We start from the raw sequence: 54,540 nt of genomic DNA, 5'->3' as shown, positions 1-54,540 counted from the left end.
CTTCGCGAAGAGGGTAGGCGTCATAGGCCGGATGCCGACGAATGTGCCAGGCCAGTGCCAGCGCCATGCAGTTGGCGACAATTGCCGTGACCAGGCCGATGCCTGTCAGCCCGAGTTTCGGCAGGCCGAACAGGCCGGTGATCAGCGCGTAGTTGAGCAGGAAGTTGGCCACCGTGCCGGCGAGGCTGATGACCATCACCGGCGTTGCCCGGCCGATGGCGCTGGTGAAACCGCGCAGGGCCATGAAGCTCAGGTAGCCGGGCAGGGCGAACGGCAGGGCGATCAGGAATTGCCCGGCGGCATTGACGTTGGTCTCGGTCTGGCCGAACAGCAACAGCACCGGTTTCAGATTCCACAGCAGCAGCCCGGCACCGAGCGCCATCAGCCACGCCAGCCACAGCCCGGCCTGGGTCAGGCGGGCGGCGCCGATGATGTCGCCGGCGCCCTGACGAATCGCCACCAGGGTGCCGACCGCCGCAATCACGCCGATGCAGAAGATCGACACGAACGAATAGCTCGCCGCGCCCAGACCGCCACCGGCCAGCGCTTCGGGACTGAGGCGCGCCATCATCAGGGTGTCGGTCAGCACCATCAGCATGTGCGCCAACTGCGAGGCGATCAACGGCCCCGCCAGCCGCAGGATGGCCCAGAGTTCGGTACGCACAGGACGCTGCATGGCGTTCACATCCTTATAAAAGAGGGAGCAAGAGACCGTCGATTCTCAGGGTTTGGCGCAGGTTGCACAAAGGGATAAAAAGGATGGGTGGCATGATTAAAACTCATCTTGCCGCGATTCTGCTAAGTTGGCGCAATCCCGCCATAGGAGCGCTGTGCATGTCCCGTCGTCTTCCGCCCTTGTATGCCCTGCGCGCATTCGAAGCGGCGGCTCGCCACAGCTCGTTCACCCGGGCTGCCGAAGAGCTGTCGATCACTCAGAGTGCAGTGAGCCGGCACATCCGCACGCTCGAAGAGCATTTCGCCTGCCGCTTGTTCCACCGCAGCGGGCGCAACCTGCAACTGACCGAGTCGGCACGCCTACTGCTGCCGGGCATCCGTGATGGCTTTGCTGCGTTGGAACGGGCCTGCAATACCTTGCGCGCCGAAGATGACATCCTGCGCATGAAAGCCCCGTCGACCCTGACCATGCGCTGGTTGCTGGCGCGGCTCAGTCGCTTTCGGCACTTGCAGCCGGGCAACGAGGTGCAGTTGACCAGCGCGTGGATGGACGTGGACTCGGTGGACTTCAACAACGAGCCCTTCGATTGCGCGGTGTTGCTCAGTGACGGGCATTTCCCGCCGGACTGGGAAGCCAGCCTGCTGTTTCCAGAGGAGCTGATTCCGGTTGGCGCGCCGAACCTGCTCAACGATCAGCCGTGGGACGTGGCGCGGCTGGCCAGCGCCGAGCTGCTGCACCCGACGCCGGATCGCCGGGACTGGCGCAGTTGGCTGGAACACATGGGACTGTCGGAACAGGTGTCGCTCAAGGGCGGGCAGGTGTTCGACACCCTGGAGCTGGGCATGATCGCGGCAGCCAGGGGCTATGGGGTGTCCATGGGCGATCTGCTGATGGTGGCCGAGGATGTCGCGCAAGGGCGCTTGAGTCTGCCCTGGCCGACGGCGGTCGCCAGCGGACTGAATTATTACCTGGTGTGGCCAAAGACCCGTCCGGGAGGTGAACGTTTGCGCCGCCTCAGCGACTTCCTGCAAGGCGAAGTCCGCGCCATGGCGCTGCCGGCGGTCACGCGCTTGAGCTGAATCGTTCGAGCCTGCACAATGCCGGCCTTTCGCCATAACCCTGCTGTTCGCTCAAGTATTCGGTTTTACCGCCGAATACGTGCATGTGGAACCGTCGTGCCGGTCTCCACGATTCACCCCCATTAGAAAATTATCCGAGCTGCGATCAAGGAGGATCGGAAGTTCGGCCAGGAGCTGTCCATGTCTCAACCTCGCGCTCGGATCGCCTCGCAGCTGGGCCTCGCGCTCGCCGTGATACTGGCGATAGTCATCAGCGGCAGTACAGTCTTTGCTTTGCGTTCGCTGGATACCGCCAACCTCGCCACTCGTGAGGAGCACCTCGCCAGTGAAGCGCGTCTGCTCGCCGACCAATTGAGCACCTTCCACGGCACGCTGCGCGAAAGCACCCAGCGCCTGAGCGGGTTGTTCGAGAAGCGCTTCAGCGCCGGCCTGAGCATTCATCCGAGCGAGCCGGTGACCGTGGCCGGCACCCAGACGCCGGGCCTGCACCTGGGCAACGAAGTGTTGAACAACAACTTCAAGGAAGTCGACGAGTTCAAGCAGATGACGGCGGGTGTCGCCACGCTGTTCGTGCGCAGCGGCGAAGACTTCGTGCGGGTCAGCACCTCGCTGACCAAGCAGGACGGCAGCCGCGCCATCGGCACCTTGCTTGATCACGCTCACCCGGCCTATGCAAAGTTGATGGCGGGGCAGGGCTACGTCGGTCGCGCGCTGCTGTTTGATCGTTCCTATATGACCCAATACACCCCGGTGCGTGACAGCAGCGGCAAGGTGATCGCGGTGTTGTTCGTCGGCTTCGATTACACCGACGCGCAGAACGCCCAGTTCGACAACCTCAAGCGCTTCCGCATCGGCCAGACCGGTTCGCTGGCATTGCTGGACGAGAAAAACCAATGGCTGGTGGCCCCGGCGGGCGTGCAGGCGCTGGATCAAGCGATTCCGGTAATCAACGATCTGGCGAAAGCGCCGGGTAAAGGACAGTTCTGGAGCGACAAGTCCGAAGATTTCTACAGCATCGCCGTGCCGTTCGAGGGTGGGCCGTGGTCGGTAGTGGCGAGCATGCCGAAGGCGGAGATTCGCGCGGTGACCTGGAGCGTCGGCACTCAGCTGGCCATCGGCAGTCTGCTGGCGATGCTGCTGGCGGTCGGCTCTGTGGTCTGGTTGCTGCGCAGCAAGCTGGCGCCACTGGGCGATCTGGTCCGTCAGGCCGAAGCCTTGGGCGCGGGTGATCTGAGCGTGCGCCTGAGTGTGTCGAGCAACGACGAGATTGGTCAGTTGGCCCGCGCCTTCAACCAGATGAGCCAGGCCCTGTCGACCATGGTCGAGCATATCCGCCGCGCCTCCGAAGAGGTCAACCGTCGGGCTCAGGCGCTGTCCGGTCTGTCCGGCGGCGCTTATGAAGGCATGGAGCAACAGTCCGGCGAGATCACCAGCATGGCCGGCGCGGTAGAGGAGTTTTCCGCCACGTCGCTGAACATTGCCGACAACATGGGCAACACTCAACGTCTGGCTCAGGAAAACGCGCAGCAGACCCAGATCGGTCGCACGTCGATGGAAGAAGCGTCTTCCTCGCTGGAGCAGATTGCCGGCGCACTGAACACCACCGCGACCGTGATCAACACGCTGGGTCAGCGCTCCCAGGAAATCGGCGGCATCGTCAGCGTGATCACCTCGATTGCCGAACAGACCAACCTGCTGGCACTCAACGCTGCGATCGAAGCCGCCCGTGCCGGTGAACAAGGTCGCGGCTTTGCCGTGGTGGCCGACGAGGTACGCAGCCTGGCCTCGCGTACCCGTCAGGCGACGGATGAAATTTCCAGCATGATTCACAGCATCCAGCAGGAAACCGGCAACGCCATCAGCACCATGGAGCAGGGCAACCTGCTGATGCAGGAAGGCCTGTCGCGAAATGCCAACGTGGCGTCGGCGCTGGCGCGCATTGACGAGCAAAGTCGCTCGGCGGGTGAGCAGTTTGCCGCGATCACCACCGCGACTCAGGAGCAGAGCAGCACCGCGACTTTGCTCAGCAGCAACTTGCAGAGCATCGCGATGGCCAACAGCGAGCAGCGCGAAGTGGTGTCGAACCTGGCCATCACCGCCAAGGAACTGGAAGGCCTGGCAGCCGACCTGCGCCAAGAGGTCGACCGCTTCCGTTGAGGCGCCGTGCCCGCTTACTGGTAAGCGGAGAGGTCTTCGCTGGAGTCGACCTCTCCCCATTCTCCGCTGTAGGCCACGGCCGAGACCGGAACCCGACCCGCATCGATGACACGTTGCAGGGTGTTGGTCATGTGCATCTTGTCGCGTTGTTCCGGGGTCAGTTCGGCTCGTAGCCGAACGACTTCTGCCCAACCCTCAGGGGTGAAGCGCAGCAGCCCCATGTACTGACCCTGAACTTCGTCCACCGATTGCGGCTTGTTGCCGATTTCGGCCAGCGTACCGGCGTCGGTCAGGCGGAACGTTTCGGCATCCAGCAACGGATCGCCGAAACGCTGCGTCCACAATTTCAGCCAATGGGGGTCGTAGGTGACGGCCAGCGATGCTTCGTTGGTCATCAACGACTGAACGGCGTCCGGGCTGTAGAAAATATCGGAATAACTCACGATGCACGGCTGGCCCTGCAGCCAGGATTCGGCGTACGCCAGCGACGACACCATGTTGGTGTCCGCCCAGCGTGGGTTATGGAATTCGATCAGGCCACGCTCGGCCAGCCACTCTCTTTTATAGCCGGTCACTATGGCGATTTCGCTGATGCCCGCCGCGCGCAAGGATTCCAGCTGCCATTCGAGCAGGGCTTTGCCTCGCAGTTCGACCAGGCACTTGGGGCGCTCATCCGTGAGGCTTTTCATGCGACTGCCACGTCCGGCAGCCAGAATAATGGCTTTCACAACACGTCTATCCCGTGGGTTATTGAATGGAGTCAGGTTCGCCGAACAGCTGCCGGATACGTTCAAGGTCGTGGGTGGCAAAATCCGCTTCGCGCTCCGGGTGCCACATCCAGCCTTCCCAAGGCAGTTGAAGGTGGCGGATGGCTTCGATTTCACCGTCTTCGCTGCGCGCCATGACGTCGAAACCCTGCGGGCAACCGGCAAGAGCGAGGCCGTGATAGCTGTTCACCTCGGCGACGATCCGGCCGGACAGCTGATGCCGGGTTCGCACATGACCGGTCACCGGTTTCAACTCGCCGCCAGCCTCGTGCGCCAGCATCTGCATGCCGCGACAAATGCCCAGTACTGGCAACTGACGTTCGCGAGCGTGATCCAGCAACTCGCTCTCGGTACGGTCGCGGGTCGGGCACTGACCGATGTCATTGCCACCCGACAGCACAATGGCGTGTGGCGCGACGGCCGCCAGCCAGTGATCGAGCGGCAAGCCGTTGGGCACGGGTACCGGAATGAAACCGGCTGCCAGAAGGAACCCGATCAGTCGCTGATCCAGCGCATCCCGGGTTTCTCCTCGCTCTGGATAGCTGTCCACCCGTTGACTGACTGCGACCACCTTCATGTCATCATCTCCACCCGCCGGCCCGGGCAATCCAGGTGCAGGAAGTCCGCGGTCGACCAGCGACGGTAAAGCACTTCACCCGCGCCAATGACAGCCGGCAGGCCAAGCTCGCCGGCACGGATTGCCATGTGCGAATTGGCGCCGCCCCACGCCGTGATCAATCCGGCGATCGGGTAGGCGAACAGCCAGTCAAACCCCGGATCCGCGTTGGGAATGCAGACGATCGCCCCGGCGAGTTTGTCCCGGTCGTCGCACAGCACAACCGGTGCGGTCACGCGTTTCTGGGTGATGAAGTTGGGCGCCGTTTCCGGCCACTCGAAGCCCCAGACATCCTCCGGCCGGGTAATCACCGGCGGCAGGGATACCTTGAGCGTCTCGGCGTAACGCGCCTTGCCCTGTTCAATGCTGCGCAGCAGCACTTCCTTGGGCTCCGCTGCCGCCACGTGCAGTTCGGTGAAGGCACGGATGTCGCAATAAGCAAGATCTTCGCGCCCGATACCGTGCTCGGCACCGACTTGGGCAATCAACGCCAGTGCGTCGGACAGGTTGCGGGTGAAGTGAAACTTGGCGAGTTCGCGAAGTTCGATACCGTTCTGCAGGAAGTCCAGCAAACCCACCGGATCCGGCTGCAAGCCATGGGCTTCGAGCAGTTTCACGATCTCGCGCATCTGTGGCAGCGTCAGCGAAAACGGTTGAAGCGGTTCCGGAGCGGCGGGGCGCTGGGTCCAGTCGAAATAGAGTTCCGGGGCTTCATCGTAACGGGGAGACAGGATGTCGTAGGTGCCAGGTCGCAAATGGCCGTAACGCGCGAGGAAGGTCGTCTTGTCGAGCGTTGCCCGGTCGCGCGCCAGCTGCCCGCTGACGGTTGAAACACCGGCCATGAACGCATCGTAGTCGGCTTGCGAGAACACGCCCACGGACACCAGCGACCTGAGCATCTGCACGGCGACGAAACCGGCGCGCGCCAAACCGGCGAACGGCAGGGTGCCATAGCGTTTCGCGTCTTCCAGCAGCCAGTAAATGCGCTCCAGCGGGTCGGCGTCGGAGGCCATCAGCTCTTCACGACGGGCATTGAGCACATCCAGCTTGTTGGCATCGCTGCGCCACAGACCGTCCTTGGGATGGACGATGCGATTGGTCAGCTTGCGCAGGCTGGTGCTGATTGCCTCCAGCTCGTGGGGCTGAAAGCCTGCATCGGCGAGGCGCTCCAGTTGTTGCGAGAGATCGAGGGTGTAGCACGAGAACACGATTTCGAACTCCACCTTGTCGTGGAGTGTCGGTTCGGCCAGCAATCTGTCGATGTAATAGTCGACCAGTCTTCCCGCCAGATCCTCATCGAGGTCCGCCGGAATGAACGAGTTGAACGACAGGCGCACATCGATATAGGGCAGGCCGAAAAAGTGCGGCATCAGCGGAAAGCTGCGCAGGTTGCGGTAGCCGTAGTTGTGCCGCTGGTAAGCCCAGATGGAATCGGTCACCAGATCGCGGTACAGCGAGAGCGCCAAAGGTTTGGGCCGGATTCCGATGATCTCCGCCGGGTTCCAGTCAGGCATCACGCCATAGACCGTGCGCTGGCCGATCAGGAACGGATGCGGTCGCATGCCGCGTGCGACTTTGCGCTGAATGCTGTCCAGGCGGGCCGATTGCTCGGCATCGGTCTCCGGACGGGAAGGCAGGATCAGTGGCCGGGCCTGTAACAGCCAGAGCACTTCGCCTTCGGTTTCACGGGTGACTGCAAACTCGCAGTCGACGGGCTCGCCACCGAACAGTGCCAGCAGCTCTTCGAGCAGGCCAACCACGGGCGCGAGGGCGGCGGGCGCTGCAATCTTGCTCTGGGCAGCCTGTTGCCAGAGCCGCCCGCCCATGCCACCGGTCACCGAGGCCGTGTCGCTGCCTTCCGACCAGTTCACCACGCGATAGGGCGCGCAGGTGTTGGGGTCGTGGGAAAAGGCCACGCCGGAGCGCAGTACGTTCCCCAGCATGGGCTGAATCAGTATTTCGTCCGCCGGAAACGCCTCGCCATAACTGGCGATGACCTGTTCCACCGCCGGGCTCAGCCCTGCATCGTCGACATTCGGGATCGACAGGAAGGCGCCCGCGAAGGACGCCTGGGCACTGTCTTCACGCCCGCAACTGGAACGCACGATCCATGGGGCGGCCGGCAGCCGCTCACCGACCGCCTGGACACAGGCTTGCCGGTTCCGCCGCCAGTCCGCCACGGTGAATGCCAGCAGCGGAGCAATACGGGCCGAGGTCAGCCGTTCTTGCAGGCTGGACAGCGTCCCGGCCTTGGTAGAGAAATGCAGGGCCATCAGGCGTTATCTCAGCTGGGCAACCCAAATGTTCGTCGAGTACGGAATCTGGATCGAAGGCGTCTTCAGGCCTTTGAGGTAGTCGTCGATGGCGCTGATCACTTCATGGAAATTCGCACCGGCCTGACGCTCCAGCGTCGCGTGGGAGCGCCAGGCTTCCAGGCATTCTTCGATGCTTTGCTCGTGAATGACGCGGGCATCCAGGTGCACGACCGGGCCGAACAGTTCGCTGGCGTCGATCACGGCCGTCTGGTCTTCGCGGCGGGTGCCGTAGCCATAACCGGGTACGCGATCCTTGATGATGGCTTCGATCCGGGCCTGGATCGGGTCTTCGAGGTTGCGGTGGTTCCACATGCAGGCGAACCAGCCCCGAGGCTTGAGAATGCGCGCGGTTTCCTTGAGGGCCTGCTGGCGGTCGCAGACGTTGAACGAGCTGCCGAAGGTGACCATGTCGAACGCCTGGGTCGTTTGCCCAGTCGCTTCGCCAGTGCCTTCGTGCCATTTGACATTGGACAGCTCGGCAGTGCGCTTGATGCCGTTGGCGCGCATCGCGTCGTTCGGCTCCACGGCGGTGACGTCCAGACCGCGAGCGGCGAGCATCAGCGTCAGGTGTGCAACACCGGCGCCGACGTCACAGAATTTGTCGCCCTGTTCGGCCCCTGCGATCGAGAGCATGGCATCGATGGCAGCATCGGCGTAGTCAGGGCGCTTCAGGTAAGCGTCGGCCAGGGTGGTGTAATCCCATTCGGTTTTCATGCCGGATTCCTTGTGTGAATTTTATTGAGTAGATCGTCTGCCAGGTCTTGCCTGGAGCGCAGCGGGTCGAATTCGACCAGCCAGTCCGCTGCCTGCGGTTCATCCACAGGCAAGTCGAGACCGGCAACGTTGTGCAGTTCACCGGCATGAAACCGGCGGTAGATGCCCTTGGGATCCCGGCGACCGAGTTCCTCTACTGGTACTTTGAGGTAAACCTCGAAATAGCCAGGCAGGTGGGCACGGTTCCACGCATGAACTTCACGAAACAGCGAAATCGTTGCGATCACCACGGTGTGGCCTTGTGCGGCGATCATTCTGCAGAGGTGGGCGTATTGCATGGCCAACGCGAGTCGCCCTTCGCGGCCATGGTTCTGCGAGCTGGCTGCGGTGGCGCCGAACACCTCGCGCAGCTCGTCGCCGTCGAGCATCACGACCGATTCCCCGCGGTTGCGCAGACGGGTAACGAGATCACCGGCCAGCGTTGACTTTCCGGCGCCTGAAAGGCCCGTAATCCAGATTACCTGTGCGTGAGGGTTACATTTCATAGCGTTCTGACCAGTGTCCGGTTTGGATACCTGGCGTGATGAAGCCGTGGCCGGTTCAACACGCAATGCAAGTTCAATCACGCTCTTTAATGTTGCCAAAAGAGTCGATGGTTAGTTGGCAGAACATCGAGTCGTGCCTGTTTTCAATCAAGTCGTGAAACACATCCTGCGGTAATGGCAAGTTGCTGTATTGACGCTCATAGAACTTTTTGTAAATGAAGTAGCAGTCTTCAGGGGACATCAGGCTGAAACCGAGTGCCAGCTCTTTGAGTTCTTCGCCGTTTTTGGCGATGGGCAGCAAGTTGTTCATTTGCTGCAGCCAGACGTCGACGGTCGGGTTGGACTCGTCGGTCGTCGGAACGTAATAGATCGGCAGCTTGCACGTGTTGAGCATGAACGAGACACCGCCGGTCGAGGCATCGGTGATGATGGTGTCGCACTGTTGATAGAAAACCGTGCTGCTGGTGCCTGTCGTGTCGATGGTGATCCATTCATACGCCGAGAGCTGGTTGCACAGGTCCTTCAGGGTTGGATGCTGAAGGTCGGCCATGTACGGACGCAGGATGAACCGGGCGTGAGGGATCTGTGATTTGACCGCGTTGATCACGGTTTGCAGGTTCTCGTACAGGGAGGCGCCGCTTGGGCAGATTCCCAGTTGGGTCGGCAGCAGTCCGACAACGAAATCATCCGACGCCTTGTTTGACCCGGGAGCGGATTCAAAGAATTTCGGAACCTTGATGGGCAGAGTCGCGACCGGACTGGTCTTGCGCAGGTCGGAGCGCAAGGCTATGCCATCGGCAATCAGCGATTTCAGGGCCTTTCTGTCGGGTCTGTAGCGTTGCAGGCCCGATCTGATCAGATCAAAACCCGATCGGGACGAAGAAATGACCACATCCCAATAGGACGTCAGTTCGGCGTAGTAATACTTGTCTTTGGTCGGCATTCCCACATTGCCGTGGGTCAGGAAAATACCGAAGTTCGAATCGTCGAGCAGTCGGCCAATCCAGGCATCGTTTGAAATGACGACTTGCGAGGCCAGGTTCGCGATGACTTCGACTTCAACCTGCTCAACCGGATAGTCAAGGATCTCTTCTGCCTCCTGCCTGCTCAGGCCGGTCTTGTCGGTCTGCAGCACGATGCAGTTGTAGGCGTGGCGCAGGGCATTGAGCGCCGGGATCAGGTATTCGAGGTAGGTTTTTCCGCCACGGGTGACATTGCTGATCAAATAGACGTTTTTCATTAATGACTTGTACTTTTAAAATTTGCCGTGGCAAAAAAGTTGGATCAGCTGGATTGCGCGTAGACAACTGATTGATATTGTCTTGACGCGTTCGCCATTGAAAATCTGTCATCGACAGTTGTTTTAAGTCTGCCGTCTCATGATGATTTTATTGATTAAGTGTATTGCGCCCGCTGGGCTGAAGAGTTCTTTTCCATGATGTGTCGCCTCCATTTTATATTGCTTTAAAGTTTGAAGTTTTTAACTAAAAGCTCTGGCGCCTGATGAACAGCGCCGTCGTTATATCACATCTTGGCTAATGGCTATCAGCGCGTGCGGACTTTATTTTCAGCTGGCACAGGTCGCCTCTAAGCTGCCTGTCCATCCCGTCATTGCGTCGCTGGGCGATACTGCAGCGCTTCGGCCAGATGCTCACGTGATATGGCATCAACCTTCTCTATATCGGCCAGTGTCCGTGCAACCTTGAGCAGCCGATGTGCTGAACGCAGCGACAGGGTCAGTCGCTCACAGGCTGACTCCAGCCAGGTTTCATCGGCTGTGGATAACTTGCAGTGCTTCTTCAGCCCCGGCAAATCGAGAAACGCATTGGCACAGCCCTGGCGTTTTTGCTGACGCTCGCGGGCCTCGGCGACCAATGTGGCCGCGCTGGCGCTGTCCTCTCCCGGTTTCACGGCAGGGTTCAACGCTGTCGCCTCCCGCGCTACTGTCAGGTGCAAATCGATCCGGTCCAGCAACGGCCCCGACAGTTTGTTGCGATAGCGCTGCACCATGTCCGGTGTGCATGAGCATTTGCCGCTCGGTTCGCCGAGATATCCACAGGGGCAGGGATTCATCGCCGCGACCAGCTGGAATCTCGCGGGAAACCGCACCCGTTCCTTGGCCCTTGCGATCACGATGCAGCCGGATTCCAGCGGTTCGCGCAGCACCTCCAGCACCTTGCGATCAAACTCGGGCAGCTCATCGAGAAACAGCACGCCATGGTGGGCGAGGGTGATTTCGCCGGGCTGAGGTTTTGAACTGCCACCGACCAATGCCGGCCCGGAAGCCGAGTGATGCGGTTGGCGGAACGGGCGTTGCGGCCAATGAGTCAGCGGCGCGCCACTGGCGACGGATTGAATCGCCGCCACTTCCAGCGCTTCACTCTCGGTCAGCGGTGGCAGCAGCCCTGGCAAACGACTGGCCAGCAATGTCTTGCCCGTCCCCGGTGGCCCGCTGAACAGCAGGTTGTGGGCGCCGGCAGCGGCAATCAGCAGCGCCCGTTTGGCCGCCAGTTGGCCCTGTACTTCATTCAGGTCGGGATAAGGTTTGGCAGCATGGATCAGCCCGTCCGAGACATAAGGCTCGACTGGCGTATGCCCGTTGAAATGCGCCACAGCCTCCAGCAGATGATCCACCGCAATCACCCTCAGTCCCGACGCCAGACAAGCCTCCTCGGCATTCGCCCGTGGCACCACCAGCGTCCGCCCGGCCTTGCGTGCCGCCAGCGCCGCCGGCAAAACCCCGCGCACCGCCCGGACTGCGCCGGATAACGCCAGTTCACCCAGACATTCCACGTCATCGAGCGTCAACGTCGGCACCTGCACACTCGCCGACAGAATCCCCAGCGCAATCGCCAGATCGAACCGCCCGCCATCCTTGGGCAGATCCGCCGGCGCCAGATTCAACGTGATCCGCCGCGCCGGAAACTGCAGCCCGGAATTGATGATCGCGCTACGCACCCGATCCTTGCTTTCCTTCACCGCCGCTTCGGGCAGGCCGACCATGGTCAGCGAGGGCAGGCCGTTGGCCAGGTGGACTTCGACGGTGACGGCGGGGGCATCCACGCCAATCTGGGCGCGGCTGTGGACGATGGCGAGGGACATGGTCGTTCCTTGAGTTGAATCGGGGGCCGCTTCCTGCGGGTTTTTGAAGGGTAGTTGAGCGGGGTTCTAGCGTTTGAGTAGAGGTTTACAAGACGTATCAGAAAGCGGTTGTGCGGGCCTATGCATTCATCTTCTGCCTGCTAACAGACCACTTGGCTCAAGCTCAGGTCCGTACGTAACGGCAACTGGGAGCCGTTGGGCATGACTGTCATGGACTTGGCCATGCCCACAAACTGGCCTGAAACCGAGATCGAGAAGCTTGTGAAATGCCAGCTCAGGATCTGCGCCGATCTGGCAATCAGGCTGGCCATTCACCTCAACACCACGCCTGAGTTCTGGATGAATCTTCAGTCGACTTACGATTTGCGAAAAGCTGAAGTTTAGAGAGGAGCTTCCGTCCGTGATCAAGTGGAGTGGCTGGCGCATTGCGCTTGATCTGAATCCAAGGTCGTACGGCGGGGAGCTGAACAGTTGCTGTGACTACTCCTCAGAAAACCGATTATTGCAGCTATCTCGAGGCGAAAAAAAACCGCCTTGAGGAGACGGTTTTCAGTTGCAGGCTTCGGTGAGGCCAAGGCCTGCGCGTCCTTAGTGAACACACTCACGTTTGCTGAGGTTATGCAGGTTTGATCGCTGGCACAAGCATCAACGAAATTCCGCCAACCAATTGCAGGCTGGGATGAGGACTCAATCAGCCGGCGGCGTCAGCTTCGCTTCCAGCTCCGCCACCTTCGCCTCAAGGCTCTCGAGCCGGGCGCGAGTGCGCGCCAGCACCACCATCTGACTGTCAAACTCTTCACGGCTCACCAGGTCGAGTTTGCTGAAGGCACTTTGCAGCAGCATCTTGAACTGGCTTTCGATTTCGGCTTTTGGCAAGGGCGTGTCGCCGCTGAACAGGCGGGAGGCGGTGCCGCTCAGGGCGTCGAGGAAGTCTTTGGGCGCGAGCATGGGATATGTCCTGGAAACAATGGCCGGCAGTGTATCACGCAGTGTCTATAGTCATTGGCGCAGGCACGGATGCACGCTTTTCGCGCAACGGGATGCACGGCCACGCACCGTTGTTGTGCGTATCCGGAGTGCCATTTGGGTGATGGCATCTGTGGCAGCGGCCAAGGGATTGAAATCAGTGGTTTTTGGCGAGATGGCAAGCTTTCTGCTTAGTCACCTTCGACCCATGCACTGATGCAGTCGCTGTGACGAATGCAGTGCGGCAGACGGAGCGGGGAGTTTCGTCTGGAGCGGTTAGCTGGCGTCGACAACGAAGCGTTACAAAGCCAGGCACTGCGCTTAGACTTGAGTCGGGTTTGTTTTCCTGGGGCAAGTCCACCAATTCGGGAGAGAGTTTCATGAAGCTAGTCACTGCCATCATCAAGCCGTTCAAGTTGGACGACGTGCGCGAGTCGCTGTCCGAAATCGGCGTGCAGGGCATTACCGTTACTGAAGTCAAAGGCTTCGGTCGGCAGAAGGGTCACACCGAGCTGTATCGCGGCGCGGAGTATGTGGTCGATTTTCTGCCCAAGGTGAAAATCGACGTTGCCATCGACGACAAGGATCTGGATCGGGTTATCGAGGCGATAACCAAGGCTGCCAACACCGGCAAGATCGGTGACGGCAAGATCTTCGTGGTCAATCTGGAACAGGCGATCCGCATCCGTACCGGCGAAACCGATACCGACGCGATCTAAACGCCGCCACAAACCCAACGCCCCAGGAGAAAACAATATGACTCTGCGTAAATTCGCAGGGCTAGGAGCCCTGTTGTCTATCGTAATGCCCGGCCTGGCCATGGCGGCAGACGAAGTGGCAGCCCCAGTCCTGAATTCCGGCGACACTGCCTGGATGCTTACTTCCACAGCCCTCGTGCTGTTCATGACCATTCCCGGCCTCGCGCTGTTCTACGGCGGCATGGTTCGATCGAAAAACATTCTTTCCGTGATGATGCAGTGCTTCGCCATTACCGGTCTGATCAGCGTCCTGTGGGTCATTTATGGCTACAGCATCGCGTTCGACACCACCGGCATGGAGCAGGGCGTCGTCAACTTCAACTCGTTCGTGGGCGGTTTCGGCAAGGCGTTCCTTGCCGGTGTTACGCCAGCGAGCCTGACCGGCCCGGCGGCGCTGTTCCCCGAGGCGGTGTTCATCACCTTCCAGATGACCTTCGCGATCATCACTCCGGCGCTGATCGTCGGTGCGTTCGCCGAGCGGATGAAGTTCTCCGCGATGCTGATCTTCATGGGCATCTGGTTCACCCTGGTTTATGCACCGATCGCGCACATGGTCTGGTCCGGCAACGGCGGCCTGATGTGGGACTGGGGCGTGCTCGACTTCGCCGGCGGCACCGTGGTGCACATCAACGCCGGTGTGGCCGGTCTGATCGCCTGCCTGGTACTGGGTAAACGCAAAGGTTTCCCGACCACTCCGATGGCGCCACACAATCTGGGTTACACCCTGATGGGCGCGGCGATGCTGTGGGTCGGCTGGTTCGGCTTCAACGCCGGTTCCGCTGCGGCCGCCAACGGCACCGCCGGCATGGCGATGCTGGTCACTCAGATCGCTACCGCTGCTGCTGCATTGGGCTGGATGTTCGCCGAGTGGATCACCCACGGCAAACCAAGCGCACTGGGTATCGCATCCGGCGTCGTTGCAGGTCTGGTCGCGATCACTCCGGCCGCTGGCACCGTGGGCCCGATGGGCGCACTGGTGATCGGTCTGGCAGCAGGCGTGGTGTGCTTCTTCTGCGCCACCACCCTGAAACGCAAACTCGGTTATGACGACTCCCTGGACGCCTTCGGCGTGCACGGTATCGGCGGTATCCTCGGCGCGATCCTGACCGGTGTGTTCGCCGCACCGTCGCTGGGTGGCTTCGGCACCGTCACCGACATCGCCGCACAAGTCTGGATTCAGTGCAAAGGCGTCGGCTTCACCGTGATCTACACCGCCATCGTCACTTTCATCATCCTCAAGGTGCTGGATGCCGTGATGGGTCTGCGTGTGACCGAGGAAGAAGAATCGGTCGGCCTGGATCTGGCACAACACAACGAGCGCGGCTACAACCTGTAAGCACGCGCCGCAAAAAACTTGCCCGGCTTGCCGGGCATTTTTTTATCTGGAATTTGTCTTCCCTGATACAGCTGAAAGGATTTTTCGTACTGCTTTGGTCGTGTTTACGACGAGTGTTTTTCTGCGGCCAAAGGCTTACATCATTGAAGGAATATTAGGGCCTTTGTTTTTTTCCAGAGCGCGCTAGAATGCGCCCCGAACGTGCGGAGAACTGTATGTGGCAACAGACTCTGATAACCCTGCGGGCACGGCCCCGGGGCTTTCATCTGGTGACGGACGAGTTGCTCGCCGGTCTGCCTGAACTCAAGGCATGCCGGGTCGGTCTGTTGCATTTGTGGCTGCAGCATACCTCGGCGTCGTTGACCATCAACGAGAACGCCGATCCGGCGGTACGTCGCGACTTCGAACGATTTTTCAATCGTCTGATCCCACAAGGAACAGACGGCTATGAGCATAACGACGAAGGCCTGGACGACCTCCCGGCGCACTTCAAGGCCAGCGTGCTGGGCTGTCAGATCAGTTTGCCGGTAACGGCGGGCCGACTGGCACTGGGCACCTGGCAAGGCGTTTACCTGGGCGAGCACCGTGATCATGGCGGTGCCCGTAAAGTCCTCGCCACCTTGCACGGTGAAGGGGCATAAACCGTTGGTCACCAATGGTTACTGATTTTTTTCCGGCGACTTTCGACAGTCGCCAAAGCTGGTCTATAACTAATCTGCTTTTCGCAAGTCATGAGGTAGAACATGAGCGACGATGATCTGGAAAACGACGACCTCGAAGTAGGCGACGAAGACGAGGCCGAGGAAGGTCTGGAAGCAGCAGCGGAAGACGTTGCTGACGACGATGGCGGTGACGATACGCCGGCCCCGGCTGCAAAAGGCAAGGCCAAGGCGGCGGTATCGGTCGACGAGTTGCCGAGCATCGAAGCCAAGAACAAGGAGCGCGATGCCCTGGCCAAGGCCATGGAAGAGTTCCTTGCGCGCGGTGGCAAGGTTCAGGAAGTGGAGGCCAACGTGGTCGCCGATCCGCCCAAGAAGCCGGACAACAAGTACGGCAGCCGCCCTATCTGAGGCGTGGCGCTTGCTTGCTGAAAAAGCCCGCCGTCGCTGCGGGCTTTTTCATGGGCGAAAGAAAATCAGCCGCGGCTGTTCCAGCGGGCGAGCACCGCGGGCAGATCGCTAAGACTGCGAATCTCGGCATCCGGCAGGCGCTCCGCTTCCCAGACCTTGCCGGCGGGGTTGAACCAGATCGCTCGCAGACCGGCCTGCTGCGCCCCGGCGATGTCGTCCCCCGGGTGATCGCCGATATGCACCGCCGCTTCGGCGCTCACGCCACCGCGCTGCAACGCTTCATGGAACAGTCGCGCATCCGGCTTGGCGATGCCGATGTCTTCGGCACACAACGCAAATTTGAAATAGTCCGCCAGCCCGAGACGACGGACATCGGCGTTGCCATTGGTGACCACCCCGAGAGCGTAGTGTTTGGCGAGGGTTTCCAGGATCGGCTCGACCTCCGGGAACACATCGATCTGATGCCGCGCATGCAGAAACACTTCAAAACTCTTGTCTGCCAGATCCGACGCTTCGCTGTGGGCGTATCCGGCTTCCTCCAGCGCATGGAACAGCACCCGCCGGCGCAGCGCGCTGATGCGGTGCTTGAGTCCCGGCTCGTTGGCCAGCACCCGTTCGCGGATCGACCACAGATGCTCCACCGGCACCGCGCCCAGATTCGGCGCATGTTCGCTCAGCCATTCGCGCAAAACCGCTTCGGCGCTGACGATCACCGGAGCGGTGTCCCACAGGGTGTCGTCGAGGTCGAAGGTGATCAACTGGATGCTCATGAATCGTCGCCTTTCATGCGTTTGGCCCGTGGGTGGGCGCTGTCGTAGACCGCCGCCAGGTGCTGGAAGTCCAGGTGGGTATAGATCTGGGTGGTCTTGATGTCCGAGTGGCCGAGCAATTCCTGCACCGCGCGCAGATCCTGAGAGGACTCGAGCAAATGGCTGGCGAAGGAGTGCCGCAGCATGTGCGGGTGCAGGTTCTGCCCCAGTTCGCGCTCGCCGGCCAGTTTGACCCGCACCTGAATCGCTCGCGGGCCAAGGCGTCGGCCTTGCTGGCTGACGAATACGGCGTCGTCTGCCGGATTGGTCAGAGCCCGCAGTGGCAGCCATTGTTCCAGCGCTTCCCGGGCCTTCTTGCCGACCGGCAACAGGCGCGTCTTGCTGCCCTTGCCGAGTACCTGAACCATGCCGTCGGCCAGATCGAGCTGATCGAGATTGAGCCCGGTCAGCTCCGACAGGCGCAGGCCGGAGGAATAGAACAGCTCCAGAATCGCCTGATCACGTCGAGCCAGGAAATCGTCCTCGACCGCACCTTCGAGCAGTTGCAGGGCGCGGTCGGTGTCGAGGGTTTTCGGCAGCCGGCGCTCGCCTTTGGGCGGTGCCAGGCCGGTGGCCGGATCGTGGTCGCAGAGGCCTTCGCGATTCAGATAGTGATAGAGCCCGCGCACGGCCGAGAGCAGGCGCGCCAGACTGCGCGACGACTGGCCCTGGGCATGCAGGCGGGCGATCAGGCTGCGCAGGCGCTGGATGTCCAGGGCCTGCCAGCTGCCGATGTTTTGTTTGTTGCACCAGCCGAGGACTTTGTCGAGGTCGCGGCGGTAGGCCGACAGCGTGTGTGGCGACACCTGCCGCTCACTGCGCAGGTGTTCGCAGTAAGCGTCCAGTTGTCGTTCCATGCTCAGCGTACCGAGCGCAGGGAGCTGTTGACCCGTGGCAGCACGCGACCCATGACTTCGGCGATGTAGCTGAGGAACAGCGTGCCGACCGAGCTCTTGTAGTGCTGCGGATCACGGCTGGCGATGGCCAGGATTCCGTGGATGCCCTGGTGGCTGACGGCGACCACGGCGGTGGAGCCGATCTGCTTGCGTTGCTCTTCGCCGAACAGGAAGTCGAGTTCGTGTTCACGCAGGCTGCCGCTGACGCTCTTGCCTTCGGTGAGCAGGCCGCCGATGGCGGTCTGCGCGTCGGCGTGGGTCACCCAGCGGCCGACCGGGGCCGGGTTGTCTCCGAGCAGGATCAGGCTGACGAAGGGCACCTGGAAATCCTGACGCAGGCTGTCTTCGACGCTGATCACCACATCTTCCAGGGTGGCAGCGTCCATCAGGGCGAGGATCAGGCGACGGGTCTTGTCGAACAGGCGATCGTTGTCCCGGGCGACGTCCATCAAGTGCGAGAGGCGGTGACGCATCTCGATGTTGCGGTCGCGGAGGATGGCCATCTGACGCTCGACCAGCGAGACGGTATCGCCGCGCTGATGGGGGATGCGCAGGGACGGCAGCAGTTCTTCATGCTCGACGAAAAAGTCCGGATGGGCCTCCAGGTACGCGGCAACCGCTGCCGCCTCCAGGCTCTCGGACGCTGATTCACCGGACTGTCGGGCGGGTACCTGAGGCTTATCGGTCATGGCTTCTGCTCACTCAAAGACGCACTTGTCCTTCGTATACGCGCACTGCCGGGCCGGTCATCAACACCGGTTGGCCGGGGCCTGCCCACTCAATGGACAGGCGCCCGCCCGGCAGGTCGATCAACAGTGGCGAATCCATCCACCCCTGACTGATCGCAGCTACAGCAGCAGCGCAGGCACCGGTGCCGCAGGCCTGGGTTTCCCCGGCGCCGCGTTCCCAGACGCGCAGTTGTGCGCGGTGGCGGTCGATGACCTGGAGAAAACCGACGTTGACTCGCGCCGGAAAGCGCGGATGGTGTTCGATTTTCGGCCCCAGTTCATGCACCGGTGCAGTGTTGATATCGCTGACTCGCAGCACCGCATGGGGGTTGCCCATGGACACCGCCGCCAGATCGACCGGCGTACCGTCGACATCGACCTGATAACTCAGGGCCTGCTCCGGCGCCTGGAACGGAATGTCCGCTGGCACCAGGCGCGGGGCGCCCATGTTCACGCCGATCTGGCCGTCGTTACGCACGTCCAGTTCGATGATGCCGCCCTTGGTCTCGACGCGGATCTGCCGTTTGGCGGTCAGACGTTTGTCGAGCACGAAGCGGGCGAAGCAGCGCGCACCATTGCCGCACTGCTCCACTTCGGAACCGTCGGAGTTGAAGATCCGGTAACGGAAGTCCACATCCGGATTGCTCGGCGCTTCGACGATCAGCAACTGGTCGAAACCGATGCCGGTGTGCCGGTCGCCCCACATTTTTGCGTGCTTGGGCTGAATATGCGCGTGCTGGCTGACCAGGTCGAGGACCATGAAGTCGTTGCCCAGGCCGTGCATCTTGGTAAAACGCAGCAGCATGGGGTTACTCCGGCAGCAGGCTTTCGCCGGCAAACAGCTCGGCCACGGTTTCGCGGCGACGCACTTCAAAGGCCTGATCGCCATCCACCAGCACCTCGGCGGCACGGCCGCGGGTGTTGTAGTTGGAGCTCATCACGAAACCGTAGGCACCGGCCGAATGCACGGCCAGCAGATCGCCTTCTTCCAGCGCCAGCTCGCGTTCCTTGGCGAGGAAGTCGCCGGTTTCGCAGATTGGGCCGACCACGTCGTACTTGCGTGCAGCGGTGTCGCGCGGTTTGACCGCGGTCACGTCCATCCAGGCCTGGTACAGCGCGGGGCGGATCAGGTCGTTCATGGCCGCGTCGACGATGGCGAAGTCTTTGTGCTCGGTGTGCTTGAGGTACTCGACCTGAGTCAGCAGCACGCCGGCGTTGGCGACGATGAAGCGGCCCGGTTCGAACACCAGCGCCAGATCACGGCCAACCAGACGCTCGCGCACAGCCTTGATGTAATCGGCAGCCAATGGCGGCTCTTCGTCGCGATAACGCACACCCAGGCCGCCACCGAGATCGATGTGGCGCAGGTGGATGCCGCAATCGCCAAGGCGATCGACCAGATCCAGCAGGCGATCAAGGGCATCGAGGAACGGCGGCAGAGTGGTCAGTTGCGAACCGATGTGGCAGTCGACGCCGACCACTTCCAGGTTCGGCAGGTGCGCGGCACGCACGTACACGTCTTCGGCGTCGGCGATGGCGATGCCGAACTTGTTCTCTTTGAGACCGGTGGAAATGTACGGGTGGGTGCCGGCATCGACGTCCGGGTTCACGCGCAGCGAGATCGGCGCGCGAACGCCCAGCTCGGCGGCGACCACTTGCAGGCGCTCGAGCTCGTCGGTGGATTCGACGTTGAAGCAATGCACGCCGACTTCCAGCGCACGGCGCATGTCGTCACGGGTCTTGCCGACGCCGGAGAACACGATCTTGTCCGGGCTGCCGCCGGCGGCCAGAACACGTTCCAGCTCGCCACGGGAGACAATGTCGAAACCGGCGCCGATGCGGGCCAGGACATTCAGGACGCCGAGGTTGGAGTTGGCCTTGACCGCGAAGCACACCAAGTGCGGCATGCCGGCCAGCGCATCGGCGTAGGCCAGGTACTGGGCCTCGATGTGGGCGCGGGAGTAGACGTAGGTCGGTGTGCCGAAGCGATCGGCGATGGCGGACAGCGCCACACCTTCCGCGAACAGTTCCCCGCCACGGTAGTTAAAAGCGTCCATGGCGATCCCTTAGTAAACGTCGTGCTTGTGTGCCTTGGAGACAGGCTGCTTTTGCGAAGACTGGGCTTGCTCGGCCGGGTCCTGATCTTCATCGGGCAGGTACAGCGGGCCTTTTTGACCACAAGCCGAAACAAGGCAGGCAACCGCGACGAGCGCAGCAAGGGAAGAGATCAGGCGCTTCATGGCGAAATCCTTGAAAATGCGTTAATTGCGCCGGAGTATACCGGCCACCCGGCAGCTTGCCTATGCGACGGAACTCCCGTCCGGCGGGGCTCGGGCTGCGGCGCGGAAACTTTTCCCGCGTGACGGGTGGATATTTCGTCGCCGGGCAGGGCGCTTGGTCGTTATCCTTTGCAATCGGCCGGCGGCGTCCGTATCTTGCGGCGCTTGAGCCTGATCAGACATTTTTTGAGGTTGCCGCAATGAGTTTGTCCGAAGCCCGTTTCCACGATCTGGTCGATGAAACCCAGGAAAAACTGGAAGACATCTTCGACGACAGCGACCTGGACATCGACATGGAGAACTCGGCCGGTGTGCTGACCGTCAAGTTCGAGAACGGCACGCAGCTGATCTTCAGTCGTCAGGAACCGTTGCGGCAGCTGTGGCTGGCCGCCGTGTCTGGCGGTTTCCACTTCGACTACGACGAAGAAAGCGAACGCTGGATGTGCGACAAGAGCGAAGAACAGCTGGGCGAAATGCTCGAGCGCATCGTCAAGCAGCAGGCTGGCACCGAATTCGATTTCGAAGGCCTGTGATTTCGTGACTGATACTGCGCCCGTCCGTCCGCCGAAGCCGCTCTACAGCAACGTCAGCCCGGCCGTGCCTTCGCCGTGCACCGGCGTGTGCCGGCTGGATGAGCAGAAGGTCTGCCTCGGTTGCATGCGCCATGTCGAAGATATTCGCGAGTGGCGTTCGGCCGATGACGAGCGCCGTCGGGTGATTTGTGCGCAAGCGGCTCAGCGCCGGCAGCTCACCGGAGCGTAGCTTGTATATTTTTTGAGCTGTGGTAGTGTCCGGAAACGCCTCAACCCATCGAGGCCTGGTGAAAACCCCGTCTTTTTTGGCGGGGTTTTGCTTTTTTTGTGTGCAGAAGAAAGGAGTCTGCCCGGATCATGACCGCACCTTCCATCACCCTTACCCGTCTGGACGTGCAACGTCTGGAGCGCCTGATCGACAGCCTGGATGACACGCTGCCGGGCGTGATCGCGCTGCAAACCGAACTGGACCGCGCCGATACACTGGTCGGTCACGATGAAGTGCCTGCCGATGTCGTGACGATGAATTCCCGTGTGCACTGCCGCGAAGAAAGCAGCGGCAAGGACTACCACCTGACCCTGGTCTATCCGAAGCACGCCAACGCCGACGAAGGCAAAATCTCGATCCTGGCCCCGGTCGGCAGTGCGCTGCTGGGGCTGAAGGTTGGTCAGCACATCGACTGGCCGGCTCCGGGTGGCAAGACCCTGAAACTGACTTTGCTCGAAGTCGAATCGCAGCCGGCCAACGGCGGTGATTTCCCGGAGTAACCCGCGTCAGACCTGCTCGAGCGCCTCGTTCAGAGAGCGTTCAAGGTCGGCCTTGTAACGCAGATACAGATTGCTCGAACTCTGCCCGTCACCGATCACGCCCGACAGGTCCAGGTCGGTGATGTAGCAGCGGTAGCGCTCGGTTTCCCGGCGCTGTCCGACGATCTCCCGGGCGACCACGCTGAACAGCTGATCGCCATGTTCCAGCTCGCTGAATTCCCGTTGATTGCAATACAGCGTGACCTGCACTTCGCCGGGCGCGGCTTTGCCGACGATCGCCTGCACGTCGTAGAACGGTTTGTTGACCGGCGTCTGCGGCGCCGGGCGCATTTCGACCCGTCGCGCGCGTCCCGGTCCTGATGGCAATAACTGGTAATACAAGATTTCAAGACTGGCGGCATGGTTCGAATTCATTGGCAGCAGCGCTTCGCGACGGAACTGGATCGACTGCAGGAACCGCTGCAATGGCACCAACAGGCTTTGCTCGTCGTGAAAGGGCAAGTGCTGTTGCCACAGCGCGTTGAACTCATCGAGCACGTACAGCTCGGCGGTTTGTTCGGTGATCCGGTAGAACACCTGAATGCATTCAGGCTGGCCCATCGGCAGGATCAGCGCCAGGTCGTGGTCTTCCAGCGCCATCGGGTCCAGGTGCAGCGGGCTGTAGCGCGGTTGCTCCTCGCCCAGGTAATCGAGCAGCGCCGGCAGGGTGGCGAGGGCGACATGGCTGACCTGGCCCGGCACCAGTTCCAGCACGTGGTAATGCTGCTGCACCTGGATCAGGTAGCGGTGATTCAGGTCGCTGAGCAACAGGGTCTGCGCGGTGTCGATTATTTCTTCCACCCGGCGCGCGATGAATTGCGCGCGGTTGTGACAGAAGCAGCGCACTCGCAGCGAGGGTTGTTGCGCTCCGCGCGGCAGATTGTTGAGGTAATCGCGCAGGCAGTCCATCAGGGCATGCGGGCCATCGAAGCGGTTGACCAGCACTTCGTTCCAGCTGTTGAGCGTGACCTGATCCAAGGTCAACACCAGGTTCTCGCGCACACCGGCGTAGCTCAGCGAATCGGTACGCTCGGTGGTCATCAGGATGTTCAGGTCGCGGTGATGCTTGAGCGGATCGACCCCGACATTCACCAGCATCAAGACTTCGTTCGGTACGGCGGCGCGCAGCAGCGGTTCTTCGGCAACGGTCGGCAAGGGTAGGGGGATACTCTGTTGCAGGCTGCCGAGCAGGTTGAACAGCTCGAACTCGCTCATGTCGCTGGTGCCGGGGTGCAGGGCCAGTCGGGTGCTGCTGTCGATCACGCCGTTGCGGTGGCACCAGGTCAACAATTCCAGCAACTCGCGGCTGCGCTTGATCGGTGCGAAGTGTTCCCACTCCAGCGCTGTCAGGCTGCCGTTGTAAAGGCCCCACTGGGTCTGGCCCGGTTCCTTTTTGTTCGGCGATTGCACCAGGGTCAGCGTGTCTTCGGCCAGGTCCGGGGCGATGCCGGGATTGATGAACTCTACCTTGTCCGCCTTGCGCTCGAACGCCGCATACAGGCGCCGTCCGAGAACGTTGAGGTCGCGCTTGTTGATCAGGCTGACGGTCTGCTCTGCGCGGGCGAACTGGGTCAGGAAGCGATAGCTGTAATTGAGTTCGTTGACCAGCGCCCGGCGTTCGGCGCTGACCTGGCGGACTTTCCACTGGCTGCGGCTGTCGAGCAGCGTCAGTTGCCGCTGATCCCAATGCCATTCGCTGGCCAGTCTTTCCAGCAGTGAGCGCTGCCAACTCTGGGTTCGGCTGTTGCCGGTGAGCTTGCGGTTGACCTTGAGGTACAGCGCCCGTCGAACCAGCTCAAGGCGTTCCGGCTCATTGCGCGCAGTAAGGTATTCCTCGATCCGGCGGTAGACCACCATGTACGGATCCAGCTCGTCGAGATCCAGCCGGTTGGCGAACACCGCCTGCTTGAAGCGCAGGCTCAGGCACTGCACATGTGGATGCTCGCTGGCGTAGACCTCGGTCAGCAGCAGCTTGAGCACCGATTTGTAAGGTGACTCGATGCCCTTGAACAGTTGCCACAGCCCGGCGCCGACGAACTCGCCCGGCGGAATGTGCGCCATCGGCCCCAGGTCGAGGGTTTCATCGTTGCGGATGAAACGTTTGGAAATCAGGGTGTGGGTGTACGCGTCGTAGGCATGTTCTTCATAGACCGGCACCAGCCACCAGATCGGCGTGCGGCCGGCGAGCCAGATCGCGGTGCGGTAGAACTCGTCCAGCAGCAGATAGTGCTGGGTGGTGCCGCAATCTTCGGAGCTGAGTTGAGTGTCGCGTTCGCCTTTGACGAAACGCGCCGGGTCGATCAGGAAGAAGTGCGCTTCGGCCCCCTGGCTGGCAGCCCAGGTTTCGAGCAACTGGCATTTCTTGCGCAGCTCGGCGAGTTCACCGTCGTTCAGGTCGGGGGCGTGGCAGACCCACACGTCCATGTCGCTCTGGTCGGCCTGGGCCAGGGTGCCGAGGCTGCCCATCAGGAACAGGCCGTGAATCGGCCGTGGCGGGTTGCTGCCGTGACGCGGTTTGTAGGAGAACGAGCGGGTCAGGCGCTGGGCTTCGGCGAGCGCCTCGGCGTCAGGCTCGTAATTCGACAGCCCGGTTGGCGTGCTGCCCGAGACATAACCTGGCAGCAGCGGATGATTAACGTGAAAAAACAGCGGCAGCAGCGTCAGCACACTTTGCTGGCGCGTCGACAGTCCTTCCCGCGCCCGGTTCAGGCGGCCTTCATTGAGTTTCAGAAAGCGTGCACGTAGCTGGCTGAGTACCTTGCGGTCGATGCCTTCGTCGAGGTCGGGGCGGATTTCATGGGTGCGGGTCATGTCGGCTCAAACCGGCGCGCAGGGCTCGGAGGCAAAGGGTCTCGGGTGTCCGGGAGTTTAGCGCCTGAGCGGCAGGAGTTTTAAGCTGAATTTGTTTTTTGACGTCAGATTTCTATCGCGCGGTGATGGACGACGTTCATGGCTGGCCCGCGGAAATCCCGTGACAGGGGTTTCCGTGGGCAAAGTCGGGAGGATCAGGCGGTTTGCTGCTCTTTGAGAATCGTCAGTACGGTTTGCACGTTTTGTGCGGCATCGCGACCGAGGCTGGTCAGGTAACCGCCATCAGGCTGGTCTGTCAGTTCTTTTTCGAACAGGCGTTGTGCGGCGGCAATGTGCTTCGGGGCAGCGGTCTGATGAATTTTCAGACCTTCCTGGGAACTGTCCAGGTTGAAGAGTGCGAGGACTTCCAGTTCGGCAACCAACTCAGGGGTAAGCGACATAAGGACTCCAGACTTTCTAGGAATTGGACGACAGCGCCCCTAAGGTGAACCTGCCGGCGCGGCCTGTCCAGTGCGCGTGTCAGGGTTTTTGTCGCGGGGTGGTTTCCAGTGTAGTCAGGGAGCGGCAGAAGACCGCGCAGATGGGTGACAAATTGTGTGGGAGCAGGCGGGCTCCCACAGGGCGGGGCCGTTTACTGCTTTTCCGGTGGCAGCTCGGGCAGTGCGCGCAGCGCGGTTTCGTACCACTCGGTATCGAACGCGCGGTCTTCGTCGAGCATCGCGTCGATTTCGTAGGCCAGCACGTGGGCCATCAGATTCAGGATGTCATCACGCTCGTAACCGACCAGCGTCAGCTTGTTGAAGGTTGCCTTGGCCGCTGGCGGGTTGTCGCTTTCGATCTGGTTCTCGATCGCTTCGATCAGCGTCGATTCGGTGAACTCTTCTTCATCATTGTCGATGTCAGTCGGCTCGCTCATGGCAGGCTCCTCAAGGAAAGGCGCCAGTTTACCCGCATTCAGCGGCGTGATGCTGCTGGCGCGAATCCCTGGTGCGATCTATAAACAGGCACTGCCCACCCCGCACGGCCTGGAGGCTATGTGATGTTCAAGCTCTATGGATTCTCCGTCAGCAACTACTACAACATGGTCAAGCTGGCGCTGCTGGAAAAAGACCTGCCGTTCGAAGAGGTCACGTTCTACCCGACGCCAACGCCGGAGTCCCTGGCCATCAGCCCGCGCGGCAAGGTGCCGGTGCTGGGGGCCGAAGGTGGCTACATCAATGAAACGATGGTGATGCTCGAATACCTCGAAAGCACCCAGAAGGGTGCTCCACTGCTGCCGGCCGAGCCGTTTGCCCGTGCTCAGGTGCTGGCAGTGGCCAAGGAGATCGAGCTGTATATCGAACTGCCGGCCCGTGCCTGCTATGGCGAGGCGTTTTTTGGCATGGCACTCCCGGAGGCGATCAAGGAGAAAACCAAGGCTGAATTGCTGCTGGGTTTTGCGGCGCTGGCACGTCACGGCAAGTTCGCTCCGTATGTGGCGGGCGACAGCCTGACTATTGCGGATTTGTACTTCCTCTACAGCGTGCCGTTGGCAGTTGCGGTGGGGCACAAGCTGTTCGGTCTGGATTTGCTGGCGCAGATGCCGAAGGCCAAGGCACTGCTGGAGCGGCTTGAGCAGAATCCGCACGTGCAGAAGATTGCGGCGGACAAGGATGCGGCGATGCCGGCGTTTTTGGCGATGATCGCAGCGAAGAAGTAATTTTTTGGAGTTTTCGAGATGGCTTTCGCGAGCAAGCCCGCTCCCACACTTGATCTCGATTGGACACCTGTTCGGTGTTCGCAGCAGATCGAATGTGGGAGCGGGCTTGCTCGCGAAGCTTTGACTTTTAGCGGCTGGCGATCAGCGCCTGACCGCGAACCACGGCAGCCTTGACCTGCGCCGGCGCAGTGCCGCCGATGTGGTCACGGGCATTTACCGAACCTTCCAGGGTCAGCACGGCAAACACGTCCTGCTCGATCTGGTCGCTGAACTGGCGCAGTTCTTCCAGGCTCATTTCCGCCAGATCCTTGCCGGTGTCGACGCCGTACTTCACGGCATGGCCGACGATCTCGTGGCAATCACGGAACGGCAGGCCACGGCGAACCAGGTAGTCGGCCAGGTCGGTGGCGGTGGAGAAACCGCGCAGCGCCGCTTCGCGCATGATCGCGTGTTTCGGTTTGATCGCCGGGATCATGTCGGCAAAGGCACGCAGCGAGTCGCGCAAGGTGTCGGCGGCGTCGAACAGCGGTTCCTTGTCTTCCTGGTTGTCCTTGTTGTAGGCCAGCGGCTGGCCTTTCATCAGGGTCAACAGGCCCATCAGGGCGCCGAATACCCGACCGGTCTTGCCGCGTACCAGCTCCGGCACATCCGGGTTTTTCTTTTGCGGCATGATCGAGCTGCCGGTGCAGAAACGGTCCGGCAGATCGATGAACTGGAACTGCGCGCTGGTCCACAGCACCAGCTCTTCGGAGAAGCGCGACAGGTGCATCATCGCGATGCTCGCGGCCGAGCAGAATTCGATGGCGAAGTCGCGGTCGGACACGTTGTCCAGCGAGTTGCCGCCGACGGCGTCGAAGCCCAGCAGTTGCGCGGTGTATTCGCGGTCGATCGGGTAAGTGGTGCCGGCCAGTGCGGCGCTGCCCAGCGGCATGCGGTTGGTGCGCTTGCGGCAGTCGACCAGGCGCTCGTAGTCGCGGCTGAGCATTTCGAACCAGGCCAGCATGTGGTGCCCGAAGGTCACCGGCTGAGCGGTCTGCAGGTGAGTAAAGCCCGGCATGATGCTGGCGGCTTCACGCTCGGCCTGCTCCAGCAGGCCTTTTTGCAGGCGGGTGATTTCGCTCAGGATCAGGTCGATTTCGTCACGCAGCCACAGGCGGATGTCGGTGGCGACCTGGTCGTTGCGGCTGCGGCCGGTGTGCAGCTTCTTGCCGGTGACGCCGATGCGGTCGGTCAGGCGTGCCTCGATGTTCATGTGCACGTCTTCGAGGTCGACGCGCCAGTCGAACTGGCCGGCCTCGATTTCGCCCTGGATGGTCTTCAGGCCATCGATGATGCTGTCGCGCTCGGCATCCGTCAGCACGCCGACCTTGGCCAGCATGGTGGCGTGGGCGATCGAGCCCATGATGTCGTGGCGATACAGGCGCTGGTCGAAAGTGACGGAGGCGGTGAAGCGGGCGACGAAGGCGTCGACGGGTTCACTGAAGCGGCCGCCCCAGGACTGATTGGTCTTGTCAGTGCTCATGAATTCGCTCGTATCGGCTTGAAGAAAGAAGGCGTGAAACGCTGGCGCGGATAATAACAGGGTTGCCAATCCTGTCGCTGACACTGGTCGATACGTTTTTTTCTCATTCGCTCCGCCATAGTTGTCGGCGTCCCCGGGGGATTTGCGCAAGGATATTTTTCGATTGAGCAATATCCGCCCGACGAGCGTCTACAGTAGGACATAGGGGTCGGGTGACCACGGATCGGGCAAAGATCCGGCCACCGACTATAAGAAGAGAGAGGGGTGGGTGTATTGGCCATTGGCATACCCTGCGTAAAACGCAGTCGGCGACGGGCGTCGGGCGGTACGTTGCAGGTGTCGGCAAATATTGCCGGCCGACGTACGGCACTTTTTGGCGCTCGCGCTAGTCTTAGCGTGGATCGCGGTGACGGACGTCACTCCACTTGTCTACGCTATCCTTGTGCGAGACTCACGCAGGAATCCAGCGCAATATGAATGTCCTGATCGTTGATGACGAACCACTGGCCCGCGAGCGACTCAGCCGAATGGTGAGCGAGCTCGAGGGCTACACAATCCTGGAGCCCAGCGCCACCAATGGCGAAGAGGCGTTGGCACTGATCGACAGCCACAAGCCGGATATCGTACTGCTCGATATCCGCATGCCGGGCCTCGATGGCCTGCAGGTGGCTGCCCGTCTGTGCGAACGCGAAACCCCGCCAGCCGTGGTGTTTTGCGCAGGTCCCGATGAATTTGCCGTGGAAGCCCTGCAGGCCAGCGCCGTGGGCTATGTGGTGAAACCCGTGCGAACCGAACATCTGCATGACGCCCTGAAACGGGCTGAACGTCCCAACCGGGCCCAACTCTCGGCCCTGACCCGTCCTGCCGCCGAAAGCGGTAACGGCCCGCGCAGCCACATCAGCGCCCGGACCCGCAAAGGCATCGAACTGATCCCGCTGGATCAGGTGGTGTACTTCATTGCCGACCACAAATACGTGACCTTGCGCCACGAAGCTGGCGAAGTCCTTCTGGATGAGCCGCTCAAGGCGCTGGAAGACGAATTCGGCGAGCGCTTCGTGCGGATCCACCGCAATGCGCTGGTCGCCCGCGACCGCATCGAGCGACTGCAACGCACACCGCTGGGCCACTTCCAGTTGTTCCTCAAGGGCCTCAACGGTGACGCGCTGATTGTCAGCCGTCGACATGTGGCGGGTGTGCGCAAAATGATGCAGGGGCTTTAGTCCGCAGGCTCCGGGCGGTTCTTTGTTCATTTCACCAGGCATTGCAGGCCAGGGAGGCCACGCCGTATCTGATTCAGGTCAAAGTGGATTTGGCTGAGCTGTTATTATCCGCCGTATCTATTCAGTACGGATTGATCCATGTCCTCTCGCGAAATCCGCATCGCCACCCGCAAAAGTGCTCTGGCCCTCTGGCAGGCCGAATACGTCAAAGCCCGTCTTGAAGCATCCCACCCGGGCCTGCTGGTGACGCTGGTGCCCATGGTCAGTCGCGGCGACAAGCTGCTCGATTCGCCCCTGTCGAAAATCGGTGGCAAGGGCCTGTTCGTCAAGGAACTGGAAACCGCGCTGCTGGAAAACGAAGCCGACATCGCCGTGCATTCGATGAAAGACGTGCCGATGGATTTCCCCGAAGGCCTCGGTCTGTTCTGCATCTGCGAGCGCGAAGATCCCCGTGACGCGTTTGTCTCCAACACTTATTCCAGCCTCGATGCATTGCCCGCCGGCAGCATCGTCGGCACTTCCAGCCTGCGGCGTCAGGCGCAGTTGCTGACGCGCCGTCCGGATCTCGAGATCCGTTTCCTGCGTGGCAACGTCAACACCCGTCTGGCCAAGCTCGACGCCGGCGAGTACGACGCGATCATCCTCGCGGCAGCGGGCCTGATCCGCCTCGGTTTCGAAGATCGCATCACCTCGGCCATCAGCGTCGATGACAGCCTGCCGGCCGGTGGCCAGGGCGCCGTCGGTATCGAATGCCGCAGCGCCGACACCGAAATCCATGCCTTGCTCGCGCCCCTGCATCACGCCGACACCGCTGACCGTGTCACCGCCGAGCGTGCCCTCAACAAACATCTGAATGGCGGCTGCCAGGTGCCGATCGCCTGCTACGCCGTGCTCGAGGGCGATCAGTTGTGGCTGCGCGGTCTGGTGGGCGAGCCGAGTGGCGGCAAGCTGCTCAGCGCGCAAGCCCGTGCGCCGCGTGCGTCAGCCGAGACCCTGGGTGTGCAGGTGGCCGAAGACCTGCTGAGCCAGGGCGCCGACGATATTCTCAAGGCAGTCTACGGCGAGGCAGGACACGAGTGACCGCCTGGCGCCTGCTGCTGACACGCCCGGCGGAGGACTGCTCGGCGCTCGCCGCCGTGCTGGCCGAACAAGGGTTTTTCAGCAGCTGTCTGCCGCTTTTGGAAATCGCCCCACTGCCGGTCTCTGACACAATGCGTCGCACGATCACGCAACTGCCGCGTTACAGCGCAGTGATCGTGGTCAGCAAGCCAGCGGCGCGGATCGCGGTGGATCTGCTCGACTCTTTGGGCCTGGCGACTCCTACGATGCCGTGGTTCAGTGTGGGTGCAGCGACCGCCGCTATCCTTCGGGATCGGGGGCTGGATGTGAGCTTCCCGGACGCGGGTGACGACAGCGAGGCCTTGCTGCAATTGCCGCGTCTGCTTGAGGCGGTGGCCGTGCCCGGTTCGCAGGTATTGATCCTGCGTGGGGAGGGCGGACGCGAGCTGCTGGCCGAGCGCCTGCGCGCGCTTGGTGCTAGTGTCGAATACTTGGAGGTGTACCGTCGCGACCTGCCGGACTATCCGCCGCAGGAGCTGCCCCGCAGGATTGCAGCGGAACGCCTGAACGGGCTGGTGGTCAGCAGTGGACAGGGTTTCGAGCACCTGCGCCAACTGGCCGGCGACAGCTGGCCTGCACTTGCGCGGCTGCCGTTGTTTGTTCCAAGCCCAAGGGTTGCCGAGCAGGCCAGTGCCGCCGGGGCCCGAACAGTTGTGGATTGTCGCGGCGCCAGTGCCGCGGCCTTGCTGACGGCGTTACGGGAGCATCCCGTGCCCGTTCTCTAATGCAAAGGATGGATACGTGAGCGAAACAGCCTTGCCTAAAGATGACGTTCAACCTGTGATCGATGCACCGGTTGATGCACCGCCACCGGCCGCGGAACCGCGCCGAGGCAACGGATTGGCCATTCTCGCGCTGCTGCTCGGCGCTGCCGGTGTTGCGGTGGGTGGCTGGGGTGTGTGGCAGGTGCGACACCTGCAGACCAGCACTCAGAATCAGTTGAATCAGGTTCAGGCGTTGAACGATCAGGCACAGACCCTGAAGCTCAACGAGCAACGACTGACCGAGCGCCTCGGGCAATTGCCCGGTGCCGATGAACTTGCCGAACGCCAGCGTCTGGTGTCGCAACTACAGGGCGATCAGCAACGCCTCAACCAGCGTCTGGAAACGGTCCTCGGCGCCAGCCGCAAGGACTGGCGGCTGGCCGAGGCCGAGCACTTGCTGCGTCTGGCCAGCCTGCGTCTTTCCGCCCTGCAAGACATCAGCAGCGCTCAGGCGCTGGTCCAGGGTGCCGATGAAATCCTGCGCGAGCAGAATGATCCCGGTTCGTTCGCCGCCCGCGAGCAAGTGGCGAAAACCCTGGTGGCGCTGCGCAGTACCGAGCAGCCGGATCGCACCGGGCTGTTCCTGCGCCTGGGCGCCTTGCGCGATCAGGTCGTCGGCCTCACCGAGCTGGCGCCGGAATACAAGGATCGCGGCGATTCGCTGCTGGGCCTGACCTCCGATGGCGACGGCGCCAGTCGCTGGGCGCAGTGGTGGGATCAGATATCGCGCTACATCCGCATCGATTTCAACGCCGACAAAAACGTCCGGCCGCTGCTTGCCGGCCAGAGCCTGAGCCAGGTGCGTCTGGCCCTGAGCCTTACGCTCGAACAGGCGCAATGGGCTGCGCTCAACGGTCAGGCGCCGGTGTACACCCAGGCGCTGGCCGAAGCGCGTGACGTCCTCACGGGCAACTTCAATCCGGACAACCCGCAGAGCAAAATCATGCTCGAGCAGGTCGCGGAATTGAGCAAGCAACCGGTTACCGTCAACACGCCGGATCTCGCTGGAACCTTAAGTGCGGTGCAGGCCTATCTGGAGCGCCGCAACGTCAACGCCGAAGACTCGGTGAAACCCTTCGCCAAACCGGCTGCCAGCACCGCGCAGGAGGCGACACCATGAAGCGCCTGTATGTGATCGTGTTTCTGGTGATCGCGGCGACGGCGGCGCTGGGCCTGGCGATTGCCGAGCATTCCGGTTACGTGCTGGTCGCCTACAAAAGCTTTCGTTATGAATCGAGCCTGTGGGCGACCCTGGCGGTGGTGGCGGTGCTGTGGCTGCTGGTCTGGGGCATCAAGGCGCTGGTCGAGCTGGTACTGACTTCCGGCGGAGTGGTCAATCCGTGGTCGCGTCGTAACCGCAGCCGCCGTGTGCAGGTGGCGATCGAGCATGGTCAGCTCGACCTGGCCGAAGGCCGCTGGGCCAGCGCCCAGCGTCATCTTTACCGGGCCGCCGAAGCCGAGCGTCAACCGTTGCTGTATTACCTGGGCGCCGCCCGCGCCGCCAACGAACAAGGTCATTACGAGGAAAGCGATCGCCTGCTGGAGCGTGCCCTTGAGCGTCAGCCGCAGGCCGAGCTGGCGATCGCCCTCAGCCATGCGCAGTTGCAGACCGATCGTGGCGATACCGATGGGGCGCTGGTCACCTTGCAGGCGATGCATGAACGCCATCCGCACAATGTCCAGACCCTGCGCCAGTTGCAGCGCCTGCATCAGCAGCGCGGTGACTGGTCGTCCGTGATTAGGCTGTTGCCGGAGCTGCGCAAGGACAAAGTCCTGCCACCGTCCGAACTGACCGAACTCGAACGTCGCGCCTGGGGGGAAAACCTGTCCCTCGCGGCCCAGCGTGAAGAGGACGGCGCCGTCGGTTTACAGTCGCTCAACCGCGCCTGGCAGCAACTGACTTCTGCCCAGCGCCAGGAGCCGGCGCTGGTGCTGGCCTACGCCGAGCAGCTGCGTCAGCTGGGCGCTCAGGTCGAAGCGGAAGAAGTGCTGCGCACGGCGCTCAAGCGCAAGTACGACAGTCATCTGGCCCGCCTTTACGGTCTGGTGCGCGGCAGTGATCCAGCGCGTCAGTTGCAGACGGCCGAGGGCTGGCTCAAGGATCATCCGGGCGATGCCAGCCTGCTGCTGACGCTGGGGCGCTTGTGCCTGCAAGCCAGTCTGTGGGGCAAGGCGCGGGACTACCTGGAAAGCAGTCTGCGAGTGCAGCGCAATCCGGAAGCGTGCGCCGAGTTGGCGCGGCTGCTGGCCCGGCTCGGTGACACCGAACGCAGCAATCTGCTGTTCCAGGAAGGGCTCGGTATGCTGGATGAGCGCCTGCTGGCTGCACCATTGCCGGTAGCCGCTCGAGCATGATCAGAAAGGGGGAGCGTTGCTCCTCCATTTCTTTCCCGGTGACTGAATTGTTACCGGTAAATCCCCTCCCGAGCAAAATCCTACAGTGGGCTACATCGAATCCTTCGGTGCCTGTCGGGATTTCCCTACACTTCTGATGAAGTGTCGCCAGTGACCTGCCTTGAAAGCCCGAGGCGCTTTCCTCTACCGTAACTGCCTGTCTTTATTGTTACGGATAAGCCATGTCGTTGGCCTGCTCACGCTCCCTGTTCTTTATGGCTTTCACTGCGGGGATTCTGGCCCTGGGAGCTTCTTATTACCTCGAATACGCGGTCGGTCTGGTGCCCTGCAGCCTGTGTCTGGTCCAGCGTCTGTTCATGTGTGTGCTCACCATTTTTTGTGGTGTGGCGGCGGTCCATGGGCCGCAGCGTGTCGGTCTGTCGCTGTACTGGATGATGGCGTTGCTGACCAGTCTTGGCGGGATGACGGCGGCCTGGCGACAGGTGCTGTTGCAAAGTGATTCCCTGCAAAGGCTGGCGCATTGCGGGCCAGGGCCGGAGGAAATGTTCAGCAGCCTGCCGTGGTTATGCGCACTGATGCGTATGTTCAACGACACTGCCGATTGCACGGAGTTGTCCTGGACACTGTTCGATTTGAGCATTCCGGAGTGGAGCCTGCTGTTCTTCGTGGGGATGTCGATCCTTGCCGCTTACCAGTTGCTGCGACAGGTCTGGATGGCTTTACAGCGACCACTTAGCGGCCAACCGTCGCACCCGGCGCTGGTCAGGGATTAAACACTTGTATGAACTTTCTCTCCTGCGTACCTTGAAGCCATAGGCGTGCGGGCATAATCTGGCCCGCACGTGTCATTGGAATTGTGTTGCTCGATGACGCTCTGCCTGGCCGCCTCTCAAAGCAATAGCCACAAGAAGGGGCGCGGGTGTAGGGCAGCATGACCCACAAGGGAAGAGAGATCACCATGCTCGAAAGTTGTCAGAATGCTCAGGAACGTTGGGGTGGAGTTCATCTGCTGATCGACCGCTGGCTGCAGGAGCGTGAGGAATTGATCGCTGCCTATGACAAGCTGGGCGCCAAACCTCAGGCGCTGTCCGAGGATCGAAAGCCTTTGCAGGAATTCTGCGGTGTGCTGGTCGATTACGTCTCGGCCGGGCACTTCGAGATCTACGAACAGCTGACGGGCGAGGCCAAGGCCTTCAACGACAAGCGCGGCCTGGAACTGGCCGAGACGATCTATCCGCGGATCGATGTCATCACTGAAAAGCTGCTCGCGTTCAACGACCTTTGCGATGAAGGCAAATGCGTTGCGGAGAAATTCAAGGAGCTGGGCGGCCTGCTTCACGAGCGCTTCGAACTGGAAGACTGCCTGATCGAAGTGCTGCATACCGCACACAAGGAAGAGGATTCGGTTCAGGCCTGAACCGAACCTCGCAAGACACAAAAACGGTGCGCCCCAGGCGCACCGTTTTTTATTGGGCGATCAACTGGTCGCGCCGCGTAATTCCACTTCGAACACCAGCGGTGTGAACGGCGCGATCAAGTCGCCGGCACCGTCGGCGCCATAAGCCTGATCCGATGGAATCACCAGACGCCACTTCGCGCCGACCGGCATGTTCTGCAGCGCGGTGCGCCAGCCGGCGATCACGCTGTCGAGATTGAACCACTGCGGCTGGCTGTTCTGATCGAACACGGTGCCATCCGGCAGTCGGCCGATGTACAGCACCTGCACTTTTCCATCCGGGCCGGCCTTCGTGCCATTCCCCGGGGCAAGTTCGGTCAGCAGGATGCCGTCGGCCAGCTCCTTCACACCCGGTTTGGCTTTTTCGGCGGTGAGAAAGCGTCGCTCGTTTTCCATCGCGGCTTCAGTCGAAGGCATCGCCGCCTGCTCGGCCGTCTGCGATTCGTGATCGGCGAGGATCTGCTCGATGCGAGCCTCGCTCAGTGCCAGCGGCTTGCCTTGATAGGCTTGTTGCAGGCCTTCGATCAACGCCTGGATCTGCAGCTGCGGCACTTCCTGACGCAGTCGTTCGCCGAGGCTGGCGCCGAGGCTGTAAGCCAGATCGTGGGCGTCATTCGCCGTCGTTTTTTCGTCGGCCTGAGCCACGGAAAAAATCATGCAGAGGGATAAAAAAAAGTAGCGCGACATGGGCACTCTCCATCCTGAATTGCGGTGGATTATGCCAGCGCGAACGTCTGCAACGGTGAACTGCTTTTGCCAATGCGCAGAAGTTTTTTGCAAGCCTGCAACCGAGTGCTTTCGATACTGTCAACATGCCCTAGCGGCGGTAGCAGCAGAGGTCTAGTATGAGCCGCACTCACGTCAGCCAGGAGGTAAACCATGTCGGCCACCAAGAAGCCTGTAAACACTCCGTTGCATTTACTCCAACAACTCTCGGGCAGCCTGCTCGAGCATCTGGAAAACGCTTGCTCCCAAGCCTTGGCTGATGCTGAAAAACTGCTCGCCAAACTGGAAAAGCAACGCGGCAAGGCGCAAGAAAAGCTGCACAAATCCCGCACCAAACTGCAGGACGCAGCAGCAGCCGGTAAAGCCAAGGCGCAGACCAAGGCCAAGGCTGCCGTGAAGGAACTCGAAGACCTGCTCGATGCGCTGAAGGAACGTCAGTCCGACACCCGCAGCTACATTCTGCAACTCAAGCGCGATGCCCAGGAAAGCCTGAAACTGGCCCAGGGTGTCGGTCGTGTTCAAGAAGCCGTCGGCAAGGCGCTGTCCCTGCGTTCGGCTAAACCTGCAGCGGCACCTGCGAAAAAAGCAGCCGCCAAACCTGCTGCAAAAGCACCGGCCAAGGCTCCTGCAAAAGCCCCTGCAAAAGCGCCAGTGAAAGCCACTGCAAAACCAGCCGCGAAGAAACCCGCAGCCGCCAGCGCTGCCAAACCTGCGGCCAAAACCACAGCAGCCAAACCAGCTGCCGCGAAGTCAGCTGCTGCAAAACCAGCCGCCAAACCTGCGGCGAGAACTGCTGCTGCGAAAGCGGCTCCAGCGAGAACTGCCGCTGCGAAACCTGCTGCCAAGCCAGCTGCCAAAGCAGCCGTTAAAGCCGCCGCTAAACCAGCTGCCAAAACAGCTGCTGCCAAGCCTGCGGCGAAAACCGCTGCCAAACCGGTTGCTGCCAAACCTGCGGCCAAAGCGGCAGCGAAACCAGCGGCCAAGCCTGCGGTAAAAGCTGCGGCCAAACCCGCTGCAAAACCCGCTGCAAAACCAGCGGCCAAACCGGCTGTCGCCGCCAAGCCTGCAACGACCGCCGCCAAGCCAGCGACCGCTGCTAAACCGGCCGCCAAGCCAGCCGCGAAACCCGCTGCAAAACCAGCAGTGAAAAAACCTGCCGCTGCCAAGCCGGCTGCCGCGAAACCCGCTGCAGCAAAACCGACCGCTGCTCCTGCTGCCAAACCTGCCGCACCGGCAACTCCGGCTGCGACCGCTGCACCTGCACCCGCCGCCACTACCTCGACCACCGCAACCACGCCATCGTCGGCGCCGGTGTCGAGCGTCGCCAGCAACCCGTCCAGCGCTTCCTAAGCGCCGGTCGCCGCGACGCGCAGCACTTGCAGCGCGTCGCGGTTCAGGTTGGCCGCAGGGCCGGCCAGCACTTGCAGCCAGTCACTCGATTCCTTTGAATGACGCTTCCAGCCTTGCGCGGCGCCTTCCAGTCGCGACAGCAGCGCACGTTCCGCTTCCAGTTCCAGTCCCTTGATCTGCTCGCGCATCCCCTTGAGCACCGGATCGGTGTCGGCCAGGGTTTTCCACTGCATGCGCAATGCGCGTAACGGCTGGACCACTTCCCGATCCCAGGGCTCTGTCATTTCCAGAAGCTGCCGGGCGCGTGCCTCGTCACAGGTCGCATCGCGTTGTTCCAGCCATAAACCGCACAGCATCAGGCACACGTTGGCCCCCGCCGATTGCAGGCGCAGGCAGGCATCCTCCACGCCGGGACGGGCGTAGACGGCAAGGGCAAAGCTCCACAGGTCAGAGGACATCGTGCTACTCGCGCCAGTTGCGGGGGAAGCTGGTAGACTCCGCCGCCATTATGATCCGACTTCAGAACCTGACTTTACAGCGTGGCCCGCAACGTCTGCTAGAAGACGCCGAGCTGACCCTGCACGCCGGCCACAAAGCCGGCCTCATCGGTGCCAACGGCGCCGGCAAATCCAGCCTGTTCGCCTTGCTCCGCGGTGAGCTGCACCCGGACTCGGGCGACTGCCTGCTGCCGGCCGACTGGCGTATCGCCCACATGCGCCAGGAGGTCGACACGCTCGAGCGCCTGGCGGTCGACTATGTACTCGACGGTGACCTGCGCCTGCGCGAAGTGCAGCGCGAGCTCGCGGCAGCCGAAGAGGCCCACGACGGCACCGCGCTGGCCCGCCTGCACGCCGAACTCGACAGCGCCGACGGCTACACCGCCGATGCGCGGGCGCGCAAGCTGCTCGCCGGCCTCGGTTTCACCAACGAGCAGATGGATCGTCAGGTAGGAGATTTCTCCGGTGGCTGGCGGATGCGTCTGAACCTTGCGCAGGCTTTGATGTGCCCATCGGACCTGTTGCTGCTCGACGAGCCGACCAACCACTTGGACCTCGACGCCATCATCTGGCTCGAAGAGTGGCTGAAAAGTTACCCCGGCACCTTGCTGCTGATTTCCCACGACCGCGATTTCCTCGATGAAGTCGTCGATCACGTGGCTCACGTCGATCAGCGCAAGCTGACGCTCTACCGTGGCGGCTACACCGCGTTCGAACGCGCCCGTGCCGAGCGTCTGGCCCAGCAGCAACAGGCCTACGAGAAGCAGCAGGCGCAGCGTGCGCACATGGAAAGCTACATCGCCCGGTTCAAGGCCCAAGCCACCAAGGCCCGTCAGGCCCAGAGCCGGATCAAGGCGCTGGAGCGCATGGAAGAGCTGTCGGCGGCCCACGTCGATTCGCCGTTCGACTTCGTGTTCCGCGAGTCGACCAAGATCTCCAGCCCGCTGATCGACCTGTCCGATGCGCGCCTGGGTTACGGCGAGAAAACCGTGCTGGAGAAGGTCAAGCTGCAACTGACCCCCGGCGCGCGGATCGGCTTGCTCGGCCCCAACGGCGCGGGCAAGTCGACCCTGATCAAGAACCTTGCCGGCGAACTCGAACCACTGGCCGGGCGCCTGACTCGCGGCGAGAACACCGTGGTCGGTTACTTCGCTCAGCATCAACTCGACTCGCTGGATTCCAAGGCCAGCCCGTTGCTGCACTTGCAGCGTCTGGCGCCGACCGAGCGCGAGCAGACCCTGCGCGATTTCCTTGGTGGTTTCGACTTCCGCGGCGCACGGATCGACGAACCGGTGCTGAATTTCTCCGGTGGCGAAAAGGCTCGTCTGGCTTTGGCGCTGATCGCATGGGAACGGCCGAACCTGCTGCTGCTCGACGAACCGACCAACCACCTCGACCTGGAAATGCGCCTGGCGCTGACCATGGCGTTGCAGGAATTCAGCGGCGCGGTGTTGGTGGTTTCCCACGATCGGCATCTGCTCAAGAGCACCACCGATAACTTCTTCCTGGTCGCGGACGGCAAGGTCGAAGAGTTCGATGGCGACCTTGAGGACTACGCCCGTTGGCTGGTCGAGTACCGTCAGCGCAACGCCCCGGTCAGCAACACACCGGTCAACCCGGACAAGACCGACAAGAAGGCCCAGCGCCAGGCCGCCGCTGCGTTGCGTCAGCAACTGGCGCCGCACAAGCGCGAAGCCGACAAGCTCGAAGCCGAGCTCGGCAAGCTGCACGAGAAACTGGCGAAGGTCGATGCCAGCCTTGGCGACAGCGACCTCTACGAGCCGGCGCGCAAGAACGAACTGCGTGACCTGCTGGCCGAACAGGCCAAGTTGAAAGTCCGCGAAGGCGAGCTTGAAGAAGCATGGATGCAAGCGCTGGAAACGCTGGAAAGCATGCAGGCGGAGCTGGAGGCGCTGTCTTGATGGAAGCTTTCAAACTTCCATTGCCGGCGATGTGGGCCGAGCCGATCTGGCTCGGTGTGCAGATTCTGCTGATCCTGCTGGCCGGTTACTTCGCCCAGCGCGTCGTCGCCCGATTCCTGACTCGCCTGGGGGAGAAGTATCCGTTCCCGCCGCAGTTGCTGATGCCGCTGCGCGGCGGTCTGCGCTGGCTGATCATGGGCAGTGCGCTGATCTTTGTGCTGGAGCGTCTCGGGGTGTCGGCCACGGTGCTCTGGACCGCGCTGTCGGGCTTCGTCGCGGTGGCGGCGGTGGCGTTCTTCGCCATGTGGAGCGTGCTGTCGAACCTGCTCTGCGCGATTCTGATCTTCACCGTCGGCCCGTTCCGTCTCGGCGATGTGGTCGAGTTGGTCGATACCACCGACAAACCCGGTGTCAAAGGCCGGGTGGTGGCGATCAATCTGCTCTACACCACGCTGATCGAAGCCGAAGAACTCGGCACCGGCAGCGCCATGGTGCAGGTGCCCAACAGCCTGTTCTTCCAGCGTTCGGTGCGCCGCTGGCGCGGCACCGATGTGTTCCCTTCCAGCGGTTTCGAAAAGTGATTGGGCGCCGGCCACATTGGTCGGCGGCCGCAACATCCTGCAAAAAATCGGTAGTCATCCAGCCAATTCCGCATTAGCTTTGAGGATTGTCACGAGTCCGAGTCGAGGTGTGCGATGGAGCTTCAAACATGGCTGGCGTTTTTTGCCGCCTGCTGGGTGATCAGTCTTTCTCCGGGTGCCGGCGCCATCGCGTCGATGTCCAGCGGTCTGCAATACGGTTTCTGGCGCGGTTACTGGAACGCCCTGGGCCTGCAGATCGGCCTGGCTGTGCAGATTGCCATCGTCGGCGCCGGTGTCGGCGCGATCCTCACCGCTTCCGCCACGGCGTTCCATGCGATCAAATGGTTCGGTGTCGCCTACCTGGTCTATCTCGCGATCAAACAATGGCGCGCACTGCCGATGGACATGAGTGATGACGCGGCGGTTCGGCCGATCGGCAAGCCGCTGGCGCTGGTGTTTCGTGGTTTTCTGGTGAACATCAGCAACCCCAAGGCGCTGGTGTTCATGCTCGCGGTGCTGCCGCAGTTCATCAATCCGCATGCGCCGCTGCTGATCCAGTACGTGGTGATCGGCGTGACCATGATCGCGGTCGACCTGATCGTCATGGCCGGCTACACCGGTCTGGCGTCGAAGGTGTTGCGCCTGTTGCGCACACCGACCCAGCAGCGACGCATGAACCGCACGTTTGCCGGGCTGTTCATTGGCGCTGCGGCGTTCATGGCGACATTGCGCAAAGCGGCCGCATAAAGCGTGCAGCCACAAAAAAAGGCGACCTGAGAAGGTCGCCTTTTTCGTTTCCGGCAGTCGGTCAGTGAAGAATCACTGGCGCCGTATCACGCGGCAGATTGTTGCGCTGCTGCGGTTCGCGCGGCTGCTCGTAGCCGCCACCGCCGAGCTGCGTGCTCAGCTGTCCGGCCACGTCTTCGCCCAGCGCCTTCGAAACATCACGCACCACCCGCGGGCGGTTGAGCGAGATCTTGATGTCGCGGTGGTTCACCAGTTTGGTGTCCTGCGCTTCGCCCATCGCCGTGAAGGCCGAGGTGATTTCGAAGGTCTTGGTGTTGATCAGGCTGAAATCGGCCACCAGCGTCAGGCCCAGCACGGCGGAATAGCTGTCGGTGTTCGCCAGCTCGTTTACGTCCTGGGTAAAGTCGATGTCCGACACCGTGCCGAACAGCACGTAGTCGGCACCCTTGAAGTTGCCGGCCTTGATCCGCTTGATCACGTCGTAGACGTCACCCTTGGACGACGCCGTGTACGGCGTGCCCTGCACCAGCTGGAACATGCCGGTGCGCAGGATTTCACCCTTGATGTCGCCGGTGAACTTGCGCAGCTCGGTCTGTTCGATGTAGCTGGTGGTGGCTTCGAGCTCGTTGTAGCTCGAAGAACCGCTGGAACTGTAGTAGCCCTCGCGGTAATTGTTCTGGGCCGAAACGATGTGGATGTATTGCTCCACACGTTCCTGATACGCCAGATCCGTCACCGCGACTTTCGGGGCCGCCTGCACGCTGAACGCGCAAGCCAGGGCCATCATGCCAATCCATGTGCGCATCGATTAACGCTCCGTGGTTTTGCGGATCTCTTTCTCGTCCATCCACTCGGCCAGACCGCTTTCAACGTCGATCAGTTGCAGGCTGAATTTGTAGAAGACGTCCTTGTAGTCGCTGCTGCGCTTGACGATCGAGCTGATCGAACCTTCAAGACGGTATTTGGCGGCGATCATGTTGCCGGTCTTGGCCACGGTGCTTTTCTTGTACAGGCCGCTCTGGTTTTGCAGCTTGAGCTGGTCGACCTGGCTCTGCATCGCGGTGTTGTCGCTGGCGAAACGGGCGGTGCCGGACTTCATCAGCTGGGTCTTGATGCTGGTGGTGATTTCGCGGGTGTCGATGTATTCGCTGGTCTTGTTCTTCACGTCGTAGACCTGCACCACAGGGCGACCCTGCAGAATGCCGGACTGGGCCAGGGAACGGGTCATCGACTCGGCGATCATCTGCAGGTCGGTCGAACCGAACTCGTTGGTCACGGTTTCAACGGCCTTGGTGTCGCCGTAGCTGATGTTCTTGCTGCCCAGGGTCGGCGAAGTGTTGGCGCAACCGCTGGCCAGCAGGGCGAGGACGGCGATGAAGGAAAAGCGTGCAAACATGGGAGTGCTCTCTGAATCGGGAATAGGGTGTCGGGCTTAAGGCGTCTTGAGTTCCAGACGGAAGTCCACGGCTTTGGGCGTCGGGGCGATGCCCTGGATGAAGCTGGTCTGGGCGCCGTACATCATCTGGCTCTTCCAGACTTCTTCTTCGGCGATCGGGAAACCTTCAGGCCCGAGCCAGGCGAAGCGGTAGTAGAACGTCTTGTTGCTGTTGAGGGTGTTGCTCAACTGCACGTTGACGGTCATGAAGCCGTTTTCGCGGGCCACGCGCATCGCGCCGACCACGATGTGTTTCTGCGGGCCCATGGCCACGACCTTGCTCGCGGCACTGCCCGGCTCCGGTGGTGGCGGGGTGGCGCAGCCGCTCGCCAGCAGGGCGAGGGCGGCGACGGCGATGAGTTTGAAGCGCATGCAAAGACTCCGTTCTTAAGGTTGTTTGAGGCTGGCCACGGCGGTGGCGCCAGCGCTCGGGGTCACGTGGGCGGCGAGGCCTGCGGCGAACACCTGATTGCCGACGGCGCGCAGGGTGATCACCTGATAACGCTGATCGACGGTGACCTTGACCTGAGAGCCACCGACGGCGCTCGGCAGAGTGACTTGGTGCTCACCTTTCTTCAAGCGCAGACGTACAACCTGAGTCATGTCCGGCAGGGTGCGCCACGTACGGGTATCGGCACCTTCGAGCACAGCTGAAGAAATACCCACCGCCAGGCCCGCCAGCGGGTTGGTTTCGTTGATCTTCTTCTGCGCCACACCTTTGGTGATCGCGCGCACGGTGGTGCGCAGGATGATCCCCGGCATGTCATCGCGCAGGGCGCGGCGGGACATGGCGGTGGTGCTGTTCAGAGCGGTCAGGTCGACCTGCTGGCCATCGACACCGATCTGCGCGAACGTTGCGGTGGAGGTGTCGGGCTTGATGATCGGGAACGACAGCGGAGTAATCACTACGTTGTTGGAGATTGGCAGCGGCAACGGCACGCGGATCGAATCGCGGGCCGGCGCCAGACCGCTTTGCACCACGATCAGAATGTCGCTGTCATCGCTTTTGACCGGTTTGTCGAGGTTGACCAACGCCTGCTCCAGCAGCGGCGTATTCGGGCGCAGTTCGGCAGCCTTGCGATAGCCCGGCGCAGCGAGGTCTTTTTCGCCCAGGGCTTCATAGACGAAACCGGCCAGGTAATGGCTGAACGCACTCTGGTAGCTGTTTTTCAGGCCGACCACTTCCGGGGCGTCGAGGCTGGCCACCGGGTAGCCCTGCAAATCCTTGTATTCGGTTTTGATGCCTTCCTTCTCGGCTTCCTCTTCGCTCTTGAGGTATTCCTTGTCGCGCAGGTCGGCGATCACCGCTTCACGTTCGTGAGTCTTCTTGATCGCGGTGCGGGCGCCGTCGAAGTCGTTGACCGCCAGCAGGTTCAGGGCCATCTGCGTAGTCAGCATGACTTTTTCGTAGTCGTAGCCTTCGTAGCGGCGCACCTTGTCGTTGACCAGGAAACTGCCGAACTGGGCCAGGTACTTGTCGGTGTCGAGTTTGACCGAGTCTTCCCACTTGCCCACCACCTGGTCGGCGCTGGTCCAGGCATTCTGGCTGCCGGACAGATCGCCCTTGGCGCGCAGCAGTTCACCTTTCTCGAAGTAATAGAGCAGGTCTTTGTCCGGGCCGGTGTTGTTCTTTTCCAGCAGGGTCAGGGCGGCGTCGACGTTGCCGGTGGCCAGTTGCTGGTTGGTCTGGGCCAGTTCGGAATCGTAGTTGCGAAACGCCGAACAGCCGGACAGCAGGGTGACAGCGCTGAGCGCAATCAAAGTGGGAGCGCGGAATGCCATGGGGTTACTTCTTCCATGAGTAGCGACAGCCTCGGGTGCGGGTCGGGCTGCTGGGACCGATCGGCAGTGGCACTGGCCTCCTGCCAATTCCTCATAAAAAGAGGAGCTTTAATGCCGCAACGCGATAGCGCGGGCGCGGCATTATAAGCGGGCGATGCTGGCTATGTAATAGCTTTTTAATTGCACTGGTTGGTTGGGTGCCATTACTTATCCGGCAGTCTGGCATTGCCGATTACGTTGGCGACATCTCTCAGAACTCGCAGGTTGACCAATTGGTGATCGCGATCGATGCGCAGGGTGACCGATGACGCTCCGGGTGCATTGGGCGCATTGAATTGGTGATCGCCTTTCTTCAGCCGTATGCGCGCCACCAATGTCTTGTCGGGGAGCGTGCGCCACGTTCGGGTGTCGGCCTCCTCAAAGGGGTCGTGCTCGGTGACGACCAGCGAGGCCTTGGCCGGATTGCGTTCGTTTTCCTGAGCCTGCGAGATGGCGGCCATGTTGGCGCGGAACATTGCCCGGGAAATGATCGCCGGCATGTCATCGCGCAGCGTACGAAACGCCATGTCGGTGACGCTGTTGATCACGGTCAGCGGGCGTTTGCGGCCATCCACCAGGATGTGGTCGAACGCTGGTGTGACGGTGTCCGGCACCAGGATGGGAAACGAGATCGGCGCGGTAATGACCAGATTTTCATTGAGCCGCACCGGGATCGGCACTGTTACCGAGCTGCGGGCCGGCGCCAGACCGCTCTGGACGACGATCAGAACATCGCTTTCATCATCCTTGGCCGGTGGCTGGTCGAGATTGCGCAGCGCCTGTTCGAGGAAGGGCGTGTTCGGGCGCAACTCGATTGCCTGGCGATAACCCGGTGCGGCCAGATCCCGTTCACCCAGCGCTTCGTAGGTGAACCCGGCCAGGTAATGGCTGAAAGCACTCTGGTAGCCGTTCTTCAGTTCGATAACCGCTGGCGAGTCCAGGGTGGTGACGGGATAGCCCTGCAAATCCTTGTATTGCACGACGATGCCTTGAGCTTTGGCCTGTTCCTCGAGTTCTTCATACTGGCGCTCCCGCTGGCGGGCGATCAGTGCTTCACGTTCGTGGGTCTTCTTGATGTCTGCCCGGGCGCCGTCGAAATCGCTTTCGCCCAATTGGTTGAGGGCCATCTGTGTGGTCAGCATGACTTTTTCGTAGTCATAGCCTTCGTAGCGGCTGAGCTTGTCGTTGACCAGCAGGGTGCCCATTTCATAGGCAAACCGGTTGAGCAGCTTCATGGGGGCGGAAGGCACGGCTTCTTCGCGCTGGAACACCATCCGGTCTGCGCTGCGCCAGGCTTTCTGGCTCTGCGGGCGGGCGTTGGCGAAGCTGAGAATCGAACCCTTCTCGAAGTAGTAGAGCAGGTCCTTGTCTTCCCACGGGTTGTGCCACTCCAGCACATCCAGGGCACCCTGATAGTCGCCGAGCATCAGCCGGTCGTTGGTTTGCTGCATTTCCAGGTCGTAATTGCGGTAAGCCGCGCAGCCGCTCAGTTGCAGGATCGTGCTGATTAATACCGGGAGTAGCAGGCGTTGGCGCATGGAGTGCAGCTCTTCCTGGAGCAGAGAGGCGAAAGGTGAAGGATTATAGGGGTGGGCAGTGGCCATGTGCCGGGGATTGGAGAGAAAGCTTGAGGGAATCGCGCTCGAAGTGAACAATATGTAACTTCGCATTTCCACTTGAGACTCATTCATGACTGCCGCGTCCCGATTTCTGGCCTGGCTGGTGTTCCCGCTGTGCGCCCTGAGCAGCTTCAATCTGCTGGCCGACACCGTGGAAGGCGCGCCGCAAGCGTTGCACCTGCTTGATTACATCAGCGCCGATTACCCGCCGACGGTAGCGGCAGGCAAGGTCATCGACGATGGCGAATACCGCGAGCAACTGGAATTCACCCAGGTGCTGCAAGGGCTGATCGCCGGCCTGCCGGCCAAACCGGAGAAAGCGGCGCTGGAACAGGGCGTCAGCGCCTTGCACGCCGCGATCACGGCGAAACAGGACGGTGCGGACGTGGCCCGTCAGGCCCGACAACTGGGAGCGAAACTGGCGGTGGCTTATGAAGTCAGCCAGGCCCCGATCATCACGCCTGATCCGACCCGTGGTGCGCCGCTCTACGCGCAAAACTGCTCGGTGTGCCACGGCGACGCGGGTGCCGGCGACGGCCCGGCAGGTCTCGGTATGACGCCGGCGCCGGCCAATCTGCGCGATGCTGCGCGGATGGATCACCTGAGCCTGTATGCGATCTACAGCACCCTCGGCCAGGGCGTCGAAGGCACTGACATGCCAGCCTTTGCCGATCAACTGGACGACCGTCAGCGCTGGGATCTGGCGACCTATATCGCGCAGTTCAGCGCCGATCCGGCCACGGCCAAAGCCGACAAGACCTACAACATTGCCGATCTGGCCCGCCAGACCCCGGCCGAGGTGCAGGCTGCCGAGGGCGCTGAAGCCGCCGCGATCTTCCGTGCGCAACGGGCGCAGCCGCCGCAGGTCAAGCGCGGCCCGGCGCAGTTGCTCGACTACACCGCCGCGACCCTGGACAAGAGCCTGGCGGCGTACCGTGCCGGTGAACACGATCAGGCTTACGACCTGTCGGTGGCGGCGTATCTGGAAGGCTTCGAACTGGTGGAAAGCTCGCTGGACAACGTCGACGCCAACGTGCGCAAGGACACCGAAAAATCCCTGATGGCCTATCGGCAATCGCTGCAGGACGGCTTGCCGGTGGAGCAGGCCGAACAGCGTCTCGATGCGGCCAAGGCCAAACTCAAGGAGTCTGCCGGCCTGTTGGGCAGCGATGGATTGAGCTGGTCGCTGAGCTACATTTCCGGTCTGCTGATTCTGCTGCGCGAAGGTCTGGAAGCGATTCTGGTGCTGGCGGCGATCCTCGCGTTCCTGCGCAACACCGGCCAGCAATCGGCGGTGCGCAGCGTCAACGTCGGCTGGGGGCTCGCGCTGCTGGCCGGCCTCGGCACCTGGGCGCTGGCGGCGTATGTGATCGATGTCAGCGGCTCCCAGCGTGAACTGCTCGAAGGCGCCACGGCGCTGTTCGCCAGCGTCATGGTGTTGTGGCTCGGGGTGTGGATGCACGACCGTCGCCACGCGGCAGCCTGGCAGGACTACATCAAGCAGAGTCTGGTTGGCGGAGGCGGGCGTTTCGGTTTCGCGATCCTGGCGTTCTTCTCGGTGTACCGCGAGCTGTTCGAAGTGATCCTGTTCTACGAAACCCTGTGGCTGCAGGCCGGTCCTGCCGGGCACAACGCGGTGTTGGCGGGCGGTGCGACGGCGCTGGTGCTGCTGTTCGGTCTGGCGTGGGTGATCCTGCGCGGTTCGGCGAAACTGCCGCTGGCGCTGTTCTTCAGCATCAACGCCGCGCTGCTCTGCGCGTTGTCGGTGGTGTTCGCCGGTCACGGCGTGAAGGCGCTGCAGGAAGCCGGGATCTTTGGCACCCGGCCGGTGGCGTTCTTCGATTTCGACTGGCTGGGGATTCATGCCGACGCCTATTCGCTGACGGCGCAGGCCGTGGCGATCGCGGCGATCATCGTGCTGTATGGCCGCAGTTGGGTGGCTGAAAAGCGCCGCATGGCGGCTTGAGATGATGCGCGTATGGATCGATGCCGACGCCTGCCCGAAGATGGCCAAGGAGCTGGTGGTGAAGTTCGCCCTCAAACGCCGCTTCGAAGTGGTGCTGGTGGCGGGGCAGCCGCAGAGCAAGCCGGCGCTGGCGCTCGTCAAGCTGATCGTGGTGCCGAGCGGCCCGGATGCGGCGGATGATTATCTGGTGGAGCATGCGGTGCCGGGTGAACTGGTGATCTGCAGCGACATTCCGCTGGCCGACCGGCTGGTGAAGAAGGGCGTTGCGGCGCTGGACCCGCGAGGCAAGGAGTTCGACGTGCAGAACATGGGTGAACGGCTGGCGACACGCAACCTGTTCACCGACCTGCGTGAACAGGGCCAGGTCAGCGGCGGCCCGGCACCGTTTGGCGACCGCGAGAAGCAGGCGTTCGCCAATGCGCTGGACCGGATCCTGACACGGCTGGCGCGCCAATCCTGACCTTGTGGGAGCGAGCCTGCTCGCGATGAGGTCAGTACATTCAACATAACGGTTGCCTGTAATACCGATCGCGAGCAGGCTCGCTCCCACATGAAGTCGGGTTCAGGCGTCGTTTTCGTGGGTCAGTTCTAGCACCCGATCCACCAGCTTGTTGATCCCCGAAGCCGCCTCGCTGATCGACTGCGCCAGCATGTAAGCCGGAGTGGTCACCAGTTTGCGCGCCTTGTCTTCAATAATGTCGGTCACCGCGCAGTCTTCGTGGTTGGCGCCCATCTTGTTCATGGCGGCGGCCGTGTCGGCGTCGTTGCCGATGGTGCAGGTCACGCCCGGGCCGTAGATCTTCGCGGCCAGCGCCGGCGAAATGCAGATCAGGCCCACCGGTTTGCCCGCTTCGGCAAAGGCTTCGGCCAGCGCCAGTACTTGCGGCTGCACGGTGCAGCCGGCGCCTTCGATGGCGAAGTTCGACAGGTTCTTCGCCGCACCGAAACCGCCTGGCACGATCAGCGCATCGAAGTCCTCGACATCGGCCTCACGCAGATCCTTGACGTTGCCCCGGGCGATGCGAGCCGATTCCACCAGCACGTTGCGCGACTCGGGCATTTCTTCGCCGGTCAGGTGATTGATCACATGCAATTGAGCGATGTTCGGGGCGAAACACTGCACCTGGGCGCCGCGCTGGTCGAGGCGCAACAGGGTGATGACGCTTTCGTAGATCTCGGCGCCGTCGTAAACGCCGCAACCGGACAGGATCACTGCAACTTTTTTGCTCATGGGTTTCTCTCCAGATTCATGGCGCTAAATGTCCTCTAATTTGTCGTTCGTTGCCATAGGATCAAGCCGCGGCTACACCTAGGATCTGAGCTACAGATTCCGACCAGGGCGCGTCATGAACTTCATCCTGTATGCGGTACCGTTTTTCTTCGTGTTGATTGCGGCGGAGCTCATCGCCGACCGCTGGCGCGGGGTGAGCAACTATCGCCTGGCCGATGCGGTGAACAGCATCAGCACCGGGGTGTTGTCGACCACCACCGGCCTGTTGACCAAGGGCGTGGGCCTGGTGACCTATGCGTTTGCCCTGGAGCATCTGGCGCTGGTCAGGTTGCCTGCGGACAGCGTCTGGGTCTGGGTGTTTGCCTTTGTCTTCTATGACTTCTGCTATTACTGGCTGCATCGCATGGGCCATGAACGGAACATCCTCTGGGCGGCGCATTCGGTGCATCACCAGAGCGAGGACTACAACCTTTCCACGGCCTTGCGCCAGACCAGCACCGGGTTCCTGCTGAGCTGGATCTTCTACCTGCCGATGGCCGTGCTCGGGGTGCCGCTGCTGGTGTTCGTCAGCGTTGCGGCGCTGAATCTGCTGTATCAGTTCTGGGTCCATACCCGGCACATTCCCAAGCTCGGCTGGTTCGAGTGGTGCTTCGTCACGCCGTCCAATCATCGGGCCCACCATGCACAGAACGCTCTCTACATGGATCGCAACTACGGCGGGGTGTTCATTATTTGGGACCGTCTGTTCGGCTCCTTCCAGGAGGAGGACGACAACGAGCCGGTGATTTTCGGCGTGACCACGCCGCTGGCGAGCTGGAATCCGTTGTGGGCCAACCTGCAGTTTTACGCGCAGCTATGGGATGACGCGCGCCGGGCGGAACGCGTGTGGGACAAGATCAGGATCTGGTTCATGCGCACCGGCTGGCGTCCGGCGGACGTCGCGGCGAAGTACCCGATGAACAAGCCGGACCTGAGTCAGTTCCGCAAATTCGAGGTGCCGCTGGACAGTCGTCAGCAGTGGTACGTGGGGTTGCAGTTTGGCGTCTATGTGGCGCTGGGCAGTTATCTGATGAATCTGGAACACAGTCTGCCCACCGGAGCATTGCTGCTCGGCTGGGGCGCGGTGGCGTTCGGTTTGTTCGTGTTGGGCGTAGCCCTGGAGAATCGCCCGTGGGCGGGCAAGCTGGAAGTGTTGCGGCTGGCTTCGAACCTGCCGCTGGTGTGGCTGGCGCCGCTGGTCGGACTCTGGCCGGCCAGCCCGGGGATATGGGTCGGCCTGCTCAGTTACAGCCTGCTCAGCGGCATCGGGCTGTATTGCTGTCGCCAGCGACTTACTCGGCTGGCGTCTTAGGGTCGGCAGCCTTGGCCATTTCGGCTTTGTGCCGTTCGGCCTTGGCCAGCAGCTCGGCCTGTTCTTGCTCGTAAACCTTTTTCGCCAGCCGGGCATTCTTGAACCGGCGGCGCAGCCATAGGCCCAGGCCGAGCACCAGCAGAGCGCCCAGCACCCACAACTCATACTTCTTGATGCTGCCGAGCATGCCTTCGAGCACGGCACCGAAGTGGTAAGCAGCGGCGGCCAGGGCGGTGGCCCAGATCGCGGCGCCGATACCGTTGAGCAGCAGATAACGTCCCGGCGGATAGCCCGAGAGGCCGATTGCCACCGGCATCACCGTGCGCAGTCCGTACACGAAGCGAAAGCTCAGGACCCAGATGTCCGGGTGCTTGCGGATGTGTTCCAGCGCGCGGTCGCCCATCATCTGCCAGCGCGGTTTGCGCGCCAGCAGCTTGCGCCCGTGCTTGCGGCCCAGGAAGTACCACAGCTGATCGCCGGCATAGCTGCCGAAGAACGCCACGACCACCACCAGTTTGATGTCCATGTATTCACGGAACGCGAGGAAGCCCGCGAGCACCAGGATGGTTTCGCCTTCGAAGAACGTCCCGAGAAACAGGGCAAAGTAGCCGAAGTCATGCAGAAATTGTTGGAGCATTGTCTGGGTGCTGGCGAAATGAACGCGCAGCCTAACCCTTCGGACACATTCAGGAAAGTGTCGAAATGTGTCTCGACGTGAACATTTCCTACACGGACAATGGAAAGCGACTACCTGTCGCAGGGGTGCACATAACTGTCATACGACCGTCATAATGGCCATCTATAACTGTCACGCTCGCCCGTTTGCGCGGGCTCAGGAGTCTGCCGTGAGCTTTACCCCAGCCAACCGTCTGTTCCCTGCCACCCGCCTGCGTCGCAATCGCCGTGATGATTTTTCCCGGCGGCTGGTGCGTGAGAATGTGCTGACGGTCGATGACCTGATCCTGCCGGTGTTCGTCCTCGACGGTGAAAACCGCCGCGAAGCCGTGGCCTCGATGCCGGGTGTCGAGCGCCTGACCATCGACCTGCTGCTTGAAGAAGCCGCCACATGGGTCGAGCTGGGGATTCCGGCGCTGGCGCTGTTCCCGGTCACCCCGCCTGAACTCAAATCCCTCGATGCCGCCGAAGCCTGGAATCCCGAAGGTATCGCGCAGCGCGCTACTCGCGCCCTGCGTGACCGGTTCCCGGAACTGGGCGTTATCACTGACGTCGCCCTCGACCCGTTCACCACTCACGGTCAGGACGGCATTCTCGATGAAGAAGGCTATGTGCAGAACGACATCACCGTCGATGCACTGGTCAAGCAAGCCTTGTCCCATGCTGCTGCGGGCGCCCAGGTGGTTGCCCCGTCGGACATGATGGACGGCCGCATCCAGGCCATCCGCGAGGCGCTGGAACTGGCTGGCCACGTCAACGTGCGGATCATGGCCTACTCGGCCAAGTACGCCAGTGCCTATTACGGCCCGTTCCGCGATGCGGTGGGTTCGGCCGCGAACCTGGGCAAGGCGAACAAGGCCTCCTATCAGATGGACCCGGCCAACAGCGATGAAGCCCTGCACGAAGTGGGCGCGGACTTGTCTGAAGGCGCGGACATGGTCATGGTCAAACCCGGCATGCCGTACCTGGACATTTTGTTCCGGGTAAAAGATGCCTTCAAAGTGCCGACCTTCGTCTATCAGGTCAGCGGCGAATACGCCATGCATATGGCGGCGATCCAGAATGGCTGGTTGAGCGAAGGCGTGATCCTCGAATCCCTGACCGCCTTTAAACGTGCCGGCGCTGATGGCATCCTGACTTACTTTGCTGTCCGTGCCGCTCAATTGTTACGAGAGCAGAAATAGCCCTCCCAGGAACATTCGATGAATACCGAAGGACTCACTGAAGTTGCCGTAAAAGAAGCTCAACCCGTGGTCGAGCAGATTACCGAAACCCCGCCGGAACTGGAGCCTGCGCCACCCGCGCCGGCAACCGAGCCTGCCGCGGCGGTTCCGGCGATCGCGATTCCCGGCCTGGATGACAGCAGCCTGTACATCCACCGTGAATTGTCGCAACTGCAGTTCAACATCCGCGTGCTGGAACAGGCGCTGGACGAGTCCTACCCGTTGCTGGAGCGGCTGAAGTTCCTGCTGATCTTCTCCAGCAACCTCGACGAATTCTTCGAAATCCGCGTCGCCGGCCTCAAGAAACAAATCACCTTCGCCCGTGAACAGGCCGGCGCCGACGGCCTGCAACCGCACCAGGCCCTGGCCCGGATCAGCGAGCTGGTGCACGGTCACGTAGATCGCCAGTACGCGATCCTCAACGACATCCTGCTCCCGGAGCTGGAAAAGCATCAGGTGCGTTTCATCCGTCGTCGCCACTGGACGACCAAGATCAAAACCTGGGTCCGCCGCTATTTCCGCGACGAGATCGCGCCGATCATCACTCCGATCGGCCTCGACCCGACGCACCCGTTCCCGTTGCTGGTGAACAAGAGCCTGAACTTCATCGTCGAGCTCGAAGGTATCGACGCCTTCGGTCGCGATTCCGGTCTGGCGATCATCCCGGCACCGCGCCTGTTGCCGCGAATCATCAAGGTGCCGGAAGAAGTCGGCGGCCCTGGCGACAACTATGTGTTCCTGTCGTCGATGATCCACGCCCACGCCGATGACCTGTTCCAGGGCATGAAGGTAAAAGGCTGCTACCAGTTCCGCCTGACCCGAAACGCCGACCTGGCGCTCGATTCCGAAGACGTCGAAGACCTGGCCCGCGCACTGCGTGGCGAGCTGTTTTCGCGTCGATACGGTGACGCCGTGCGCCTGGAAGTCGCCGACACTTGCCCGAAACACCTGTCGGACTACCTGCTCAAGCAATTCAACCTGAGCGAGACCGAGCTGTATCAGGTCAACGGTCCGGTGAACCTGACGCGTCTGTTCAGCATCACCGGCCTGGACAGCCATCCGGAGCTGCAATACACGCCGTTCACGCCGCAGATCCCGAAACTGCTGCAGAACAGCGAAAACATTTTCAGCGTGATCAGCAAGCAGGACATCCTGTTGCTGCACCCGTTCGAGTCGTTCACCCCGGTGGTCGACCTGTTGCGCCAGGCCGCCAAGGACCCACACGTCCTCGCCGTGCGCCAGACCCTGTACCGCTCCGGCGCCAACTCGGAAATCGTCGATGCGCTGGTGGACGCCGCGCGTAACGGCAAGGAAGTGACGGCGGTCATCGAGCTGCGTGCGCGCTTCGACGAAGAGTCCAACCTGCAACTGGCCAGCCGTCTGCAAGCGGCGGGCGCGGTGGTGATCTACGGCGTGGTCGGCTTCAAGACTCACGCCAAGATGATGCTGATCCTGCGCCGCGAGGCCGGTGAGATCGTGCGTTACGCGCACCTCGGCACCGGTAACTACCACGCCGGCAACGCCCGCCTGTACACCGACTACAGCCTGCTGACCTCCGACGATGCCTTGTGCGAAGACGTCGGCAAACTGTTCAGCCAGTTGATCGGCATGGGCAAGACGCTGCGCATGAAGAAGCTGCTGCATGCGCCGTTCACTCTGAAGAAGGGCATGCTCGACATGATCACCCGCGAGACGCAATTCGCGCTCGACGGTAAACCGGCGCACATCATCGCCAAGTTCAACTCGCTGACCGATCCGAAGATCATTCGCGCGCTGTACAAGGCCAGCCAGTCCGGCGTGCGCATCGATCTGGTGGTGCGCGGCATGTGCTGCCTGCGTCCGGGCATCGCCGGGGTTTCGCACAACATTCACGTGCGCTCGATCATCGGCCGCTTCCTTGAGCACACCCGAGTGTTCTACTTCCTCAACGGTGGCGAGGAACAGATGTTCCTGTCCAGCGCCGACTGGATGGAGCGCAACCTCGACAAGCGCGTCGAGACCTGCTTCCCGGTGGAAGGCAAGAAGCTGCTGACCCGGGTCAAGAAAGAGCTGGAGCTGTACCTGACCGACAACACCCACAGCTGGAGCCTGCAATCGGACGGTCGCTACATCCGCAACACGCCGACCGGCAACCAGAACCCGCGCAGTGCGCAGGCGACGTTGCTGGAGCGGTTGGGTAGCCCGATTCTGCCGGTGAGCAGCTGAGAGCTTAAAAGCACCCCCTCACTGTAGAGACCGGTACATCCTTTACACATTAGACCGGGGACATCGTTTACACCTTTTACAGGCTTGATACG

General features: G+C 61.7%; 55 protein-coding genes (1 of these 55 only partly in view). 27 read left to right on the top strand and 28 right to left on the bottom strand.

All coding sequences use genetic code 11. From position 1 onward, the window contains the following. Positions 1-676, bottom strand: partial view of a NorM family multidrug efflux MATE transporter gene (locus tag ACKUG4_RS11675; protein WP_064600374.1) — the beginning only. Its footprint begins 719 nt before the window's first position; the window shows 676 of its 1,395 coding nt (coding positions 1-676); it begins with the start codon at positions 674-676; the stop codon falls past the left edge of the window. A gap of 158 nt (positions 677-834) precedes the next feature. Between ACKUG4_RS11675 and ACKUG4_RS11670 the strand changes: the two genes are divergently transcribed. After that, entirely contained in the window at positions 835-1,755 is a 921-nt protein-coding gene (locus tag ACKUG4_RS11670; protein WP_085612068.1) for a LysR substrate-binding domain-containing protein, read from the top strand. A 180-nt stretch (positions 1,756-1,935) separates the two neighbouring features. Beyond that, complete coding sequence (locus ACKUG4_RS11665; RefSeq protein WP_445434048.1) at positions 1,936-3,912, top strand: methyl-accepting chemotaxis protein; 1,977 nt, start codon at positions 1,936-1,938, stop codon at positions 3,910-3,912. Between the two features lie 14 nt (positions 3,913-3,926). Here the strand turns inward: ACKUG4_RS11665 and ACKUG4_RS11660 are convergent, their stop codons facing one another. The 7 genes from ACKUG4_RS11660 to ACKUG4_RS11630 form a co-directional block, all read right to left on the bottom strand. Beyond that, entirely contained in the window at positions 3,927-4,640 is a 714-nt protein-coding gene (locus ACKUG4_RS11660; RefSeq protein ID WP_064600367.1) for a phosphocholine cytidylyltransferase family protein, read from the bottom strand. A gap of 19 nt (positions 4,641-4,659) precedes the next feature. Then, positions 4,660-5,256 (bottom strand): gamma-glutamyl-gamma-aminobutyrate hydrolase family protein, encoded by a 597-nt coding sequence (locus ACKUG4_RS11655; RefSeq protein WP_064600365.1) that lies wholly within the window; start codon positions 5,254-5,256, stop codon positions 4,660-4,662. Next, positions 5,253-7,568: a PEP-utilizing enzyme gene (locus tag ACKUG4_RS11650; RefSeq protein WP_064600363.1), complete on the bottom strand. Its 2,316-nt coding sequence runs from the start codon at positions 7,566-7,568 to the stop codon at positions 5,253-5,255. Before ACKUG4_RS11650 ends, ACKUG4_RS11655 begins: the two co-directional genes overlap by 4 nt. Positions 7,569-7,574: 6 nt before the next feature. Then, complete coding sequence (locus ACKUG4_RS11645) at positions 7,575-8,324, bottom strand: class I SAM-dependent methyltransferase (protein WP_236187564.1); 750 nt, start codon at positions 8,322-8,324, stop codon at positions 7,575-7,577. Continuing rightward, on the bottom strand, positions 8,321-8,869 hold the full coding sequence (locus tag ACKUG4_RS11640; protein ID WP_064600359.1) for an adenylyl-sulfate kinase: 549 nt from the start codon (positions 8,867-8,869) through the stop codon (positions 8,321-8,323). The genes ACKUG4_RS11645 and ACKUG4_RS11640 overlap by 4 nt, the downstream gene beginning before the upstream one ends. A gap of 73 nt (positions 8,870-8,942) precedes the next feature. Then, the gene (locus ACKUG4_RS11635; RefSeq protein WP_085647041.1) at positions 8,943-10,109 is read right to left on the bottom strand and encodes a hypothetical protein; all 1,167 of its coding nucleotides are present in this window, start codon (positions 10,107-10,109) and stop codon (positions 8,943-8,945) included. A 368-nt stretch (positions 10,110-10,477) separates the two neighbouring features. Continuing rightward, positions 10,478-11,971: a YifB family Mg chelatase-like AAA ATPase gene (locus tag ACKUG4_RS11630; RefSeq protein WP_236187563.1), complete on the bottom strand. Its 1,494-nt coding sequence runs from the start codon at positions 11,969-11,971 to the stop codon at positions 10,478-10,480. Positions 11,972-12,166: 195 nt separating this feature from the next. On the opposite strand from ACKUG4_RS11630, the gene ACKUG4_RS11625 reads away from it, so the two are divergent. Further along, the gene (locus tag ACKUG4_RS11625) at positions 12,167-12,355 is read left to right on the top strand and encodes a HigA family addiction module antitoxin (RefSeq protein ID WP_445434047.1); all 189 of its coding nucleotides are present in this window, start codon (positions 12,167-12,169) and stop codon (positions 12,353-12,355) included. Between the two features lie 303 nt (positions 12,356-12,658). Here ACKUG4_RS11625 and ACKUG4_RS11620 read toward each other — a convergent pair whose 3' ends face one another. Next, positions 12,659-12,919 carry an accessory factor UbiK family protein gene (locus ACKUG4_RS11620; RefSeq protein ID WP_445434046.1) on the bottom strand — a complete coding sequence of 87 codons (261 nt, stop codon included), beginning with the start codon at positions 12,917-12,919 and terminating at the stop codon, positions 12,659-12,661. A 398-nt stretch (positions 12,920-13,317) separates the two neighbouring features. Here ACKUG4_RS11620 and glnK point away from each other — a divergent pair, with 398 nt between their 5' ends. From glnK to sutA, 4 genes are all read left to right on the top strand, one after another. Continuing rightward, positions 13,318-13,656 carry a P-II family nitrogen regulator gene (gene glnK, locus ACKUG4_RS11615; protein WP_002555808.1) on the top strand — a complete coding sequence of 113 codons (339 nt, stop codon included), beginning with the start codon at positions 13,318-13,320 and terminating at the stop codon, positions 13,654-13,656. 37 nt (positions 13,657-13,693) lie between these two features. Continuing rightward, positions 13,694-15,031 (top strand): ammonium transporter, encoded by a 1,338-nt coding sequence (locus ACKUG4_RS11610; protein ID WP_007951904.1) that lies wholly within the window; start codon positions 13,694-13,696, stop codon positions 15,029-15,031. 215 nt (positions 15,032-15,246) lie between these two features. Then, positions 15,247-15,672, top strand: a complete 426-nt coding sequence (locus tag ACKUG4_RS11605; protein ID WP_039765261.1) for a secondary thiamine-phosphate synthase enzyme YjbQ — start codon at positions 15,247-15,249, stop codon at positions 15,670-15,672. Positions 15,673-15,774: 102 nt separating this feature from the next. Next, positions 15,775-16,101 (top strand): dormancy-specific transcriptional regulator SutA, encoded by a 327-nt coding sequence (gene sutA / locus ACKUG4_RS11600; RefSeq protein WP_007964546.1) that lies wholly within the window; start codon positions 15,775-15,777, stop codon positions 16,099-16,101. A gap of 65 nt (positions 16,102-16,166) precedes the next feature. Here sutA and ACKUG4_RS11595 read toward each other — a convergent pair whose 3' ends face one another. From ACKUG4_RS11595 to lptM, 6 genes are read right to left on the bottom strand one after another with little or no spacing between them, the layout of a single operon-like run. Next, positions 16,167-16,871, bottom strand: coding sequence for an HAD family hydrolase (locus ACKUG4_RS11595; protein ID WP_445434045.1), 705 nt, complete (start codon positions 16,869-16,871; stop codon positions 16,167-16,169). After that, the gene (gene xerC / locus ACKUG4_RS11590; RefSeq protein WP_007951897.1) at positions 16,868-17,767 is read right to left on the bottom strand and encodes a tyrosine recombinase XerC; all 900 of its coding nucleotides are present in this window, start codon (positions 17,765-17,767) and stop codon (positions 16,868-16,870) included. The genes ACKUG4_RS11595 and xerC overlap by 4 nt, the downstream gene beginning before the upstream one ends. Before the next feature lie 2 nt (positions 17,768-17,769). Then, on the bottom strand, positions 17,770-18,495 hold the full coding sequence (locus ACKUG4_RS11585; RefSeq protein WP_007951894.1) for a DUF484 family protein: 726 nt from the start codon (positions 18,493-18,495) through the stop codon (positions 17,770-17,772). Between the two features lie 13 nt (positions 18,496-18,508). Then, positions 18,509-19,339: a diaminopimelate epimerase gene (gene dapF, locus ACKUG4_RS11580; RefSeq protein ID WP_011336523.1), complete on the bottom strand. Its 831-nt coding sequence runs from the start codon at positions 19,337-19,339 to the stop codon at positions 18,509-18,511. A 4-nt stretch (positions 19,340-19,343) separates the two neighbouring features. Further along, on the bottom strand, positions 19,344-20,591 hold the full coding sequence (lysA, locus tag ACKUG4_RS11575; protein ID WP_064600345.1) for a diaminopimelate decarboxylase: 1,248 nt from the start codon (positions 20,589-20,591) through the stop codon (positions 19,344-19,346). A gap of 9 nt (positions 20,592-20,600) precedes the next feature. Next, a complete protein-coding gene (gene lptM / locus ACKUG4_RS11570; protein WP_007951888.1) occupies positions 20,601-20,774 on the bottom strand; it encodes an LPS translocon maturation chaperone LptM in 174 nt (57 codons plus the stop codon). Between the two features lie 239 nt (positions 20,775-21,013). Between lptM and cyaY the strand changes: the two genes are divergently transcribed. The 3 genes from cyaY to rnk all read left to right on the top strand — a co-directional run bounded on the left by cyaY (position 21,014) and on the right by rnk (position 22,114). After that, complete coding sequence (gene cyaY / locus ACKUG4_RS11565; RefSeq protein WP_007951887.1) at positions 21,014-21,346, top strand: iron donor protein CyaY; 333 nt, start codon at positions 21,014-21,016, stop codon at positions 21,344-21,346. A gap of 4 nt (positions 21,347-21,350) precedes the next feature. Beyond that, positions 21,351-21,575, top strand: coding sequence for a DUF1289 domain-containing protein (locus ACKUG4_RS11560; RefSeq protein WP_064600343.1), 225 nt, complete (start codon positions 21,351-21,353; stop codon positions 21,573-21,575). A 128-nt stretch (positions 21,576-21,703) separates the two neighbouring features. Next, positions 21,704-22,114: a nucleoside diphosphate kinase regulator gene (rnk, locus tag ACKUG4_RS11555; protein ID WP_064379882.1), complete on the top strand. Its 411-nt coding sequence runs from the start codon at positions 21,704-21,706 to the stop codon at positions 22,112-22,114. Positions 22,115-22,120: 6 nt separating this feature from the next. Here the strand turns inward: rnk and ACKUG4_RS11550 are convergent, their stop codons facing one another. From ACKUG4_RS11550 to ACKUG4_RS11540, 3 genes are all read right to left on the bottom strand, one after another. Then, a complete protein-coding gene (locus ACKUG4_RS11550; protein ID WP_445434044.1) occupies positions 22,121-24,964 on the bottom strand; it encodes a class I adenylate cyclase in 2,844 nt (947 codons plus the stop codon). Between the two features lie 194 nt (positions 24,965-25,158). Further along, positions 25,159-25,404, bottom strand: a complete 246-nt coding sequence (locus ACKUG4_RS11545; protein ID WP_007951883.1) for a TIGR02647 family protein — start codon at positions 25,402-25,404, stop codon at positions 25,159-25,161. A gap of 191 nt (positions 25,405-25,595) precedes the next feature. Continuing rightward, positions 25,596-25,880, bottom strand: a complete 285-nt coding sequence (locus ACKUG4_RS11540) for a hypothetical protein (RefSeq protein ID WP_064379885.1) — start codon at positions 25,878-25,880, stop codon at positions 25,596-25,598. Between the two features lie 123 nt (positions 25,881-26,003). Here ACKUG4_RS11540 and ACKUG4_RS11535 point away from each other — a divergent pair, with 123 nt between their 5' ends. Continuing rightward, positions 26,004-26,663, top strand: a complete 660-nt coding sequence (locus tag ACKUG4_RS11535; RefSeq protein ID WP_064600340.1) for a glutathione S-transferase family protein — start codon at positions 26,004-26,006, stop codon at positions 26,661-26,663. A gap of 127 nt (positions 26,664-26,790) precedes the next feature. Here ACKUG4_RS11535 and argH read toward each other — a convergent pair whose 3' ends face one another. Further along, entirely contained in the window at positions 26,791-28,185 is a 1,395-nt protein-coding gene (gene argH / locus ACKUG4_RS11530; RefSeq protein WP_011336517.1) for an argininosuccinate lyase, read from the bottom strand. 473 nt (positions 28,186-28,658) lie between these two features. On the opposite strand from argH, the gene ACKUG4_RS11525 reads away from it, so the two are divergent. From ACKUG4_RS11525 to ACKUG4_RS11495, 7 genes are all read left to right on the top strand, one after another. Beyond that, positions 28,659-29,405 carry a LytR/AlgR family response regulator transcription factor gene (locus ACKUG4_RS11525; RefSeq protein ID WP_039765284.1) on the top strand — a complete coding sequence of 249 codons (747 nt, stop codon included), beginning with the start codon at positions 28,659-28,661 and terminating at the stop codon, positions 29,403-29,405. A 138-nt stretch (positions 29,406-29,543) separates the two neighbouring features. Then, positions 29,544-30,485, top strand: coding sequence for a hydroxymethylbilane synthase (hemC, locus tag ACKUG4_RS11520; protein ID WP_445434043.1), 942 nt, complete (start codon positions 29,544-29,546; stop codon positions 30,483-30,485). Next, complete coding sequence (locus ACKUG4_RS11515; RefSeq protein WP_064600332.1) at positions 30,482-31,249, top strand: uroporphyrinogen-III synthase; 768 nt, start codon at positions 30,482-30,484, stop codon at positions 31,247-31,249. Before hemC ends, ACKUG4_RS11515 begins: the two co-directional genes overlap by 4 nt. Before the next feature lie 16 nt (positions 31,250-31,265). Next, positions 31,266-32,408 carry a uroporphyrinogen-III C-methyltransferase gene (locus ACKUG4_RS11510; RefSeq protein ID WP_445434042.1) on the top strand — a complete coding sequence of 381 codons (1,143 nt, stop codon included), beginning with the start codon at positions 31,266-31,268 and terminating at the stop codon, positions 32,406-32,408. After that, positions 32,405-33,643 (top strand): heme biosynthesis protein HemY, encoded by a 1,239-nt coding sequence (locus ACKUG4_RS11505; protein ID WP_064600328.1) that lies wholly within the window; start codon positions 32,405-32,407, stop codon positions 33,641-33,643. The genes ACKUG4_RS11510 and ACKUG4_RS11505 overlap by 4 nt, the downstream gene beginning before the upstream one ends. A gap of 221 nt (positions 33,644-33,864) precedes the next feature. Further along, positions 33,865-34,416 (top strand): disulfide bond formation protein B, encoded by a 552-nt coding sequence (locus tag ACKUG4_RS11500; protein ID WP_064600326.1) that lies wholly within the window; start codon positions 33,865-33,867, stop codon positions 34,414-34,416. A gap of 185 nt (positions 34,417-34,601) precedes the next feature. Then, complete coding sequence (locus tag ACKUG4_RS11495; RefSeq protein ID WP_007951863.1) at positions 34,602-35,060, top strand: Rsd/AlgQ family anti-sigma factor; 459 nt, start codon at positions 34,602-34,604, stop codon at positions 35,058-35,060. Between the two features lie 60 nt (positions 35,061-35,120). On the opposite strand, the gene ACKUG4_RS11490 is transcribed toward ACKUG4_RS11495, so the two are convergent. Beyond that, the gene (locus ACKUG4_RS11490; RefSeq protein WP_039765295.1) at positions 35,121-35,786 is read right to left on the bottom strand and encodes an FKBP-type peptidyl-prolyl cis-trans isomerase; all 666 of its coding nucleotides are present in this window, start codon (positions 35,784-35,786) and stop codon (positions 35,121-35,123) included. Positions 35,787-35,978: 192 nt separating this feature from the next. Here ACKUG4_RS11490 and ACKUG4_RS11485 point away from each other — a divergent pair, with 192 nt between their 5' ends. After that, positions 35,979-37,175 (top strand): AlgP family protein, encoded by a 1,197-nt coding sequence (locus ACKUG4_RS11485; RefSeq protein WP_445434041.1) that lies wholly within the window; start codon positions 35,979-35,981, stop codon positions 37,173-37,175. On the opposite strand, the gene ACKUG4_RS11480 is transcribed toward ACKUG4_RS11485, so the two are convergent. Next, entirely contained in the window at positions 37,172-37,633 is a 462-nt protein-coding gene (locus tag ACKUG4_RS11480) for a TIGR02444 family protein (protein ID WP_445434040.1), read from the bottom strand. The two genes, ACKUG4_RS11485 and ACKUG4_RS11480, sit on opposite strands and share 4 nt — an antisense overlap. A gap of 50 nt (positions 37,634-37,683) precedes the next feature. Between ACKUG4_RS11480 and ACKUG4_RS11475 the strand changes: the two genes are divergently transcribed. The 3 genes from ACKUG4_RS11475 (at position 37,684) to ACKUG4_RS11465 (ending at position 40,922) form a co-directional block, all read left to right on the top strand. Then, positions 37,684-39,594, top strand: a complete 1,911-nt coding sequence (locus tag ACKUG4_RS11475; RefSeq protein ID WP_085612048.1) for an ATP-binding cassette domain-containing protein — start codon at positions 37,684-37,686, stop codon at positions 39,592-39,594. Next, positions 39,594-40,175 carry a mechanosensitive ion channel family protein gene (locus ACKUG4_RS11470; RefSeq protein ID WP_039765304.1) on the top strand — a complete coding sequence of 194 codons (582 nt, stop codon included), beginning with the start codon at positions 39,594-39,596 and terminating at the stop codon, positions 40,173-40,175. Before ACKUG4_RS11475 ends, ACKUG4_RS11470 begins: the two co-directional genes overlap by 1 nt. A gap of 114 nt (positions 40,176-40,289) precedes the next feature. After that, positions 40,290-40,922, top strand: a complete 633-nt coding sequence (locus ACKUG4_RS11465; RefSeq protein ID WP_064600316.1) for a LysE family transporter — start codon at positions 40,290-40,292, stop codon at positions 40,920-40,922. 61 nt (positions 40,923-40,983) lie between these two features. On the opposite strand, the gene ACKUG4_RS11460 is transcribed toward ACKUG4_RS11465, so the two are convergent. The 5 genes from ACKUG4_RS11460 to ACKUG4_RS11440 form a co-directional block, all read right to left on the bottom strand. Continuing rightward, positions 40,984-41,727, bottom strand: a complete 744-nt coding sequence (locus tag ACKUG4_RS11460) for a penicillin-binding protein activator LpoB (RefSeq protein WP_445434039.1) — start codon at positions 41,725-41,727, stop codon at positions 40,984-40,986. Positions 41,728-41,730: 3 nt separating this feature from the next. Continuing rightward, a complete protein-coding gene (gene lpoB, locus ACKUG4_RS11455) occupies positions 41,731-42,318 on the bottom strand; it encodes a penicillin-binding protein activator LpoB (protein WP_007951848.1) in 588 nt (195 codons plus the stop codon). 36 nt (positions 42,319-42,354) lie between these two features. Beyond that, a complete protein-coding gene (locus ACKUG4_RS11450) occupies positions 42,355-42,729 on the bottom strand; it encodes a YcfL family putative periplasmic lipoprotein (protein ID WP_011336502.1) in 375 nt (124 codons plus the stop codon). Positions 42,730-42,744: 15 nt separating this feature from the next. Next, positions 42,745-44,139, bottom strand: coding sequence for a COG3014 family protein (locus ACKUG4_RS11445; protein WP_064600313.1), 1,395 nt, complete (start codon positions 44,137-44,139; stop codon positions 42,745-42,747). Between the two features lie 203 nt (positions 44,140-44,342). Further along, on the bottom strand, positions 44,343-45,716 hold the full coding sequence (locus ACKUG4_RS11440; RefSeq protein ID WP_445434038.1) for a COG3014 family protein: 1,374 nt from the start codon (positions 45,714-45,716) through the stop codon (positions 44,343-44,345). A 151-nt stretch (positions 45,717-45,867) separates the two neighbouring features. Here ACKUG4_RS11440 and ACKUG4_RS11435 point away from each other — a divergent pair, with 151 nt between their 5' ends. Both ACKUG4_RS11435 and ACKUG4_RS11430 read left to right on the top strand, forming a co-directional pair. Next, entirely contained in the window at positions 45,868-47,763 is a 1,896-nt protein-coding gene (locus ACKUG4_RS11435; RefSeq protein WP_221398314.1) for an FTR1 family protein, read from the top strand. A 4-nt stretch (positions 47,764-47,767) separates the two neighbouring features. Next, on the top strand, positions 47,768-48,223 hold the full coding sequence (locus ACKUG4_RS11430; protein ID WP_445434157.1) for a YaiI/YqxD family protein: 456 nt from the start codon (positions 47,768-47,770) through the stop codon (positions 48,221-48,223). Between the two features lie 102 nt (positions 48,224-48,325). Here ACKUG4_RS11430 and elbB read toward each other — a convergent pair whose 3' ends face one another. Then, a complete protein-coding gene (gene elbB, locus ACKUG4_RS11425) occupies positions 48,326-48,994 on the bottom strand; it encodes an isoprenoid biosynthesis glyoxalase ElbB (protein ID WP_085612043.1) in 669 nt (222 codons plus the stop codon). A gap of 115 nt (positions 48,995-49,109) precedes the next feature. On the opposite strand from elbB, the gene ACKUG4_RS11420 reads away from it, so the two are divergent. Beyond that, complete coding sequence (locus tag ACKUG4_RS11420; protein ID WP_445434037.1) at positions 49,110-50,345, top strand: sterol desaturase family protein; 1,236 nt, start codon at positions 49,110-49,112, stop codon at positions 50,343-50,345. Here ACKUG4_RS11420 and ACKUG4_RS11415 read toward each other — a convergent pair. After that, on the bottom strand, positions 50,326-50,982 hold the full coding sequence (locus tag ACKUG4_RS11415; protein ID WP_064600303.1) for a DedA family protein: 657 nt from the start codon (positions 50,980-50,982) through the stop codon (positions 50,326-50,328). The genes ACKUG4_RS11420 and ACKUG4_RS11415 overlap by 20 nt on opposite strands. A 208-nt stretch (positions 50,983-51,190) precedes the next feature. Between ACKUG4_RS11415 and hemB the strand changes: the two genes are divergently transcribed. Together hemB and ppk1 are read left to right on the top strand one after the other, a co-directional pair. Continuing rightward, positions 51,191-52,204, top strand: coding sequence for a porphobilinogen synthase (hemB, locus tag ACKUG4_RS11410; RefSeq protein ID WP_064600301.1), 1,014 nt, complete (start codon positions 51,191-51,193; stop codon positions 52,202-52,204). 18 nt (positions 52,205-52,222) lie between these two features. Next, on the top strand, positions 52,223-54,448 hold the full coding sequence (ppk1, locus tag ACKUG4_RS11405) for a polyphosphate kinase 1 (RefSeq protein ID WP_064600299.1): 2,226 nt from the start codon (positions 52,223-52,225) through the stop codon (positions 54,446-54,448). Positions 54,449-54,540: the final 92 nt, after the last annotated feature.

The organism is Candidatus Pseudomonas auctus (genome assembly GCF_048654275.1).
Taxonomy (GTDB): domain Bacteria; phylum Pseudomonadota; class Gammaproteobacteria; order Pseudomonadales; family Pseudomonadaceae; genus Aquipseudomonas; species Aquipseudomonas pharyngis.
This window is presented reverse-complemented; position numbering and strand designations above follow the sequence as displayed.

Excerpts from the sequence above, each read along its gene's own strand:
- ACKUG4_RS11640 (WP_064600359.1), bottom strand. The coding sequence starts at position 8,869 with ATGAAATGTAACCCTCACGCACAGGTAATCTGGATTACGGGCCTTTCA.
- sutA (WP_007964546.1), top strand. The coding sequence starts at position 15,775 with ATGAGCGACGATGATCTGGAAAACGACGACCTCGAAGTAGGCGACGAA.
- ACKUG4_RS11420 (WP_445434037.1), top strand. The coding sequence starts at position 49,110 with ATGAACTTCATCCTGTATGCGGTACCGTTTTTCTTCGTGTTGATTGCG.
- ACKUG4_RS11635 (WP_085647041.1), bottom strand. The coding sequence starts at position 10,109 with ATGAAAAACGTCTATTTGATCAGCAATGTCACCCGTGGCGGAAAAACC.
- ACKUG4_RS11550 (WP_445434044.1), bottom strand. The coding sequence starts at position 24,964 with ATGACCCGCACCCATGAAATCCGCCCCGACCTCGACGAAGGCATCGAC.
- ACKUG4_RS11475 (WP_085612048.1), top strand. The coding sequence starts at position 37,684 with ATGATCCGACTTCAGAACCTGACTTTACAGCGTGGCCCGCAACGTCTG.
- ACKUG4_RS11480 (WP_445434040.1), bottom strand. The coding sequence starts at position 37,633 with ATGTCCTCTGACCTGTGGAGCTTTGCCCTTGCCGTCTACGCCCGTCCC.
- rnk (WP_064379882.1), top strand. The coding sequence starts at position 21,704 with ATGACCGCACCTTCCATCACCCTTACCCGTCTGGACGTGCAACGTCTG.
- ACKUG4_RS11435 (WP_221398314.1), top strand. The coding sequence starts at position 45,868 with ATGACTGCCGCGTCCCGATTTCTGGCCTGGCTGGTGTTCCCGCTGTGC.
- ACKUG4_RS11540 (WP_064379885.1), bottom strand. The coding sequence starts at position 25,880 with ATGAGCGAGCCGACTGACATCGACAATGATGAAGAAGAGTTCACCGAA.
- ACKUG4_RS11445 (WP_064600313.1), bottom strand. The coding sequence starts at position 44,139 with ATGGCATTCCGCGCTCCCACTTTGATTGCGCTCAGCGCTGTCACCCTG.
- hemC (WP_445434043.1), top strand. The coding sequence starts at position 29,544 with ATGTCCTCTCGCGAAATCCGCATCGCCACCCGCAAAAGTGCTCTGGCC.
- ACKUG4_RS11495 (WP_007951863.1), top strand. The coding sequence starts at position 34,602 with ATGCTCGAAAGTTGTCAGAATGCTCAGGAACGTTGGGGTGGAGTTCAT.
- ACKUG4_RS11610 (WP_007951904.1), top strand. The coding sequence starts at position 13,694 with ATGACTCTGCGTAAATTCGCAGGGCTAGGAGCCCTGTTGTCTATCGTA.
- ACKUG4_RS11440 (WP_445434038.1), bottom strand. The coding sequence starts at position 45,716 with ATGCGCCAACGCCTGCTACTCCCGGTATTAATCAGCACGATCCTGCAA.
- ACKUG4_RS11620 (WP_445434046.1), bottom strand. The coding sequence starts at position 12,919 with ATGCTCGCGCCCAAAGACTTCCTCGACGCCCTGAGCGGCACCGCCTCC.
- ACKUG4_RS11470 (WP_039765304.1), top strand. The coding sequence starts at position 39,594 with ATGGAAGCTTTCAAACTTCCATTGCCGGCGATGTGGGCCGAGCCGATC.
- ACKUG4_RS11585 (WP_007951894.1), bottom strand. The coding sequence starts at position 18,495 with ATGACCGATAAGCCTCAGGTACCCGCCCGACAGTCCGGTGAATCAGCG.
- argH (WP_011336517.1), bottom strand. The coding sequence starts at position 28,185 with ATGAGCACTGACAAGACCAATCAGTCCTGGGGCGGCCGCTTCAGTGAA.
- ACKUG4_RS11490 (WP_039765295.1), bottom strand. The coding sequence starts at position 35,786 with ATGTCGCGCTACTTTTTTTTATCCCTCTGCATGATTTTTTCCGTGGCT.
- ACKUG4_RS11460 (WP_445434039.1), bottom strand. The coding sequence starts at position 41,727 with ATGCGCACATGGATTGGCATGATGGCCCTGGCTTGCGCGTTCAGCGTG.
- cyaY (WP_007951887.1), top strand. The coding sequence starts at position 21,014 with ATGAGTTTGTCCGAAGCCCGTTTCCACGATCTGGTCGATGAAACCCAG.
- elbB (WP_085612043.1), bottom strand. The coding sequence starts at position 48,994 with ATGAGCAAAAAAGTTGCAGTGATCCTGTCCGGTTGCGGCGTTTACGAC.
- lpoB (WP_007951848.1), bottom strand. The coding sequence starts at position 42,318 with ATGTTTGCACGCTTTTCCTTCATCGCCGTCCTCGCCCTGCTGGCCAGC.
- ACKUG4_RS11595 (WP_445434045.1), bottom strand. The coding sequence starts at position 16,871 with ATGAGCATCCAGTTGATCACCTTCGACCTCGACGACACCCTGTGGGAC.
- ACKUG4_RS11630 (WP_236187563.1), bottom strand. The coding sequence starts at position 11,971 with ATGTCCCTCGCCATCGTCCACAGCCGCGCCCAGATTGGCGTGGATGCC.
- dapF (WP_011336523.1), bottom strand. The coding sequence starts at position 19,339 with ATGCTGCTGCGTTTTACCAAGATGCACGGCCTGGGCAACGACTTCATG.
- ACKUG4_RS11430 (WP_445434157.1), top strand. The coding sequence starts at position 47,768 with ATGCGCGTATGGATCGATGCCGACGCCTGCCCGAAGATGGCCAAGGAG.
- ACKUG4_RS11645 (WP_236187564.1), bottom strand. The coding sequence starts at position 8,324 with ATGAAAACCGAATGGGATTACACCACCCTGGCCGACGCTTACCTGAAG.
- ACKUG4_RS11655 (WP_064600365.1), bottom strand. The coding sequence starts at position 5,256 with ATGAAGGTGGTCGCAGTCAGTCAACGGGTGGACAGCTATCCAGAGCGA.
- ACKUG4_RS11505 (WP_064600328.1), top strand. The coding sequence starts at position 32,405 with ATGAAGCGCCTGTATGTGATCGTGTTTCTGGTGATCGCGGCGACGGCG.
- ACKUG4_RS11545 (WP_007951883.1), bottom strand. The coding sequence starts at position 25,404 with ATGTCGCTTACCCCTGAGTTGGTTGCCGAACTGGAAGTCCTCGCACTC.
- ACKUG4_RS11670 (WP_085612068.1), top strand. The coding sequence starts at position 835 with ATGTCCCGTCGTCTTCCGCCCTTGTATGCCCTGCGCGCATTCGAAGCG.
- ACKUG4_RS11650 (WP_064600363.1), bottom strand. The coding sequence starts at position 7,568 with ATGGCCCTGCATTTCTCTACCAAGGCCGGGACGCTGTCCAGCCTGCAA.
- ppk1 (WP_064600299.1), top strand. The coding sequence starts at position 52,223 with ATGAATACCGAAGGACTCACTGAAGTTGCCGTAAAAGAAGCTCAACCC.
- ACKUG4_RS11665 (WP_445434048.1), top strand. The coding sequence starts at position 1,936 with ATGTCTCAACCTCGCGCTCGGATCGCCTCGCAGCTGGGCCTCGCGCTC.
- ACKUG4_RS11465 (WP_064600316.1), top strand. The coding sequence starts at position 40,290 with ATGGAGCTTCAAACATGGCTGGCGTTTTTTGCCGCCTGCTGGGTGATC.
- xerC (WP_007951897.1), bottom strand. The coding sequence starts at position 17,767 with ATGGAACGACAACTGGACGCTTACTGCGAACACCTGCGCAGTGAGCGG.
- ACKUG4_RS11500 (WP_064600326.1), top strand. The coding sequence starts at position 33,865 with ATGTCGTTGGCCTGCTCACGCTCCCTGTTCTTTATGGCTTTCACTGCG.
- glnK (WP_002555808.1), top strand. The coding sequence starts at position 13,318 with ATGAAGCTAGTCACTGCCATCATCAAGCCGTTCAAGTTGGACGACGTG.
- lptM (WP_007951888.1), bottom strand. The coding sequence starts at position 20,774 with ATGAAGCGCCTGATCTCTTCCCTTGCTGCGCTCGTCGCGGTTGCCTGC.
- ACKUG4_RS11450 (WP_011336502.1), bottom strand. The coding sequence starts at position 42,729 with ATGCGCTTCAAACTCATCGCCGTCGCCGCCCTCGCCCTGCTGGCGAGC.
- ACKUG4_RS11605 (WP_039765261.1), top strand. The coding sequence starts at position 15,247 with ATGTGGCAACAGACTCTGATAACCCTGCGGGCACGGCCCCGGGGCTTT.
- ACKUG4_RS11525 (WP_039765284.1), top strand. The coding sequence starts at position 28,659 with ATGAATGTCCTGATCGTTGATGACGAACCACTGGCCCGCGAGCGACTC.
- ACKUG4_RS11415 (WP_064600303.1), bottom strand. The coding sequence starts at position 50,982 with ATGCTCCAACAATTTCTGCATGACTTCGGCTACTTTGCCCTGTTTCTC.
- lysA (WP_064600345.1), bottom strand. The coding sequence starts at position 20,591 with ATGGACGCTTTTAACTACCGTGGCGGGGAACTGTTCGCGGAAGGTGTG.
- ACKUG4_RS11535 (WP_064600340.1), top strand. The coding sequence starts at position 26,004 with ATGTTCAAGCTCTATGGATTCTCCGTCAGCAACTACTACAACATGGTC.
- ACKUG4_RS11485 (WP_445434041.1), top strand. The coding sequence starts at position 35,979 with ATGTCGGCCACCAAGAAGCCTGTAAACACTCCGTTGCATTTACTCCAA.